Origin of the sequence: Klebsiella sp. TF21-TM, assembly GCF_019753495.1 — a bacterium.
GTDB lineage: Bacteria > Pseudomonadota > Gammaproteobacteria > Enterobacterales > Enterobacteriaceae > Klebsiella > Klebsiella quasipneumoniae.
Genome location: NZ_JAIJYL010000003.1, coordinates 115,344 through 173,014, shown reverse-complemented (window position 1 = coordinate 173,014; position 57,671 = coordinate 115,344). Strand labels below are relative to the sequence as shown.

Below are 57,671 nucleotides of genomic sequence, written 5' to 3'. Positions count from 1 at the left end.
CGGCGATCAGATTCAGCAGGGTGCTCTTTCCGGCGCCGCTGGGGCCGAGCACCGCGATGCGCTCGCCGCGCGCGACGTCGAGAGTAAAGCGCATCGGCAGATGCTGGTACAGCCAGGTCACATCATTGAGTTTTAGCATCACGCCCCGGAAGTTTTTCAATCAGCGTAAATAATAAGAAACAGAGCAGCAGCAGAAGCAGGGCGGTGACGGCGCCGTCCTGGCTGCGGTAGGCGCCTATCTGCTGGTACAGATAGAAAGGCAGGGTGCGGAACGCCTCGTTGCCGAACAGCGCCACCACGCCGAAGTCGCCAATCGACAGCACGCAGGCGAAGGCTAACGCCTGGGCCAGCGGGCGCCGGAGCGCGCGAAGTTCGATGACCCGCAGCCGCGCCAGGCCTTCGATCCCCAGCGACTGGCAGAGCATGCTGTAGCGGACGGCAATGTCGCGCATCGGGTTTTCCAGCACTTTAAGCGCGTAGGGGATCGCCATCAGAGCATTGGTAAAGATGACGATGCCGTCGGCGGACTCCGGCAGGCCGATGCTGTTATTGAGCAGCAGGAAGAAGCCGGTAGCCAGCACAATGCCCGGCATGGCAAGGATCAGCATGCCGCTCAGCTCCATCGCCTGCCCGGCCAGCGGCCGCTGACGGGCGCGCAGCTCGCGACTGCTCCATAGCAGCATCATCGTCAGGGTCACGCTCAACAGCCCGGCGGCAATGGCGATGCGCAGGGAAGTCGTCAATGCCTGCCAGAGTGCGGGCTGCGCCAGAACGTCCAGCATGTTGCGGTTGATCCCGTCGACGATGACCGCCAGCAACGGCGGCAGCAGAAGCAGCAGGGCGGCGCCGATCAGCAACCCATCGCTCAGCCGGCTATGCAGGCGATCGTCAGGGTCGCGCCAGCCGCGGACATGGCTGACGCCGATAGCCACCGCTTTACTGAGACGCTGGCTGAGCAGCACCAGCCCGAGGCAGCAGAGCATCTGGATCAACGCCAGCATCGCCGCTCGCGCCGGATCGTAGTCAAAGCTCAGCGCCTGGTAGATAGCCAGCTCAATGGTGGTGGCCTTCGGGCCGCCGCCCAGCGACAGCACGGTGGCGAAGCTGGCAAAGCAGAGCATAAAAATCAGCGCGGCGACGGCGGGAATGTGCCGGCGCATCCATGGCCATTCGACGAGGCGGAAGAAGGCATAGCCGCGCATGCCAAGCTGGGCGGCAATTTGCCGCTGCTCGCCGGGAATGTTCTCCAGCGCCTGCAGCAGCAGGCGGGTGGCCATCGGCATATTGAAAAAGACGTGCGCCAGCAGGATGCCCTGCAGGCCGTAAGGCGAGAAATCCCACTGCCAGCCGAAAGCGTGAAACAGCGAGGCCAGCCAGCCCTGGCGGCCATAGACGCTGAGGATGCCGAACACCGCCACCAGCACCGGCAGGATCAGGGTCATCGCGCACAGGCGCAGCAGCAGGGTGCGGCCGGGAAAGCGACGCCGATAAAGCGCGCGGGCGAGAAAGACGGCCGGGCCCACCGAAAGCAGCGCTGAGAGCGACGCCTGCCAGAAGGAGAAGCGCACCACGTGCCAGAGGTAGCTATCGCTGAAGATCGTCTGCCAGCCCGTACCGGGCGCGCTGAACCACAGCGCCAGAAACGCCGCCAGCGCGACGGCGCAGAGCAGCGTGGCGGCGAACAGGCCCGGCAGCAGCCCGCTAAGGTTTAGCGGCTGACGGCGCGTTGCCATGCGCTAATCCAGGTCTGACGCTCGCTGGCGACCTGCTGCGGGGTAAACGTCAGCGTGGTCTGCGGCTTCACCAGGGTTGCAAAACCGGCCGGCAGCGCGACCTGGGTCACCGGATACATCCAGTTGCCGGTGGGGATGGCGTTCTGGAAGCCAGGAGATACCATGAATTTGAGGAATTTCTCCGCCAGTTCCGGCTGCTTGCTGGCGGCGGTGCGGGCGGCAACTTCGACCTGCAGATAGTGGCCTTCGGCGAAGTTCGCCGCCGCATAGTGGTCTTTTTTCTCTTCAATAATGTGGTAGGCCGGCGAGGTGGTGTAGCTCAACACCAGGTCGCTTTCGCCTTTCAGGAACAGACCGTAGGCTTCGCTCCAGCCCTTGGTGACGGTAACGGTCTTCGCCGCCAGCTTCTGCCAGGCCTCGGGCGCTTTATCGCCATAGACTTTTTGCATCCATAGCAGCAGCCCCAGCCCCGGGGTGCTGGTGCGCGGATCTTCATAGATGACGCGCCACTTCTGCGGGCTCTCGACCAACTCTTTCAGGCTTTTCGGCGGATTGGCCAGTTTGTTTTTGTCATAGACGAAGGCGAAATAGCCGTAATCGTAGGGGACAAAGGTGTCGTTATCCCAGCCGCCCGGTACGCTGACCGCGCTGGCGGGAACGTGGCTTTTAGCGAACAGCTGACTCTGCGCCGCGGCTTCCAGCAGGTTGTTATCCAGGCCCAGCACGACGTCAGCCTTGCTGTTCTTGCCTTCCATGCGCAGACGATTCAGCAGCGAAACGCCATCTTCCAGCGCGACGAACTTCAGCTCGCAGCCGCAGTCCGCTTCAAACGCTTTTTTGACCGCCGGGCCGGGGCCCCAGTCGGCAGAGAAGGAGTCATAGGTATAGACGGTGAGGACAGGCTTAGCCAGAGCGGGCATGGCGACCAGCGCCAGCAGCGGGAGTAATTTTTTCAACACTTTGCACCTCAGAAAAAAGGGGTGGCAAAGGATTTTGAGTGAGCCTCAAATCCCTTCGCCGGCGTTATCCGGATCAGGTTCGACGGGTATTTTCTCAGCCTATACGCTTCATCCTTCAAGCCGCATCTGCGTTAGCTTCGCGCGTTCACCCCAGTCACATAGTTACCTATGCTCCAGGGGATTCACCCGCTTGCTGCCTTGATGCAACTTGAATGATATTGCGTATGTTTATTAGCACCCCGTTGAGAACGGCCTTAGTGTAATGATTTTGTCAGATGACGGAAAGCGCTTACGGCTCCGGCGGCGCAAACCATGCGGATTTAAAATCGAACCAGCCGAGGGTGTTCATCCGCACGCCGCGCATACTGCGCTGCCCCTGAATCATCAGCCAGTGATGGATCAGCGGCACGATATGCTGGCTGGCCAGCAGGCGCTGACTCCAGGTAGCCGGATTAAACTCTCCCGCGCGCCAGCGGCTGGCGTCTTCCTGCCAGTCGATGGGGATGCAGCGCTGAATCAGCGGGACTTCGTACAGATAGGCGAATAGCGAGAATTCGATCGGCAAGGTGAAGTTAACGCTGTTGAGCCAGATATCGCTGACCACCTCGCCGCGATGCCAGGCATCGTACTCCAGCTCCTGGATCTCCAGCTTCACCTGATGCGCCGCCAGCAGGTCGCGCATGATCCCGCCGATCACCCGATGTTCGACGTGATCGCGGTAGTAGGTGAGGGTGACCGTCTCCAGGCCCGCCGGCTTGTCGCAGGCGTGGTTGCTGGCGTGATGCCAGCGCGGCAGCAGGCCGTAGGCGGGAAACCAGTTGCCCTGGTAAAGCTCGCCCGCGTGGTAGAGCAGGTTCGCGGGCTGAAACAGATAGCTTAACCAGCGGCGCACCGCCTCGTTGGCGCCCAGCGGGCTTCGCGAGTCGAACAGCAGGTAGTAGCACCCCTCTTCCAGACGACTCTCCACCGCCTTTTCGCTTTCGGTATTGCCCTGCAGCGTCAGGCCGCCGTTGGGCTCTTCGCTAATTTCCGGTAGCACCCAGACGTTCACCTCATCGATCAGCGCCCGGTAGCCAAAATAGTCCTCAAAGGCGTGGATCTTGAGCTGGTTCTGATTGTTGCGCACCACGGCATACGGGCCGGTGCCGACCGGCATCGAAGAAAAGTGGTTCATGGTCCGCCACTCCTGCGGCAGCACCATCGCCGGTACCTGGCCCAGCAGCCAGGGTAGCCAGCGGTCGGGCTGGCGCAGATGAATATCCAGGGTCCAGGCGGTGGGCGACGCAATGCGTTCGATATGCGAATAGAGCGGTAGGGCATTGCTGCGCTGCAGAGAAGCGATCACATCGGTCATCTCCAGCTCACGGCCATGGTGAAAATGGATGCCTGGCCGGAGGAAAAAGCGCCAGTGGGTGGGCGTCAACTGCTGCCAGTGGTGGGCAATATCGGCTTCCAGTTCCCCATTTTCCTCATTTACCCGCGTCAGAGCGCTGAATATTTGCCGGGCGATATGGGTTTCCGAACGCCGCAGCGCGCTGCCGGGCAGTAAATTCTTCATTGGCCGGTAGTAGAGCACGCGCAGGATGTGCCGCCCCTGGCGGAAGCTGCGCCCGAGATGCGAGACCAGCATCTGACGGACGGCGGCTTTATCGCCGACCAGCTGCACCAGCTGATCGATGCGATCCTGCTCAAGCAGATCTTCGGCACGCTGCTGCTGCAGGGCGAGGCCGGTATAGAGAAAGGTCAGCCGCGAGCGTTTTCCGCGGCCAGCCTCCGCCTCCCAGGTCAGCCAGCCGCGGGACTCCATCATATTGAGCAAGGTGCGCATGTGGCGGCGCGAGCAGCTCAGCATTTCCGCCAGCTCGTTGAGGGTGGTCTCCTGCGACTTGCCGTCGCAGCACTGCCATAGACGGATGAATTGTTGTTGCAGACGGCCGGAAGACATAAAAGGGGAACTCCTGCGCAAAACTCAGCAATTTATTACTCCCCATATTAAGCCAATAATGAATCCCGATGAAGCGAGGAGGTGAATATGATGAGGTCTACCGCAAAATCGTTCTACCAGCGCTACTTTTCTGCGACGCAGGAAGCGTCCTGGCTGGCCCGCCTGATGGCAGGACGACAGCAGGAAATTCTGGGAGAACTGATGCAGTGGGGAGTGACGTCAAAGACCTCTGATCATTGACTTGCAGACATCATGTGTGACTGAGTATTGGTGTTATACTCGTCGTTTTTCAAGCTGCAGGTGCGCGCGCTCGCCCGGGTCTATCGCTGTCGATGCTCCCAGAGCCCTATGTTCTGGCCGCGTGAATCGCCCCTACGGGACTCACCCTTTCGGAGCCAGCGCAAAAACGGTTAACCGTTTGTCCTGCAACGTGAATTCCACAGAGTATAGAATCACCCGCCAGCAGAAAGCCTCTGCTGGCTTTTTTCGTTTACTTCGCGTGTGTTAAGGACATTTCATGCTGTGGTTGATGACGATGGGACGACGGCTAAACGGCGTCTATGCCGCCTTTATGCTGGTTGCTTTTATGATGGGCGTGGCGGGCGCATTGCAGGCGCCGACGTTGAGTTTGTTTCTCAGCCGCGAAGTGGGGGCGCAGCCGTTCTGGGTGGGCCTGTTCTACACCGTGAATGCGATAGCCGGGATCCTGGTGAGTCTGGCGCTGGCCAAGCGCTCCGATAGCCGCGGCGACCGGCGGCGGTTAATTATGTTCTGCTGCCTGATGGCGGTAGGCAATGCGCTGCTGTTTGCCTTCAACCGCCACTATCTGACGCTGATCACCTGCGGGGTGATGCTGGCATCCATCGCTAACGCCGCCATGCCGCAGCTCTTTGCCCTGGCGCGGGAGTATGCCGACAGCTCGGCGCGGGAAGTGGTGATGTTCAGCTCGGTCATGCGTGCCCAGCTGTCCCTGGCGTGGGTGATTGGCCCGCCGCTGGCCTTTATGCTGGCGCTCAACTATGGCTTTACCACCATGTTCTCCATTGCGGCGGGCATCTTTGTGATCAGCCTGGCGCTGATTGCCGTCAAACTGCCCTCGGTTCCGCGCGTGGAGCAACCCTCTGAAGAGGCGGAGGCGCTGGCGCAGGCCGGCGGCTGGCAGGACAAGAACGTACGCATGTTGTTTATCGCCTCCACCCTGATGTGGACCTGCAACACCATGTATATCATTGATATGCCGCTGTGGATCAGCAGCGATCTCGGGCTTCCCGACAGCCTGGCCGGGATCCTGATGGGCACCGCCGCCGGGCTGGAGATTCCGGCGATGATCCTCGCCGGCTACTACGTGAAGCGCTTTGGTAAACGTAAAATGATGGTGGCGGCGGTGGCGGCCGGTGTGCTGTTTTATCTGGGGCTGATCCTGTTTCATGGCCGTACGGCGCTGCTGGCCCTGCAGCTGTTCAACGCCATCTTTATCGGCATTATCGCCGGGATCGGCATGCTGTGGTTCCAGGATTTAATGCCGGGGCGCGCGGGGGCGGCGACCACCCTGTTTACCAACAGTATTTCCACTGGCGTGATCCTGGCCGGCGTGATGCAGGGGGCGCTATCGCAGAGCTATGGCCACGCCAGCGTCTACTGGACGATCGCCGCGATTTCGCTGGTGACGCTGTTTTTAACCAGCAAGGTAAAGGATATCTGACCGTCCTCTTCGCCCCGGCGTACAATTCGCCGGGGCCGCCGGGTTTACTTCAGTTCGATTCGCTTGATGTCGCCGATGATAAAGATGTAGGCAATCACGCCGATCAGCGCCGTCAGGCCGACGTAGATCAGTGCGTAAAAGAAGTTACCCGTTGCGGAGATAATCACGCCAATTATCAGTGGGGCTATAATCGATGCCATATTAGCGCAGAAATTAAATATACCGCCGGTCAGGCCTGCCATATTTTCCGGGGCAATATCAGAAATTAACGTCCAGCCCAGGCCAACCATTCCCTGGCCAAAAAACGCCACCGACATGATAATAATAACGGTGCTGTTGGCGCTCACCCAGTTCGCCGCAATAATACAGCTGGAGAGTAATAATCCGGAAATTATTGGTAACTTCCGACTGATGTTGACGGAGCCGGTTCGCTTCAGCAGTCGGTCCGAGATCCAGCCGCCGAAGAGGATGCCGATGGCGGCGGCGAGGAACGGCCAGGTGGCGAAGAAGCCAACGTGCAGCCAGGGAAGATGGCGCTCGTTGGCCAGATAGCTGGGAAACCACGTCAGGAAAAACACCAGCGTGGTGTTACCGGCAAACTGACCCAGACTGGCGCCGAGGATCTGGCGACAGCCCAGCAGGCGCCTGGCGTCACGCCAGTTAAATGGAACGTTCTGGATTTTATTGTCAATGCCGTTTGCGCCGATATAATCCAGCTCCGCTTGATTAGCCATGCGCGATTCATGGGGCTCGTGATAAAAACGCCACCACACCAAAGTAAATAAAATACCTAATCCGCCGGTGAGGAAAAAAAGCGTTCTCCAGCCATGATGTTCGAGGATTAAAAATAACAGCGGCGAGAAGGCCGCCAGTCCTATATATTCACCAACCGTATATGTTGCCGTCGCGCGCGCGCGCTCATGCTGCGGGAACCAGGTGCTGACGATGCGGCTGTTGGCCGGGAAGCAGGGCGCTTCACTGACGCCGAGTCCCAGGCGCAGAAGCAGCAGAGATTTAAGCCCGAGGGTGAAACTTTGCAGCAGGGTAAACAGCGACCAGAAGAAAATTGACAGGGCATAGGTCAGTTTGTTGCCGAAGCGGTCTAAAAACATGCCGCCGGGGATCTGCGCCAGGGCATAGGTCCAGGCAAAGGCGGAGAAAATGATGCCCATCATCGCCGGATCGATATGAATTTCCTGGGTTAACTGTGGGGCAACGATACCAAGGATGGTGCGGTCGAGATAATTGATCATCGTTCCGACGGACAACAGCAGTAAAATAACTATCCGAACGCGGCTTCTTTTTTTCGTCCCCGATGAGGAAGTGAGGACTTCCTGAGAGTTTGACATACTCATAGCGAGTTCCTTTAAAGTTTAAAATATTTTTGCATATATTTGTATATGCAAAAATATCTCCGGGAACTATAGGTAGTATCTATGAATGGCAACGCTTTGTGGCACATTCATCCGCTTCAGAAAATAATATTTGATGCACCGCCAATATTTTCCCGCGCGTGCGCATTATTGGTGGCTTGCATGGTATATTAGCATCAGTGGATTTATTCTTATATTATACGGGCAAAAATAATGAACCTAAAGCAACTTTATTATTTTAAACGTCTGTCTGAAACTGAACATTATACCGAAGCGGCCTCCAGTCTGTGCATCACCCAGCCTTCGCTAAGCCATGCGATATCAGAGCTGGAGAAGGAGTTAGGGGTCGCGCTGTTCGCCAGACAGGGACGGAACGTTAAAATTACGCAAAACGGCAAGCGTTTTCTGCCGTATGTCGAAGATGCGCTGGCCTCACTGGAAAATGGCCGCACAGTTTTGCAAAAAAACGGCGCTGAAAATAAAGAAAACATTCGTATCGCCTTTATTTACACGATGGGCGAATATGTTGTTCCGCAGTTAATTAATAAATATTCTCTTTCACCTGAATTTCACAACGTGACTTTTTCTTTTACTCAAGGGACCTCGCTGACGCTGTTGCAGGAGCTGAAAGCGGGAAAAGTCGATCTGGCGATCTGCTCTTATATTGCCGATGAACCCGATATCGATTTTATTCCGGTTATTCAGCAGGAGCTGGTGGTGGTGACCGCCAGGGATCATCCGCTGGCCCGGCTGTATGAACATGAAGTCGACCTCGTGGAGACGATTCATTATCCCTATATCTATTTTTCAGAAAATAGCGGCTTACGTCCGTTTATCGATAATGTATTTATGCAGCAAAAGCTGGTGCCGGAGATTGCCTGCTACGTGGAAGAGGATACCGCGATGGCCGGGCTGGTCAGCATTGACTACGGGATCGCGATCATGCCGCGGATCTCGGCGCTCTCCCATTACAACGTCCATATCCTGAAGATTAAAAACACCCTCCCTCCGCGCTATATCTATCTGGCGACCATGAAAGACCGCGGACTTTCCCCTGCGCTGCAGTCGTTTAAAAATGTGGTCATCCACGACAGCCAGAAGATCTGTTAGCGAATAGCCCGGAGAGGTCCTCCGGGCTGAGGGGTTATCAGGAGAGAATATCCATCACTTCACGCAGCTTGTCGATGGCGATCTGTCCCGGCGCGGAAGCCTGACCCACGGTACCGAAGGTCATGGCTGAGCCAAAAAGACGCCCGGTCACCCGGCTGACGCCGCCCGATTTTCCCATCGACATGGTGATCAGCGGGCGGGTGGCATACTTCTCTTTCATGGTCAGCGTGGCGGCGAGCAGGGTCAGAACGTCCTGCGGCGATTGCGGCATCACCGCGATCTTCGGCAGATCGGCGCCCAGATCCTGCATGCGGCGCAGGCGATAGATGATATCTTCCTGGGCGGGGGTCTTATGAAAATCATGGTTACTCATGATCACTTTGACGCCCGCGGCATGCGCATCGTCAACCAGCGCGCGGATCTGCGCTTCATCATTAAACAGCTCGATATCGATGACATCAACCAGGCCACTGCGCGCCGCTTCGCGGTTGAGCGCGAAGTAGGCGTCGTCGCTGAGCTCGGTCTCGCCGCCTTCTTTCTTGCTGCGGAAGGTGAACAGCAGCGGCAGCGCTTTCAGCGCACCACGGATTTCCGCCAGCGCGGCCATCACCTGGGCCATCTCTCTCACCTGAGTAAAGTGGTCAACGCGCCATTCGATGATATCGGCGCCGGCGTCGACCAGGCCGTGGGCGTTACCCAGTATTTCATCCAGCGTTTTGCCGATCAGCGGTACACAAATTAAGGTTTCCCCTTCCTGGAAGGTGATGTTCTTTACGGTAACTGCATTTGTCATGTAGGCATCCATTATTATTCGCGTTGAACCTCAGGCGGTGACTGCGGTGGGTGATACTGTTTGCGCCGCCCGAGCCTGCAGTTGACGATAGCCGATGTACAGGGCGATCACAAAGCCGATCACGGCGATCGCAAAATCAAACCACATAATGCTGGCAATACTGATCTGCGAAAGTTTGGCGGTGATCAGCGGGATCGTGAAGCTGGCGATACTGCCGGCGGTGTAGAAGATGCCGGTTGCCTTGCCTTTCCCGTTCGGGAAGCTCATCGCCATGATCGTCGCTCCCAGCTGTAGCACTCCGCCCGCGGCGGCAAAGCCGATGACAAAGGCGAAGCCGGTAACCATCATCGGCGTCGGGAACAGGCATACCAGCAGCAGCGAGACCATCGACAGGCCAGTATAGATGATCATGGCGACGGCGGAGCTGAACACCTCTTTGACGAAGGCGGCGGTCACGAAAACGCAGACCAGCGACCCGACGGTATAGATGCTGAGCAGCTTAATCGCCGAGGCATAGGGCAGACCGACCACGAACTGACCGTACTGCGCCAGCCACTGGCTGACCAGATAGAAGGTCGCCATGCCGATATAGCCGTACAGGGTGAAGATCACCATATCCAGTTTGTTGGCCTGCGGACGGGCGGAGGTTTCCGCCTGTGGCCCTGGGGTGGCCTCTTTTTTCGCCGCCTGGCTATCCGGGAACGGCATTTTGAGCAAATAGAGGCCGCTCACAACAAACAGCGCTGCCGCAATCACGAACGACCAGCCGAACCACAGATTCGCCCAGATCAGGAAGCTGATAATGAACGGCAGCAGGAACTGTCCGGCGGAGACGAAGGCTTTGATCAGCACGTTGGCCCGGCTGGCGGAGTGCGGGAAAGATTCCATCAGCGCGGGATAGGTGCCGGAGTCGAGGAAGCTGTTCGCCAGGCCCGCCATAATGCCGAAGACATAGGCCAGATAGATATTTTTGGTCAGCAGAATGCCGATAAAAAAGATCAGATAGCTGAGGATCCCCAGATAGATAAAGGGCTTACGACCAAAGCGATCCGACAGAAAGCCGGTCACGATGGTCGCCAGTTTGCCGATCCCTAACGAGGAGATCACCACTGATACGCCGGCAGCGTCTGTTCCCCACTGCTCCTGAAGATGGGCCATGTTGAGGGTGATCAGCAGCACCCCCATGCCATGAATCAGGTAGTTGAGGTACAGCCCTGCCGCGGTAGGGACGTATTTATTTTTCATCGCTTGCCCCTTAGAACAGGATGCTTTTGATGTAATCAACCGGCATCTGTTTACCCGTCCAGATTTCGAACGCGCGCGCGCCTTGCCACAGCATCATCCCGAGGCCGTTTAGCGTACGGCAGCCTTTTTTCTCAGCCACTTCCAGCAGGTGGGTTTTGCGCGGGTTGTACACGACGTCGGAGACGATCAGGTCCGGACGCAGGAAGCTGTCGTCCGGGAGCAGCATCTGGCCTTCGAACGGCTTCATGCCGACCCCGGTGGCATTGGTCAGGATCACGCTGCTGTCGATTTCGGCACGCAATTTGTCATGATCGTCGAGATCGAACAGATGGATCTCGCAGCGCGTGTTGTTGCGGATCTTGGCTACCGTTTCTTCAGCGTTGGCGAAGAATTTATCGCGACGGTTGAAGATCGAGATCGCCTTCACGCCATCCAGTGCCGCCTGGACGCAGAGCGCGGTCGCCGCGCCGCCGGCGCCGAGCACGGTCATCTTCTTGCCAATAATATCGATACCCGCTTCGCTAAGGGCGCGCATATAGCCGGTGCCGTCGGTAATATGCCCGGTCAGTACGCCGTCGTCATTGACCACGGTATTCACCGCCCCGACCAGCTGCGCCGCCGGCGAGAGCTTATCAAGATACTGGCAAATCTCGGTTTTGTTCGGCATAGAGACGTTAAAGCCGCGCAGCTTCAAAGCCCGGAAGCCCTGCACAACGTCTTTCAGCTCCTGATTACCGACTTCAAAAGCCAGGTAGACGTAGTCCAGCCCGAGATGGGCGAAAGCCTCGTTGTGCATGGTGGGCGACATGCTGTGGCGAATCGGGGTGGCGATCAGACCAATCAGCTCAGTGTGTCCAGTAATACGTTCTGCCATGACAAAAATCCTCAATAAGTTAGAAAGGGAATTCGTTGTGCTTCGCGGCTGCCCAGCGCACCCATGTCTTCGAGGGTGTCCAGCACGTTGCGGCCTTCGCGGATGCCGTCGATAATGCGTCGCGCCATCACGCTGTCGCCGATATTCATGATTTTGACGTTATTGGCATTGGCCCAGCGCTCGATCTCGTCGAGACCCGTCCGGTTGGCGCGCATCCCCAGGCAGACAAAGCCGTAGTCGAAGGGGATATCGAAGGTATGCTGTGTATTTTTCACTTGGAAATGGTCGGCAGCCACCGCCATCAGTTGCGTATTCATGTGCTGTTCGACCTGGTGCTCGTCGAGCATGGTCAACATGGCATTCCTGGTAATGATGTCGAGATCGCGACCGGCGGCGTCCTGCATTTCGATTAATACCGCTTGCGCGCCGCGAGCGGTAAAGTATTCGATGACGTCAAGGCCAACGGCGCCCGCGCCGACAACGGCGATGCGTTTGCCCTCGACATGGGTAAATTTCGCCAGATTGTCGATCATGCCGGTAATGGAAAAGACCTTGCCTTCCGCGGCGTCAATATTCTCCCGCAGTCCTGCAATAGGCGGCAGCAGGGGGGTTGAGCCGGTGGCATTGACGATCAGATGCGGACGCAGGGCGGAAACCGAGGCCACGTCTGCCCGTTTGCCGACCTGCAGCATCAGGTTGTCCAGCGCGGCGATGCGGTTTTTCATAAACTGCGGGAAATCCGCGATGCGTTTTTTCTCCGGCAGACGGGCGATATCGCTGGCGAGACCGCCGACGTGATTTTTCGCCTCCAGCAGCCAGGTGTGGCAGCCGACTTCCGCCGCGGTGCAGGCGGCCTCCATCCCGGCAGTGCCGGCGCCGATGACGACCACGTTCGTTTCGCGATTAACGCGCCGCGTTTTGTAGGTATCGCCGTGAATGATGTCCGGGTTAATTGAACAGCGCAGCGGGCGCGAGCGGGCGATGCGATGGTCGGCGCAGCCGATGTTGCAGGAGATGCATTTGCGCATCAGGCGTTCTTTACCGCTTTGCACCTTCTGCACCCACTCCGGCTCGGCAATTAGACCGCGACCAATGGCAATGAGATCGGCATCGCCGCTGGCGAGGATATCCTCGGCCACCTGCGGGGTACGGATATTGCCGGCGATGACCGTGGGCTTATGGAATTTATCGCGCACCGCGCGGGAGAGATAACGCTTCCAGCCATCCTCCAGCGACATCTGGTCGATTTGCAGATTCAGGTTGTCGTTCTGCGCCGCCGAGACGTTGATGATATCGACCTTCTCCTGGCAGAGCTCAAGGATGCGCAGAGAATCTTCGAGGGTATTGCCGCCCTTGAGGAAGTCGTCGGCGCTAATGCGCAGGCTGACCGGAAAACGCGGCCCGACGCAGGCGCGAACTTTATCGACAATCAGACTTAATATCCGGGTGCGGTTTTCGACGCTGCCGCCAAATTCATCGGTGCGCTTGTTAAATAACGGCGATAAAAACTGGCTAATTAAATAGGAGTGGCCGGCATGAATTTCGACGCAGTCAAAACCCGCGCGACGAACGCGCTCTGCGGCGTCACCGAATTTTTCCACCGCGTGATAAATTTCCTCATGGGTCATTGGCCGCGGAATATTACCGTGCTTTTTCGAGGGTGTCGTCGAGGAGGAGAGCGGTGTCTGACCTTCGAGGCGGTAGGCATAAGCCGAAGCGCCTGCGTGATTTAACTGAATGGATACGCAGGCGCCATGTTTATGCAGGGTCTCGGTTAATTTAAACAGCCGTGGGATATATTGATCGTTATCGATCCGCAGCTGGGTGGTGCCGTTGGAGGCGAAAGGAAAATCAATACAGATGTTTTCGATGGTGATAAGCCCGGTGCCGCCTTTGGCCCGCAGTTCGTAGTATTCCAGCTGTTCCTGCGAGACCTCGCCATTGAGCGTGGCCATATTGGTGCCCATCGGGGGCATAATAATGCGGTTTTTTAGCGTCATGCCGTTGATGGTCAACGGACTGAAAAGGTGCGGATAGTGGCTCATCTCTTCTCTCCACAGGAGGCCGGGAAGCCGCTATGCGGGGGCCCGGGCGTGTCCTTAGTTAATATTTCTCTGTGGGAAAAGATAGCGAGGCGAAAAATCGAAAAATAATGCTTTTTTTTGCTGTGAGCTATAGGGGTTCTCTATGAGATTAACGCTTTTTTCACATTTTTATATTTTTATATTAAACACTCGTACCTTATTTTTACTTGCAGTGAAGGGATAATACATAAACCGCGCAGGTCAGGGGGAGGAAAGCGGAATCATTCGTCTTTATCGCGTGGGGCAGGCCAACGTCATGGGCTGACGATCGGCGAAGCAATATTGTTTTTTGTGCGTGAGATCGCAATTTTCTGCCGCAATAAACTAAAAAGCCCGGTCAAATGACCGGGCGCGAAGATTAATTCATAAACGCCGGCAGCTTGTGCTCATAGTCGGAAATAGCCGCTTCATGTTGCAGCGTCAGGCCGATGCTATCCAGGCCATTGAGCATGCAGTGGCGACGGAAATCGTCGATCTTAAAGCTGTAGGTTTTATCCCCTGCCTTAACCACCTGCGCTTCCAGGTCCACTTCAAACGTAATGCCCGGGTTGGCCTGCACCAGTTTGAACAGCTCGTCGACCTGCTCATCGCTCAACGTCACCGGCAGCAGCTGGTTGTTGAAGCTGTTGCCATAGAAAATATCGGCAAAGCTTGGGGCGATAACGACTTTAAAACCGTAATCGGTCAGCGCCCACGGCGCATGCTCGCGCGAGGAGCCACAGCCGAAGTTTTCCCGCGCCAGCAGGATAGATGCGCCTTTGTACTCAGGAAAGTTCAGCACGAACTCCGGGTTCGGCTGTTGACCTTTATCGTCGAGGAAGCGCCAGTCGTTGAACAGGTGCGCGCCAAAGCCGGTGCGGGTCACTTTCTGCAGAAACTGCTTGGGAATGATCGCGTCGGTATCGACGTTTGCAGCATCCAGCGGAACCACCAGGCCGGTATGTTGGGTAAATTTCTCTGCCATGATGGTCTCCTTACTTCAGATTACGGATATCGGCGAAATGGCCGGTCACAGCTGCCGCCGCGGCCATTGCCGGGCTCACCAGGTGCGTGCGTCCGCCGCGGCCCTGGCGGCCTTCAAAATTACGGTTGCTGGTGGAGGCGCAGCGCTCGCCCGGGTTCAGGCGGTCGTTGTTCATCGCCAGACACATAGAGCAGCCCGGTAAGCGCCACTCAAAGCCGGCTTCGATAAAGATCTTATCCAGGCCTTCCGCTTCCGCTTGCGCTTTCACCGGACCGGAACCCGGCACCACCAGCGCCTGGACGCCCGGCGCCACTTTACGCCCTTTGGCGATTTCCGCCGCCGCGCGCAAATCTTCGATACGCGAGTTGGTACAGGAGCCGATGAATACTTTATCGATAGCCACTTCCGTCAGCGGAATGCCGGATTTCAGCCCCATATAGGCCAGCGCTTTCTCGGCGCTGGCGCGTTCCACCGGGTCGCTGAACGACGCAGGATCGGGGATATTATCGCTGACCGAAATCACCTGGCCCGGGTTGGTGCCCCAGGTCACCTGCGGGGCAATCTCAGCCGCCTGCAGCGTCACTACGGTGTCAAATGTGGCGCCGTCGTCGGTTTTCAGGGTTTTCCAGTACGCCACCGCATCGTCAAAATCTTTGCCTTTCGGCGCGTGCAGACGGCCGCGTACGTAATTGAAGGTGGTTTCATCCGGCGCGACCAGGCCCGCTTTCGCGCCCATCTCGATCGCCATGTTGCACAGGGTCATGCGGCCTTCCATGCTCAGATCGCGGATCGCTTCGCCGCAGAACTCCACCACGTGGCCGGTGCCGCCGGCGCTGCCGGTTTTACCAATGATCGCCAACACGATATCTTTGGCGGTGATGCCCGGCGCCGCTTTGCCTTGCACTTCGATTTTCATGGTTTTCGCACGACCCTGTTTCAGGGTCTGGGTCGCCAGCACATGCTCTACTTCGGAGGTGCCGATGCCGAAGGCCAGCGCGCCGAAGGCGCCGTGGGTGGCGGTATGGGAGTCGCCGCACACAATGGTCATCCCCGGCAGGGTAACCCCTTGTTCCGGGCCCATCACGTGAACGATGCCCTGGTACGGGTGGTTCAGGTCGTACAGCTCAACGCCGAACTCTTTACAGTTCTTAATCAGCTCCTGCATCTGAATGCGGGCCATCTCGCCGGACGCGTTAATATCTTTGGTCTGCGTCGAGACGTTGTGATCCATGGTGGCGAAGGTTTTACCCGGCTGGCGCACCTGGCGGCCGTGGGCGCGCAGGCCGTCAAAGGCCTGCGGGGAGGTGACTTCATGCACCAGATGGCGGTCGATATACAACAGCGGAGTTTCGTTTTGCGCCTCATACACCACGTGCGCATCAAACAATTTTTCGTATAACGTCTTCGCCATGATTACACCCCTTCTGCGACATAGCGGGCAATGATATCGCCCATTTCATCAGTGCTGACCGCTGCCGTGCCGCGCGCTAAATCGCCGGTACGAACGCCTTCCTCCAGAGCGCGGTTAATCGCGCTTTCAATCGCGCTCGCCGCCTCGTCAGCGTCGAGGCTATAGCGCAGCAGCAGCGCCAGGGAGAGGATCTGCGCGATCGGGTTAGCGATATTTTTGCCGGCGATATCCGGCGCCGAGCCGCCTGCTGGCTCGTACAGGCCGAAACCTTGTTCGTTGAGGCTGGCGGACGGCAGCATACCCATCGAGCCGGTGATCATTGCGCACTCGTCGGAGAGGATGTCGCCGAACAGGTTGGAGCACAGCAGCACGTCGAACTGGGACGGATCTTTAATCAGCTGCATGGTGGCGTTATCGATATACATATGCGCCAGCTCAACGTCCGGATACTCCTTGCCGATCTCGGTGACGATTTCGCGCCACAGAATGGACGACTGCAGGACGTTGGCTTTATCGATGGAGGTCACTTTGTGACGACGTTTACGGGCGGATTCAAACGCGATGCGCGCGATACGTTCGATTTCAAAGCGGTGATACACCTCGGTATCAAAAGCTTTCTCATGCTGACCGCTGCCTTCGCGACCTTTCGGCTGACCGAAGTAGATGCCGCCGGTCAGTTCGCGAACGCAGAGAATGTCGAAGCCGTTGGCGGCGATGTCGGCGCGCAGCGGGCAGAACTCTTCCAGCCCCTGATACAGTTTGGCCGGGCGCAGATTGCTGAACAGCTTAAAGTGTTTACGCAGCGGCAGCAGGGCGCCGCGCTCTGGCTGTTCTGCGGGCGGCAGGTGTTCCCACTTCGGGCCGCCGACGGAGCCGAACAGGATCGCGTCCGCCTGCTCGCATCCGGCGACGGTCGCCTGCGGCAGGGGAGTTCCCTGACGGTCGATGGCCGCGCCGCCGACGTCGTACTGGCTGGTGGTAATGTGCATGGCAAAACGTTGGCGCACGGCTTCCAGTACTTTCATCGCCTGGTTCATCACTTCCGGGCCAATGCCATCACCCGGCAAAACGGCAATATGGTAATTCTTCGACATTACACGGTTTCCTTATTGTTCTCTTTATTCTGAGCTTTGCGTTGCAATTCTTTTTCGACTTCGGCGGCGCGCCAGATGTTGTTCAGCACGTGAACCATCGCTTTGGCTGACGACTCTACGATATCTGTTGCCAGACCAACGCCGTGGAAACGGCGACCGTTGTAGTCAACGACGATATCCACCTGGCCCAGGGCGTCTTTGCCGTGGCCTTTCGCGCTTAAGCCATATTTCACTAATTCAATGTTGTAATCGGTGACGCGGTTAATCGCCTGGTAGATAGCATCAACCGGACCGTTGCCGTTGGCGGCTTCCGTTTTGATCTCATCCCCGCAGACCAGTTTGATCGAGGCGGTCGCGATATCGCTGGAGCCGGACTGAACGTTGAAGTAATCCAGGCGGAAATGCTCCGGCTCTTCCTGCTGCTTGTTGATAAAGGCCAGCGCTTCCAGATCGTAATCGAAGACCTGGCCTTTTTTGTCCGCCAGCTTCAGGAACGCGTCGTACAGGTGATCCAGGTTGTAATCGCTCTCCTGGTAGCCCATCTCTTCCATCCGGTGTTTCACCGCCGCGCGGCCGGAGCGGGAAGTCAGGTTCAGCTGCACCTGGTTCAGGCCGATGGATTCCGGGGTCATGATTTCGTAGTTTTCGCGGTTCTTCAGTACGCCGTCCTGGTGGATACCGGAGGAGTGGGCGAAGGCGCCGGTGCCGACGATGGCTTTGTTCGCCGGGATCGGCATGTTGCAGATCTGGCTGACGGTCTGGCTGGTGCGCCAGATTTCATGGTGGTTGATATTGGTGTGCACGTTCATGATGTCTTTGCGCACTTTAATCGCCATGATGACCTCTTCCAGCGCGCAGTTGCCGGCGCGCTCGCCGATACCGTTCATCGCGCCTTCTACCTGGCGGGCTCCGGCGTGGACCGCGGCGAGGGCGTTGCCGACGGCAATACCCAGGTCATCATGGGTATGGACGGAGATAATGGCTTTGTCGATATTCGGTACGCGCTCATACAGGCCGCTGATAATGTTGGCGTACTCGAACGGCATGGTGTAGCCGACGGTATCCGGAATATTAATGGTGGTGGCGCCAGCGTTAATCGCGGCTTCCACGACGCGAGCCAGGTCAGCAATCGGCGTACGGCCGGCGTCTTCACAGGAGAACTCGACATCGTTAGTGTAGTTGCGCGCCCGCTTCACCATATAAACCGCACGCTCAATGACCTCATCCAGGGTGCTGCGCAGTTTGGTGGCGATATGCATCGGCGAGGTGGCGATGAAGGTGTGGATACGGAACGCTTCGGCCACCTTTAAGGATTCCGCCGCCACGTCGATATCTTTCTCGACGCAGCGCGCCAGGGCGCATACGCGGCTGTTTTTGATGGTGCGCGCGATGGTCTGCACGGATTCAAAATCGCCCGGAGAAGAAACCGGGAAACCGACTTCCATCACGTCAACACCCATGCGCTCGAGGGCCAGAGCAATCTGCAGCTTCTCTTTGACACTCAGGCTTGCCTGTAACGCTTGTTCGCCATCACGTAAGGTCGTATCGAAAATAATGACTTGCTGGCTCATGGTTTGGATCCTTAGTCTGTGTCCTGGCGCCTTGTTGACGAGCATAAAAAAACCCGCGCCAAGGCGCGGGTTTTATAGTCTTGCTGGAAGATGACTTAACGCTGAACGTCGCCCAACAGCCTACCGCGCAAATGGCATGCGTTTAGTAGTAGTAGGCTGGTGATGCGAGTGGTGCGAATCATTGCGTCAAACTCCAGATGAAATCGTTATGCTTTTAGAGTTACTGGATAGCCGTTTCAAAGTCAACCCCTGGCATGGAAAAAGCGTTTTTGGTCCGCGGCGTGAATTAGCTAATTGTGCTGATGTTAGCCCTTTTTTGCCGAAGATCCTATTTTGGACCTGCGGGGGCGCACAGGGATATGTTTCATTTGAAAATGTACTTTGCATTAAAGGCCTCGCTCACGATGCGCCGCGAGCGAAGCGGTCAAAAATCGCTATCTGAATGAAATAATTATATTTATTTTTCGTGTGAATATGTCTACCCCTTAGCGGATCTTTTTTCAATGATAAATAGTTGTTAATTTTATGGGGTGGAAAATAAAATACTTTATTATTGCTTAAGTTACAGTTAACCATTGGTGTTGTTTTTATTTTCCTGGATTATGGTTAGACTCATCTTCATTAAGTAACTCATATTGTTTGAGCAGTTTATTTATTCCGGTGGTACCGGTTTGACACTGCCACTCATAGCCTTGATATATTCCTAAAATACACCTTTGCTATTTTGCAAATGTCATTGGCATGATAAATGATATTTTCGGCGCTAATTATAGCGGTTTAGTAAAGGGAATTCATCGTGACGGCGGAACTAGATATGTTAATTGAAAGTCCAGAATATAAATCAGCCCCCGGACAGGAAGTCGTAAAACCTCAACTACGGATGGTTGATCTCAATCTGCTTACCGTTTTTGATGCGGTTATGCAGGAACAGAATATTACCCGTGCCGCCCATACGCTCGGCATGTCTCAACCGGCGGTGAGCAACGCGGTTTCACGTCTGAAAGTGATGTTTAATGATGAGCTGTTTGTGCGCTATGGCCGCGGTATTCAGCCGACGGCGCGGGCCTATCAGCTGTTTGGCTCAGTGCGTCAGGCGCTGCAGCTGGTACAAAACGAATTGCCAGGCTCCGGTTTTGAACCCTTGAGCAGTGAGCGTGTTTTCAATCTGTGCGTCTGTAGCCCGCTGGATAACATCCTGACGTCGGTAATTTTTAATAAAGTCGCCGAAATCGCGCCCAATATTCATTTAGTCTTTAAATCAGCGCTTAATCAAAATACGGAACATCAGTTACGTTATCAGGAAACGGAATTTGTGATCGGTTATGAAGAGTTTCGTCGTCCTGAGTTTGCCTGTGTACCGCTATTCAAAGATGAAATGGTTCTGGTGGCTAGCCGCAACCATCCGCGTATCTCCGGACCGGTGATGGAGGCTGATATTTATCGCGAGGAGCATGCCGCGGTGGCTCTCGATCGGTATGCCTCATTCAGTCTGCCGTGGTATGACACGGCCGATAAACAAGCGCGCATCGCATATCAAGGTAATGCGATGGTCAGCGTATTAAACGTGGTGTCGCAAACGCAGATGGTGGCCATTGCGCCGCGCTGGCTGGCAAATGAGTTTGCCGATAAGTTAGCGCTGCAAATATTACCTCTGCCGCTGAAGGTGAATAGCCGGACCTGCTATCTCTCCTGGCACGAAGCGGCGGGTCGCGATAAGGGCCATCAGTGGATGGAAGAGCTGCTGGTGGATATTTGTCAGCGCTGAGCCGATGGCAATAAGCATGAAAGGGGCTTCGGCTCCTTTTTTTATATGATTTAATTACAATAATGCAGAATTTTATGCTGTTTACCCTTTCGGTTGCTCTCCGCCCGTTAACAAAAAATGGATCAATTCCTGCTATCGCGCCTTTTCTCCGAGTATTTACTATTCTCTTTTCTTATATCTGAAGCATTCCACCATATTTTCCTCTCTCCGCTTGTTTTTCTTCTTATTCTACTTAGAAAGCATCTCCGGTGGCGAATTGCCTGCCTGCTGGCGAGCAGTTATGGTAGTGGCATGCAGTCCATTCACCTCAGTGCGGAGGGGTACTCCTTCGCATCGTGCGAGCGCGCGGAAATTGAGTTCCGCTGTCGTAAAACAATAAGCCTGGAGGCAAACCATGGAGATGTTGTCAGGAGCCGAGATGGTCGTCCAATCGCTTGTCGATCAGGGCGTCAAGCAAGTATTCGGCTATCCCGGAGGCGCAGTCCTCGATATCTATGATGCGTTACATACCCTTGGCGGTATCGATCATGTGCTGGTTCGCCACGAGCAGGCGGCGGTGCATATGGCGGATGGCCTGGCGCGAGCGACCGGGGAGGTCGGTGTGGTGCTGGTGACCTCAGGGCCTGGGGCGACGAACGCCATCACCGGTATCGCGACGGCCTATATGGACTCTATCCCGCTGGTGATCCTCTCCGGGCAAGTGGCGACATCGCTTATCGGCTACGATGCCTTCCAGGAGTGCGACATGGTGGGGATTTCCCGCCCGGTGGTGAAGCACAGTTTCCTGGTGAAGCAGACCGAAGATATTCCCGGCGTGCTGAAGAAAGCCTTCTGGCTGGCGGCCAGCGGTCGCCCCGGGCCGGTGGTGGTCGATCTGCCGAAGGATATACTCAATCCGGCGAAGAAACTGCCGTACGTCTGGCCAGACGCGGTCAGCATGCGCTCGTATAACCCGACGACCAGCGGTCATAAAGGCCAGATCAAACGCGCCCTGCAGACCCTGGTGGCGGCGAGCAAGCCGGTCGTCTACGTCGGCGGCGGGGCGATCAATGCGCATTGCGAACCTCAGCTGCGCGAGCTGGTGGAAAAGCTGAAGCTGCCGGTGGCCTCCTCCCTGATGGGGCTGGGCGCTTTCCCGGCGACGCACTCGCAGGCGCTGGGGATGCTGGGCATGCACGGCACTTATGAAGCCAACATGACCATGCACCATTCAGACGTGATTTTTGCCGTCGGCGTTCGCTTTGACGATCGGACCACCAATAACCTGGCCAAATACTGTCCGAACGCGACTGTGCTGCATATCGATATCGATCCGACCTCAATCTCGAAAACCGTGCCAGCAGATGTGCCGATCGTCGGCGATGCCCGGCTGGTGCTGGAGCAGATGCTGGAGTTGCTGGAGCAGGAAGAGGCGCAGCAGCCGCTGGACGACATTCGCGACTGGTGGCAGCAGATTGAGCAGTGGCGCGCCCGCCATTGCCTGCGCTACGACGACCAGAGCGACAAGATCAAACCGCAGGCGGTGATAGAAACGATCTGGCGCCTGACTCAGGGCGATGCCTATGTCACTTCCGATGTGGGTCAGCACCAGATGTTCGCCGCCCTCTATTACCCCTTCGACAAGCCGCGGCGCTGGATTAACTCCGGTGGCCTCGGCACCATGGGCTTTGGCCTACCGGCTGCGCTGGGGGTCAAAATGGCTCTGCCGGACGAAATGGTCGTCTGCGTGACCGGTGACGGCAGTATCCAAATGAACATTCAGGAACTCTCTACTGCGCTGCAGTATGAGCTGCCGGTCCTGGTGCTTAACCTTAACAACCGCTATCTGGGGATGGTGAAGCAGTGGCAGGATATGCTTTATTCCGGGCGCCACTCGCAGTCCTATATGGAGTCGCTGCCGGACTTCGTTCGTCTGGCGGAAGCCTACGGCCACGTTGGGATCCGCATCAGCGAGCCGCAGGAGCTGGAGAAGAAGCTTGCAGAAGCCCTGGAGCAGGTGCGACAGCGCCGGCTGGTGTTTGTCGATGTCACCGTCGACGGCAGTGAGCATGTGTACCCCATGCAGATCCGCGGCGGCGGCATGGATGAAATGTGGTTGAGCAAAACGGAGAGGACCTGATTATGCGCCGGATATTATCGGTATTACTGGAAAACGAATCGGGCGCATTGTCCCGCGTTATCGGCCTCTTTTCCCAGCGCGGCTATAATATAGAAAGCCTGACTGTCGCCCCGACGGACGATCCGACCCTCTCCAGGATGACCATCCAGACCGTGGGCGATGAAAAAGCGATCGAGCAGATTGAAAAGCAGCTGCACAAGCTGGTGGATGTCCTGCGGGTCAGCGAGCTGGGGCAGGGGGCTCATGTCGAACGCGAAATCATGCTGGTGAAGGTCCAGGCCAGCGGTTACGGCCGTGAAGAAGTGAAGCGCAACACCGAAATCTTTCGTGGACAGATTATCGACGTGACGCCTTCTATCTATACCGTTCAACTCGCCGGCACCAGCGATAAGCTCGACGCTTTCCTGGCCTCCCTGCGCGATGTCGCTCGGATCGTGGAAGTAGCTCGCTCCGGCGTGGTCGGCCTGTCTCGCGGTGATAAAATCATGCGCTGAGGATCGGGAACTGATGCAAAAATAGCCCGGCAGCGACTGTCGGGCTTTTTTTTTGCGAAATCAGTAGGAACTGTAAGCGAAAGCGGTTGCTGCGCTAACTATTCTGCGCTTAGATGTTATAAAAAGGGTTCCATACCTGAATAATGGTTATGTTTGGCACTTCTTACCCAAGGGGCAATTGTGAAACTGGATGAAATCGCCCGGCTGGCCGGTGTTTCAAGAACCACCGCGAGCTATGTGATTAATGGCAAAGCGAAGCAGTACCGCGTAAGCGATAAAACGGTCGAAAAAGTGATGGCTGTCGTGCGAGAGCACAACTATCACCCGAATGCGGTCGCTGCTGGCCTGCGTGCAGGACGCACACGCTCTATCGGTCTGGTGATCCCGGATCTGGAGAACACCAGCTATACCCGCATTGCAAATTATCTGGAGCGGCAGGCGCGCCAGCGCGGCTATCAGTTGCTGATTGCCTGCTCGGAGGATCAGCCCGATAACGAAATGCGCTGTATCGAGCATCTGCTACAGCGCCAGGTGGACGCCATCATTGTTTCCACCTCGCTGCCGCCGGAGCACCCTTTTTATCAGCGCTGGGCTAACGATCCGTTTCCGATTGTCGCCCTCGACCGCGCCCTTGACCGCGAGCACTTCACCAGCGTCGTCGGCGCTGACCAGGATGATGCCGAGATGCTCGCCGCCGAGTTGCGGACTTTTCCCGGCGAAACGGTGCTTTATCTGGGCGCGCTGCCGGAACTGTCGGTGAGCTTCCTGCGCGAGCAAGGCTTCCGTAAAGCCTGGCAGGACGATCCGCGTGAGGTGCATTATCTCTATGCCAACAGCTACGAGCGAGAAGCGGCGGCCCAGCTGTTTGAGAAATGGCTTGAAACCCATCCGATGCCGCAGGCGCTGTTCACCACCTCTTTCCCGTTGCTGCAGGGCGTCATGGATGTGACGCTGCGCCGTGAGGGTAAACTGCCTTCCGAGCTGGCGATCGCCACCTTCGGCGATAATGAGCTGCTCGATTTCCTGCAGTGTCCGGTACTGGCCGTGGCCCAGCGCCATCGCGATGTCGCTGAGCGGGTGCTCGAGATCGTCCTCGCCAGCCTCGATGAACCGCGCAAGCCGAAGCCGGGCCTCAGCCGTATTCGTCGTAATCTTTATCGCCGCGGCAGCCTGAATCGCCGTTAAGGGCGCAATATCGTCAGCACCCAGGATTATTCCTGGCAGGCCTGCCAGAGAGCAGGCCGCTGGCGATAAATCAGGCAACTGACGTCCAGAATGCAAAACTGAATATATTTCAGACAAATCCCTAAACTTCTTTACGCGTTATTTTGTTTTATTCGCTGGCAATCGTTTTGCGACTCAAAACGGGACACAAAAAATGATTGTGCCGGCTTTAATTGTATTATTTTGTTACATTCACCAGGTTAATTGCTGAATTAACACCCATTTTGTTAGCCCCAACCTTTCTCTCCTGCCTTATCCCGCGCCTGGTCAGCCCTTCAGCCAGCAACAGGTACTGTTAACGGCCGGCATAATGGCCTAAAATGCCGCTCGCGTCGCAAACTGACACTTTATATTTTCCCGCCGAAGATATTTTGATGTTTATAACTGTTACGAGTTTGTTGGTTATTTTCTTACACGTATTCATAACGTTAATTTGCCTCGCCTGTTGATGATTTTTTCATCAGGGCTAATGTCGGCTGTAAATAATGGGTTTTTGAGCTCCGTTGGCATTCGTGCTGGCTTGACAAGCTTTTCCTCCGCTCCGTAAACTCCTTGTGGTGGGAATTTGTGGGATAAAGTGGCGAAAAGGGGTGAGGCTGGCATGTTCCGTGGAGCAACGTTAGTCAATCTCGACAGCAAAGGCCGCCTGGCCGTGCCAACGCGCTATCGCGATGGGCTGATCGAGGACGCTGCCGGTCAATTGGTATGCACCATTGACATTCATCACCCGTGCCTGCTGCTTTATCCATTGCCTGAATGGGAAGTCATCGAGCAGAAATTGTCGCGTTTATCGAGCATGAATCCCGTTGAGCGGCGCGTACAGCGTTTGCTTCTGGGTCATGCCAGCGAATGTCAGATGGATAATGCCGGTCGCTTGCTGATAGCGCCGGTGTTACGGCAGCATGCCGGGCTGACAAAAGAAGTGATGCTGGTCGGGCAGTTTAATAAATTTGAACTGTGGGACGAAACGACCTGGTATCAACGGGTCAAGGAAGATATCGACGCTGAGCAGTCCGCGACCGGTGAACTGTCGGAGCGCCTGCAGGATTTGTCTTTATAAAAATGATGGAAAATTTTAAACACACTACGGTACTTCTGGATGAAGCCGTCAACGGCCTCAATATTCGTCCAGACGGTATCTATATTGATGGTACCTTTGGTCGCGGCGGTCACTCGCGCCTGATCCTCTCCCAACTGGGAGCGGAAGGACGCTTGCTGGCAATCGATCGCGATCCTCAGGCGATTGCCGTCGCGCAAACCATCGATGATCCCCGCTTTTCCATCGTACATGGTCCATTTTCACAGCTTGCTGAGTACGTCGGCGAGCGCAATCTTACCGGTAAGATCGACGGCATTCTGCTCGATCTTGGCGTCTCTTCCCCGCAGCTTGACGATGCGGAACGCGGCTTTTCCTTTATGCGCGACGGGCCGCTGGATATGCGCATGGATCCGACGCGCGGTCAGTCCGCGGCTGAATGGCTGCAGACCGCTGAAGAAGCGGATATCGCCTGGGTGATTAAAACCTTCGGCGAAGAGCGTTTCGGTAAACGGATCGCCCGCGCGATCGTCGAACGTAATCGCATTGCACCGATGACCCGCACCAAAGAGCTGGCGGAGGTCATCGCCGCGGCTATGCCGGTAAAAGATAAGCACAAACATCCCGCGACCCGTACCTTCCAGGCGGTGCGCATTTGGGTAAACAGTGAACTGGAGGAGATAGAGCAGGCGCTAAAAAGCTCGCTCAGCGTGCTGGCCCCGGGCGGGCGGCTGTCGATCATTAGTTTTCATTCGCTGGAAGATCGCATTGTAAAGCGCTTTATGCGTGAGCAAAGCCGCGGTCCGCAGGTTCCGGCGGGAATACCGATGACCGAATCGCAGCTCAAAAAACTGGGCGGCCGTGAGTTACGAGCACTAGGCAAGTTGATGCCGGGCGAAGAAGAGGTGGCAGAGAATCCACGTGCCCGTAGTTCAGTGCTGCGTATCGCAGAGAGGACGAACGCATGATCGGCAGAGTGACAGAGGCCTTAAGCAAAGTTAAAGGGTCGATTGGAAGCAACGAGCGCCATGCTTTGCCTGGCGTGATCGGGGACGACCTTCTGCGGTTTGGGAAACTGCCACTCTGCCTGTTCATTTGCATCATTATTACGGCGATTACCGTGGTCACCACCGCGCACCACACGCGCCTGTTGACCGCGCAGCGTGAACAACTGGTTCTGGAACGCGACGCCCTGGACATTGAGTGGCGCAACCTGATCCTCGAAGAGAACGCGCTCGGCGATCACAGTCGGGTTGAACGGATTGCGACCGAGAAGTTGCAGATGCAACACGTCGATCCATCACAAGAAAATATCGTTGTACAGAAATAAGGATTATTGCGACGGATGAAAGCAGCGCCAAAAACGCCAAAAGCAAAACGTCAGGAAGAACAGGCCAACTTTATCAGTTGGCGTTTTGCGTTGCTGTGCGGCTGCATTCTGCTGGCGCTGACTTTCCTGCTGGGACGCGTTGCCTGGCTACAGGTGGTCAGCCCGGATATGCTGGTGCGTCAGGGCGATATGCGTTCCCTGCGCGTACAGGAAGTGTCCACCGCGCGCGGGATGATTACCGACCGCTCCGGACGTCCGCTGGCGGTCAGCGTGCCGGTGAAAGCTATCTGGGCCGATCCGAAAGAACTCCATGATGCCGGCGGGGTAACCCTGGATACGCGCTGGAAGGCGCTGGCGGATGCCCTCAATATGCCGCTGGATCAACTGGCGACGCGTATCAATACCAATCCGCGGATGCGTTTCATCTATCTGGCGCGTCAGGTTAACCCTGACATGGCCGACTACATCAAAAAACTGAAGCTGCCGGGCATTCATCTGCGTGAAGAATCCCGTCGTTACTACCCTTCCGGGGAAGTGACCGCTCACCTCATCGGTTTTACCAACGTCGACAGCCAGGGGATTGAAGGGGTCGAAAAAAGCTTTGATAAATGGCTCACCGGCCAGCCGGGCGAGCGTATCGTGCGTAAAGACCGCTATGGCCGGGTAATTGAAGACATCTCTTCCACCGACAGCCAGGCGGCGCACAACCTGGCGCTGAGTATCGACGAGCGTCTGCAGGCGCTGGTCTATCGTGAGCTGAACAACGCCGTGGCCTTTAACAAAGCCGAGTCCGGCAGCGCGGTGTTAGTGGACGTGAACACCGGCGAAGTGCTGGCGATGGCCAACAGCCCGTCCTACAACCCAAACAACTTCGCCGGCACGGCGAAAGACACCATGCGTAACCGCGCCATCACCGACGTCTTCGAACCCGGTTCGACGGTGAAGCCGATGGTGGTGATGACGGCGCTGCAGCGCGGTATCGTCAACGAAAATACCGTGCTCAATACCGTGCCTTATCGAATTAACGGCCACGAAATTAAAGACGTGGCGCGCTACAGCGAATTGACCCTGACCGGGGTGCTACAGAAGTCGAGTAACGTCGGTGTTTCTAAGCTGGCGTTAGCGATGCCGTCCTCAGCGTTAGTAGATACTTACTCACGTTTTGGGCTTGGAAAGGCGACCAATTTGGGGTTGGTCGGAGAACGCAGTGGCTTATATCCTCAAAAACAACGGTGGTCTGACATAGAGAGGGCCACCTTTTCTTTCGGCTACGGGCTAATGGTAACCCCGTTACAGTTAGCGCGAGTCTACGCAACGATTGGCAGCTACGGCATCTATCGCCCGCTGTCGATTACCAAAGTTGATCCACCGGTTCCGGGCGAGCGTGTCTTCCCGGAATCACTCGTTCGTACCGTCGTTCATATGATGGAAAGCGTGGCGCTGCCCGGCGGCGGCGGCGTGAAAGCGGCGATCAAAGGCTATCGCATCGCGATTAAAACCGGTACGGCGAAAAAAGTGGGGCCGGATGGCCGCTATATCAACAAATATATTGCTTACACCGCAGGCGTTGCGCCCGCCAGCCATCCGCGCTTTGCGCTGGTGGTGGTGATCAACGACCCGCAGGCAGGTAAATACTACGGTGGCGCCGTTTCCGCGCCGGTGTTCGGTGCCATCATGGGCGGCGTATTGCGCACCATGAACATCGAACCGGATGCGCTGGCAACGGGCGAAAAAAGTGAATTTGTAATTAATCAAGGCGAGGGAACAGGTGGCAGATCGTAATTTGCGCGACCTTCTCGCTCCATGGGTGCCAAACGCACCGGAGCGCATTCTGCGAGAGATGACGCTGGACAGCCGGGTGGCGGCTTCCGGCGATCTCTTTATCGCGGTACAGGGTCATCAGGCGGACGGGCGTCGTTATATCCCGCAGGCGATAGCGCAAGGTGTGGCTGCCATTATTGCTGAAGCGCAGGGCGAAGCGAAAGACGGTGAGATCCGTGAAATGCACGGCGTGCCGGTTATCTACCTGAGCCAGCTTAACGAACGTTTATCGGCGCTGGCCGGGCGTTTTTATCATCAGCCGTCGCAGCAGCTGCGTCTGGTGGGCGTGACCGGTACCAACGGCAAAACCACCACCACCCAGCTTCTGGCGCAATGGGCGAAACTGCTTGGCGAAACCAGCGCGGTGATGGGGACCGTCGGCAACGGGCTGCTGGATAAAGTAGTGCCGAGCGAAAACACCACCGGCTCTGCGGTCGATGTTCAGCACGTGCTTTCCGGCCTGGTCGAGCAGGGGGCAACCTTCGGCGCGATGGAAGTCTCTTCCCACGGGCTGGTGCAGCACCGCGTGGCGGCCGTGCAGTTTGCCGCCTCGGTATTTACCAACCTGAGCCGCGACCACCTCGACTACCATGGCGATATGGCGCACTACGAAGCGGCGAAATGGCTGCTGTACTCCACCCACCATTGCGGCCAGGCCATCGTCAACGCTGACGATGAAGTCGGTCGTCGCTGGCTGGCGAAGCTACCGGACGCGGTGGCGGTGTCGATGGAAGATCATATCAATCCGAACTGCCACGGCCGCTGGCTGAAGGCCACCGCGGTCAACTATCACGACAGCGGCGCCACCATCCAGTTTGACTCCAGCTGGGGCAACGGTGAAATCGAAAGTCGCCTGATGGGCGCCTTTAACGTCAGCAACCTGCTGCTGGCGCTGGCCACGCTGCTGGCTCTGGGCTATCCGCTGGCCGATCTGCTGAAAACGGCGGCTCGTTTACAGCCGGTATGCGGCCGTATGGAAGTGTTCAGCGCGCCCGGTAAACCGGCCGTGGTGGTGGATTATGCCCATACGCCTGACGCGCTGGAAAAAGCGCTGCAGGCCGCGCGCCTGCACTGCAGCGGCAAGCTGTGGTGCGTCTTCGGCTGCGGCGGAGACCGCGACAAAGGCAAGCGTCCGCTGATGGGGGCGATTGCTGAAGAGTTCGCCGATATCGTGGTCGTCACTGACGACAACCCGCGTACCGAAGAGCCGCGGGCGATTATCAACGATATTCTGGCCGGCATGCTCGATGCAGGTCATGCAAAAGTGATGGAAGGCCGTGCGGAAGCGGTCACCAACGCCGTGATGCAGGCGCAGGAGAACGACGTGGTGCTGGTGGCGGGTAAAGGCCATGAAGATTACCAGATCGTCGGCAACCGTCGTCTGGATTATTCCGACCGCGTCACCGTCGCGCGTCTGCTGGGAGCGGTAGCATGATTCGCTTTACGTTAAGCCAGCTCGCCGCGATCGCTCATGGCGAACGGCAGGGTAGCGATATCGCTATCGACGAGGTGACCACCGACACCCGTAAAATCACGGCGGGCTGCCTGTTTGTGGCGCTGAAAGGCGAGCGTTTCGACGCCCATGATTTTGCCGAACAGGCGAAAGCGGCAGGCGCCGGCGCGCTGCTGGTGAGCCGTCCGCTACCCTGCGATCTCCCGCAGGTGATCGTGAAAGATACCCGGCAGGCTTTCGGCGAGTTGGCCGCCTGGGTACGTCAGCAGGTGCCGACCCGCGTCGTCGCCCTGACCGGCTCGTCCGGTAAAACCTCGGTCAAAGAGATGACCGCGGCGATCCTCAGCCAGTGCGGCAACACGCTGTATACCGCCGGCAACCTGAACAACGATATCGGCGTGCCGATGACCCTGCTGCGTCTGACCAAAGAACATCAGTACGCGGTGATTGAGCTTGGCGCCAACCACCAGGGCGAAATCGCGTGGACCGTCAGCCTGACGCGTCCGGAAGCGGCGCTGGTCAACAACCTTGCCGCCGCGCACCTTGAAGGTTTTGGCTCGCTGGCGGGCGTGGCGAAGGCGAAGGGCGAAATCTATACCGGTCTGCCGGAAAACGGCATCGCCATTCTCAATGCCGACAACAACGACTGGCTGAACTGGCAGGCGGTGATTGGCGATCGCAAAGTGTGGCGCTTCTCGCCGAACGCGGCCAACAGCGATTTCACCGCGACTAACGTGCAGATCACCAGCCACGGCACCGAATTTACGCTGCAGACCCCAACCGGCAACGTTGACATACTGCTGCCGCTGCCGGGACGCCACAACATCGCTAACGCGCTGGCGGCGACCTCGCTGGCGATGGCGGTAGGCGCCGATCTGGCGGCGGTGAAAGCCGGTCTGGCGCAGCTGAAGGCCGTTCCGGGACGTCTGTTCCCGATCCGCCTGACCGAGAGCCAGCTGCTGCTGGATGACTCCTATAACGCTAACGTCGGTTCGATGACCGCGGCGGTGCAGGTGCTGTCAGAGATGCCCGGCTTCCGGACGATGGTGGTCGGCGATATGGCGGAGCTTGGCGCGGAAAGCGCGGCTTGCCATCGTGAAGTCGGCGAAGCGGCGAAAGCGGCAGGGCTGGATTGCGTTCTCAGCGTCGGCGCCTTGAGCGCGGATATCAGCCGCGCCAGCGGCGTGGGCGAACATTTTAACGATAAAGCCGCCGTGGTGGCTCGCCTGCGCGAGCTGCTGGCGGAGCATAAGATAATGACCATTTTAGTGAAGGGTTCACGTAGTGCCGCCATGGAAGAGGTAGTACGCGCATTACAGGAGACTGGGACATGTTAGTATGGCTGGCCGAACATTTGGTCAAATATTATTCCGGCTTTAACGTCTTTTCGTATTTGACGTTTCGCGCCATCGTCAGCCTGCTGACCGCGCTGTTCATCTCTCTGTGGATGGGCCCGCGCATGATCGCCCGTCTGCAAAAACTCTCCTTCGGCCAGGTGGTTCGTAACGACGGTCCGGAGTCCCACTTCAGCAAACGCGGCACGCCGACCATGGGGGGGATCATGATCCTCACTGCGATCACCGTCTCCGTTCTGCTGTGGGCTTACCCCTCCAACCCGTACGTCTGGTGCGTGCTGACGGTATTAATCGGCTACGGGATCATCGGCTTCGTTGATGACTACCGTAAAGTGGTGCGCAAAGACACCAAAGGCCTGATCGCCCGCTGGAAGTATTTCTGGATGTCGGTGATCGCGCTGGGCGTGGCGTTCGCGCTCTATCTGGCCGGGAAAGACACCCCGGCGACCGAGCTGGTGGTGCCGTTCTTTAAAGACGTCATGCCGCAGCTGGGGCTGTTCTATATCCTGCTGGCCTACTTCGTGATTGTCGGCACCGGTAATGCGGTTAACCTGACCGACGGTCTCGACGGCCTGGCGATCATGCCCACCGTCTTCGTCGCGGCGGGTTTTGCGCTGGTGGCGTGGGCGACCGGTAACATGAATTTCGCCAACTACCTGCACATCCCCTATCTGCGCCACGCCGGCGAACTGGTGATCGTCTGTACGGCGATCGTCGGCGCGGGGCTGGGCTTTCTGTGGTTTAACACCTATCCGGCGCAGGTCTTTATGGGCGACGTCGGTTCGCTGGCGCTCGGCGGCGCGCTGGGCATTATCGCCGTGCTGCTGCGTCAGGAATTCCTGCTGGTGATTATGGGCGGCGTTTTCGTGGTGGAGACCCTGTCGGTGATCCTGCAGGTCGGCTCCTTTAAGCTGCGCGGTCAGCGTATCTTCCGCATGGCGCCGATCCACCACCACTATGAACTGAAAGGCTGGCCGGAGCCGCGCGTTATCGTGCGCTTCTGGATTATTTCGCTGATGCTGGTGCTGATTGGCCTGGCGACGCTGAAGGTACGTTAATCATGGCAGATTATCAGGGTAAAAAAGTCGTCATTATTGGGCTGGGCATGACCGGCCTGTCATGCGTGGACTTTTTCATGGCGCGCGGCGTAACCCCGCGCGTGATGGACACCCGCGTCGCGCCTCCCGGGCTGGATAAATTGCCTGAATCGGTCGAATGTCATGTCGGCGGCCTCAATGATACCTGGCTGCTGGCGGCGGATCTGATTGTCGCCAGTCCCGGCATCGCGCTGGCTCATCCTTCGTTGAGCGCGGCGGCGGACGCTGGCGTAGAGATCGTTGGCGATATCGAACTGTTCTGCCGCGAAGCGCAGGCGCCGATCATCGCCATTACCGGCTCGAACGGCAAAAGCACCGTCACCACCCTGGTGGGCGAGATGGCGAAAGCGGCCGGGGTTAACGTCGGCGTGGGCGGCAATATCGGCCTGCCGGCGCTGATGCTGCTGGATACCGATCGTGAGCTGTATGTCCTGGAGCTCTCCAGCTTCCAGCTGGAAACCACCTCCAGCCTGCAGGCGGTGGCGGCAACCATCCTCAACGTGACTGAGGACCATATGGACCGCTACCCGCTGGGGCTGCAGCAGTATCGCGCGGCGAAGCTGCGGATTTACGAGAATGCGAAGACCTGCGTGGTCAACGCGGACGATGCGCTCACCATGCCGGTACGCGGCGCGGACGATCGCTGCATCAGCTTTGGCGTCGATGTCGGTGACTACCACCTTAACCGTCAGCAGGGCGAGACCTGGCTGCGCGTTAAAGGTGAGAAAGTCCTCAATGTAAAAGAGATGTCTATCACGGGTCAGCATAACTACAGCAACGCCCTGGCGGCGCTGGCGCTGGCCGATGCCGCGGGCCTGCCGCGTGCCAGCAGCCTGAAGGCGCTGACCACCTTTACCGGCCTGGCGCATCGCTTCCAGCTGGTGCTGGATCACAACGGCGTGCGCTGGATTAACGACTCGAAGGCAACCAACGTCGGCAGTACCGAGGCGGCGCTGAACGGCCTGCAGCTTGATGGCACGCTGTATCTGCTGCTGGGCGGCGACGGCAAGTCCGCTGATTTCACCCCGCTGAAGCGCTACCTTGGCGGCGATCGTATCCGCCTGTACTGCTTTGGTCGCGACGGCGCCGAGCTCGCCGAGCTGCGTCCTGAGGTGGCGGTACAAACTGAAACCATGGAACAGGCGATGCGTCAGATTGCGCCCCTGGTGAAAGCGGGCGACATGGTTCTCCTGTCGCCGGCCTGCGCCAGCCTGGATCAGTTTAAGAACTTTGAACAACGGGGCGAGATGTTTGCCCGCCTGGCGAAGGAGTTAGGTTGATGCGTTTCTCTCTCCCACGCCTGAGAATGCCGCAACTGAGCTTGCCTCGGTTGAGACTGCCGCGACTGCCGGGGATGTTTATCTTCGCCTGGCTGTTCGCCGCGCTGAAAGGCTGGGTGATGGGCTCGCGCCCAAAAGATAACGACAGTCTGGTGATGTATGACCGGATGCTGCTGTGGCTGACCTTCGGCCTGGCGGCGATCGGCTTTATTATGGTGACCTCGGCGTCAATGCCGGTGGGGCAGCGTCTGGCGAACGATCCTTTCCTCTTCGCCAAGCGTGACGGCCTGTACATTGTGCTGGCCTTTGTCCTCGCGCTGGTGACGCTGCGACTGCCGATGGATTTCTGGCAGCGCCACAGTACCGCGATGCTGATCGCCTCGATCGTCATGCTGCTGATCGTGCTGGTGGTGGGTAGCTCGGTAAACGGTGCATCGCGCTGGATCGCCCTCGGTCCGCTGCGCATTCAGCCGGCGGAGTTCACCAAGCTGTCGCTGTTCTGCTACATCGCCAACTATCTGGTGCGTAAAGCTGATGAAGTGCGCAACAACCTGCGCGGCTTCTTAAAACCGATGGGCGTGATTTTCGTGCTGGCGATCCTGCTGCTGGCGCAGCCTGACCTCGGTACGGTGGTGGTGCTGTTCGTCACCACGCTGGCGATGCTGTTCCTCGCCGGCGCCAAGCTGTGGCAGTTCATCGCCATTATCGGCATGGGCATCTCGGCGGTGGTCCTGTTGATCCTCGCCGAACCGTACCGTATTCGCCGCGTGACCTCCTTCTGGAACCCGTGGGAAGACCCGTTCGGCAGCGGCTACCAGCTGACCCAGTCGCTGATGGCCTTTGGCCGCGGCGAGATGTGGGGGCAGGGACTCGGTAACTCGGTGCAAAAACTGGAGTATTTGCCGGAAGCGCACACTGACTTTATCTTCGCCATCATCGGCGAAGAACTCGGTTATATCGGTGTGGTACTGGCGCTTTTAATGGTATTCTTCGTCGCTTTCCGCGCCATGTCGATTGGCCGAAAAGCGCTGGAGATCGATCATCGCTTCTCCGGCTTCCTCGCCTGTGCGATTGGTATCTGGTTTAGCTTCCAGGCGTTAGTTAACGTCGGGGCGGCGGCGGGGATGCTGCCGACGAAAGGTCTGACGCTGCCGCTGATCAGTTATGGTGGTTCCAGTCTGCTGATTATGTCGACGGCCATCATGTTGTTGTTGCGAATTGATTATGAAACGCGTCTGGAAAAAGCCCAGGCGTTTACACGGGGTGTTCGATGAGCGGTCAGGAAAAGCGGTTGATGGTGATGGCGGGCGGTACCGGCGGGCATGTGTTCCCGGGACTGGCGGTCGCGCACCATCTAATGGACCAGGGCTGGCAGGTTCGCTGGCTGGGTACCGCCGATCGTATGGAAGCGGATTTAGTGCCGAAAAACGGCATCGAGATTGATTTTATCCGTATCTCCGGCCTGCGTGGCAAAGGGATTAAAGCACAGCTGCTGGCGCCGGTGCGGATCTTCAACGCCTGGCGTCAGGCGCGGGCGATCATGAAGCGTTTCCAGCCGGACGTGGTGCTGGGCATGGGCGGCTATGTGTCCGGGCCTGGCGGTCTGGCGGCGTGGTCGCTGGGGATCCCGGTGGTCCTCCACGAGCAAAACGGCATTGCCGGCCTGACCAACAAGTGGCTGGCGAAGATTGCGAAGAAAGTGATGCAGGCATTTCCCGGCGCCTTTCCGCATGCGGACGTGGTCGGGAATCCGGTGCGCACCGATGTGCTGGCGCTGCCGCTGCCGGGGCAGCGTCTGGTGGGCCGTCAGGGGCCGATTCGCGTGCTGGTGGTCGGTGGCTCTCAGGGCGCGCGCGTCCTGAACCAGACCATGCCGCAGGTGGCGGCGAAGCTCGGCGATACGGTGACCATCTGGCATCAGAGCGGTAAAGGCGGCCAGCAAACCGTGCAGCAGGCCTATGCCGCCGCGGGGCAGCCGCAGCATAAAGTGACGGAATTTATTGATGATATGGCCGCGGCGTATGCCTGGGCAGATGTCGTGGTTTGCCGTTCCGGCGCGCTGACGGTTAGCGAAATCGCGGCCGCGGGCTTACCGGCGCTGTTTGTACCGTTCCAGCACAAAGATCGTCAGCAGTACTGGAATGCGCTGCCGCTGGAGAAAGCCGGCGCGGCGAAAATTCTCGAACAGCCGGCGTTCACGGTAGAGGCGGTAGCCTCTACTCTGGCGAGCTGGGATCGGGAAACCTTGCTGGATATGGCGGAACGAGCGCGTGGCGCTTCGATTCCGGACGCTACCGAGCGGGTAGCAGAAGAGGTCAGCGCCGTAGCTTTGGCGCGCTAATTGCGGTGATTTTCACCGCCCGAATACAGAAGTTGATGGCGTAAAGAATGAATACACAAGATTTGGCAAAACTGCGTTCCATAGTGCCCGAGATGCGTCGCGTCCGGCACATTCACTTTGTCGGCATCGGCGGTGCCGGTATGGGCGGTATTGCCGAAGTGTTGGCTAATGAAGGTTACCAGATCAGCGGCTCCGACCTGGCGCCGAATCCGGTGACCCAGCAGCTGTCGCAGCTTGGCGCCACCATTTATTTCAACCATCGCCCGGAAAACGTGCGCGATGCCAGCGTTGTGGTCGTTTCCAGCGCGATTTCTGCGGATAACCCGGAAATCGTCGCCGCGCACGAAGCGCGCATCCCGGTGATCCGCCGTGCGGAAATGCTGGCGGAGCTGATGCGCTTCCGTCACGGGATCGCGATTGCCGGAACTCACGGCAAAACCACCACCACCGCGATGGTGTCCAGTATTTACGCCGAAGCCGGGCTGGACCCGACCTTCGTCAACGGCGGGTTGGTGAAAGCGGCGGGCGTGCATGCCCGTCTCGGCCATAGCCGTTACCTGATTGCGGAAGCGGATGAGAGCGATGCGTCGTTCCTGCATCTGCAGCCGATGGTCGCGATTGTGACCAACATCGAAGCCGACCATATGGATACCTACCATGGCGACTTCGAAAATCTGAAGCAGACCTTTATTAATTTCCTGCACAACCTGCCGTTCTACGGACGCGCGGTAATGTGCGTGGACGATCCGGTTATTCGTGAACTGCTGCCGCGCGTTGGCCGGCAGATCACCACCTACGGTTTCAGCGACGACGCCGACGTTCGCGTAGAAGACTACCGTCAGGTTGGGGCGCAGGGGCATTTCCGCCTGGTGCGTCAGGATAAAGAACTGCTGCAGGTGACACTCAATGCCCCGGGACGCCATAACGCGCTGAACGCGGCGGCGGCTGTCGCCGTGGCGACGGAAGAGGGGATTGACGATCAGGCGATCCTGCGCGCGCTGGAAAGCTTCCAGGGTACCGGTCGTCGCTTCGACTTTCTTGGCGAATATCCGCTGACGGAAGTCAACGGCAAAGCGGGCAGTGCGATGCTGATCGATGACTACGGTCACCACCCGACGGAAGTCGACGCCACTATCAAAGCGGCGCGTGCCGGCTGGCCGGATAAAAATCTGGTGATGGTATTCCAGCCGCACCGTTATACCCGTACTCGCGATCTGTACGATGATTTCGCCAACGTGCTGACCCAGGTCGATGCGCTGCTGATGCTCGATGTCTACCCGGCAGGCGAAGCGCCGATCCCGGGCGCCGACAGCCGCTCGCTGTGCCGTACGATCCGTGGTCGCGGTAAAGTCGACCCGATTCTGGTATCCGACCCGGCGCAGGCCGCGGCAATGCTGGCGTCGGTGCTGACCGGCAACGATTTAGTGCTGGTGCAAGGTGCCGGAAACATTGGAAAAATCGCCCGTCACCTGGCTGAAATCAAACTGATCCCGCAAAAAACGGAGGAGGAGCGCCATGGCTGATAAAATCGCGGTGCTTTTCGGTGGAACCTCCGCTGAACGTGAAGTGTCGCTGAATTCAGGCGCCGCGGTGCTGGCCGGGCTGCGTGAAGCCGGGGTGGATGCCCATCCGGTTGACCCGCGCGATGTCGATATTACCCAGTTGAAAAAGCTGGGCTTTAAGAAAGCGTTTATTGCACTCCACGGCCGCGGCGGGGAAGATGGCACGCTGCAGGGGCTGTTGGATCTGATCCAGCTGCCTTATACCGGCAGCGGCGTGATGGCTTCGGCGATTTCAATGGATAAACTGCGCAGCAAATGGCTGTGGCAGGGGGCCGGATTACCGGTCGCGCCGTGGGTGGCGCTGACCCGCGCCCAGTTTAGCGCCGGATTATCTGCTGATGTCGAACAGCAGATTGCGGCGCTGGGTCTGCCGCTCATCATCAAGCCCAGCCGCGAAGGCTCCAGCGTTGGGATGTCGAAAGTCAGCGAAAGCTGTGATTTAGCGAGTGCACTCGCGCTGGCTTTTCAGCATGATGATGAAGTTTTGGTCGAAAAATGGCTCAGTGGGCCGGAATTTACCGTCGCCATCGTCGGTGAAGAAATTTTACCATCAATACGTATCCAGGCGGCTGGAACCTTCTATGATTATGAGGCGAAGTATCTCTCTGATGAGACGCAATATTTCTGCCCAGGATTGGAAGATCCAGCGCGTGAGTCAGTCATTCAGAGCCTGGTGCTTAAAGCCTGGAATGTTCTGGGTTGCAAAGGCTGGGGCCGTATTGACGTGATGCTGGACAGCGATGGCCAGTTTTATCTGCTGGAAGCGAATACTTCCCCGGGCATGACCAGCCATAGCCTTGTACCGATGGCGGCGCGTCAGGCAGGAATGAGCTTCTCCCAGCTTGTTGTACGAATTCTGGACCTGGCGGGGTGATATGTCGCAGGCTGCGCTGAATACGCGGAACCATGAAGAGGACGTTTCTTCTTCGCGTCGGAGTAATGGAACGCGGCTGGCAGGGATCGTTTTCCTGCTGGCGGTGCTGTTTACCGTGCTGGTCAGCGGGTGGATGGTTCTTGGCTGGATGGAAGACGCGCAGCGTTTACCGCTGTCGAAGATGGTGGTGACCGGCGAGCGTCACTATACGCGCAATGATGACATCCGCCAGGCGATCCTGGCGCTGGGTTCGCCGGGCACCTTTATGACTCAGGATGTGAACATCATTCAGAGTCAGATTGAACGTCTGCCATGGATTAAGCAGGCGAGCGTCCGAAAGCAGTGGCCCGATGAATTGAAGATTCATCTGGTTGAATATGTGCCGATTGCACGCTGGAATGATCAACATATGGTGGATGCAGAAGGAAATGCCTTCAGCGTGCCGGCGGATCGCACCAGCAAACAGAATTTACCGATGTTATATGGCCCGGAAGGCAGCGAGAACGAAGTGCTGCAAGGGTACCGTGACATGGGGCAGGTGCTGGCAAAGGATAAATTCACGTTGAAAGTGGCGGCAATGACCGCCCGTCGTTCCTGGCAGTTGACGCTTAATAATGACATTAAGCTCAACCTTGGCCGTGGCGACACCATGAAACGGCTTCAGCGCTTTATGGAACTCTACCCGGTTCTTCAGCAGCAGGCGCAGACCGACGGCAAACGGATTAGCTACGTTGATTTGCGTTATGACTCGGGTGCGGCAGTGGGCTGGGTACCTGCTCCCGCAGAGGAAACTAATCAACAACAGAATCAGGCACAGGCAGAACAACAATGATCAAGGCGACGGACAGAAAACTGGTAGTTGGACTGGAGATTGGCACCGCCAAGGTGGCCGCTTTAGTAGGGGAAGTTCTGCCCGACGGCATGATTAATATCATCGGCGTGGGCAGTTGCCCATCGCGTGGTATGGATAAAGGCGGTGTGAACGACCTCGAGTCGGTGGTGAAATGCGTACAGCGCGCCATCGACCAGGCCGAACTGATGGCGGATTGCCAGATTTCATCAGTTTATTTGGCTCTTTCGGGTAAACATATAAGCTGTCAGAATGAAATCGGGATGGTACCGATTTCTGAAGAAGAAGTGACGCTGGACGACGTCGAGAACGTGGTCCATACCGCGAAGTCGGTTCGCGTACGCGATGAGCATCGCGTCCTGCACGTGATTCCGCAGGAATATGCCATTGACTACCAGGAAGGGATAAAAAACCCGGTAGGGCTGTCCGGCGTGCGTATGCAGGCGAAGGTACATCTGATTACCTGCCATAACGATATGGCGAAAAACATTGTTAAAGCGGTGGAACGTTGTGGTCTGAAAGTTGACCAACTTATTTTCGCCGGTTTAGCGGCCAGTTATTCCGTATTAACAGAAGACGAACGTGAGCTGGGCGTCTGCGTGGTGGATATTGGCGGTGGTACAATGGATATCGCCGTCTATACCGGCGGCGCGCTGCGTCACACCAAAGTGATCCCGTACGCGGGCAACGTGGTGACCAGCGATATCGCCTATGCATTCGGTACGCCGCCGAGCGACGCCGAAGCCATTAAGGTTCGTCACGGTTGCGCGTTGGGTTCCATCGTCGGTAAAGACGAAAACGTCGAAGTACCGAGCGTAGGCGGACGGCCGCCGCGTAGCCTGCAGCGTCAGACGCTGGCTGAGGTGATTGAACCGCGCTATACCGAACTGCTTAATCTGGTCAATGAAGAGATCCTGCAGCTGCAGGAACAGCTCCGCCAGCAGGGGGTTAAACACCATCTGGCGGCGGGGATTGTGTTAACCGGCGGCGCGGCGCAAATTGAAGGTCTGGCGGCCTGTGCGCAGCGCGTGTTCCATACTCAGGTGCGCATTGGCGCGCCGCTGAACATCACCGGTTTAACGGACTATGCCCAGGAGCCGTATTATTCGACGGCGGTGGGGCTGCTGCACTACGGAAAAGAGTCACATCTGAGTGGTGAAGCGGAAGTCGAAAAACGCGTGACGGCGTCGGTGGGCTCGTGGATTAAGCGACTCAACAGCTGGCTGCGAAAAGAGTTTTAATTTTTTAAGAGAACGCAGACAATTAGCGTTCTCAGGCGACAGGCACAAAACGGAGAGAAACTATGTTTGAACCTATGGAACTGACCAACGACGCGGTGATTAAAGTCATCGGCGTCGGTGGCGGCGGCGGTAATGCCGTTGAACACATGGTGCGCGAGCGCATTGAAGGTGTTGAATTCTTCGCGGTGAACACCGATGCGCAGGCGCTGCGTAAAACGGCTGTTGGCCAGACTATCCAGATCGGTAGCGGTATTACTAAAGGTCTGGGCGCTGGCGCGAACCCGGAAGTCGGCCGTAATGCGGCGGACGAAGACCGTGAAGCGCTGCGCGCGGCCCTTGATGGCGCAGACATGGTGTTCATCGCGGCAGGCATGGGCGGCGGTACCGGTACCGGCGCGGCGCCTGTTGTTGCCGAAGTGGCTAAGGATCTGGGGATCCTCACCGTTGCGGTGGTCACTAAGCCGTTTAATTTTGAAGGCAAGAAGCGCATGGCGTTTGCTGAGCAGGGGATCACCGAGCTGTCCAAGCACGTTGACTCACTGATCACCATCCCGAACGACAAGCTGCTGAAAGTACTTGGCCGCGGCATTTCTCTGCTTGACGCGTTCGGCGCGGCAAACGACGTCCTCAAAGGCGCGGTGCAGGGTATCGCCGAACTGATCACCCGTCCGGGCCTGATGAACGTCGACTTCGCGGACGTCCGTACCGTGATGTCAGAAATGGGCTACGCGATGATGGGCTCCGGCGTGGCGAGCGGTGAAGACCGTGCGGAAGAAGCGGCTGAAATGGCTATCTCTTCTCCGCTGCTGGAAGATATCGACCTGTCCGGCGCGCGCGGCGTGCTGGTTAACATCACCGCGGGCTTCGACCTGCGTCTGGATGAGTTCGAAACCGTGGGTAACACCATCCGCGCATTTGCTTCGGATAACGCCACCGTGGTTATCGGTACCTCTCTGGACCCGGATATGAACGACGAACTGCGCGTCACCGTAGTGGCGACCGGTATCGGCATGGACAAGCGTCCGGAAATTACCCTGGTGACCAACAAACAGGTTCAGCAGCCGGTGATGGATCGCTACCAGCAGCACGGTATGTCCCCGCTGACGCAAGAGCAGAAGCCGGCGGCAAAAGTGGTGAACGACAATACGCCGCAAACCGCGAAAGAGCCGGATTATCTGGATATCCCAGCCTTCCTGCGTAAGCAAGCCGATTAAGAATCGACTGGAAGTTGGGCATCTGCGCTCTTTGTGCTAAACTGGCCTCCCGATAGTGGTGTACACTTCGGTTGGATAGGTAAATTGGCGAGATTATACGATGATCAAACAAAGGACTCTTAAACGTATCGTTCAGGCGACTGGTGTCGGTTTGCATACCGGCAAGAAAGTCACACTGACGTTACGCCCTGCGCCGGCAAATACCGGGGTCATCTATCGTCGCACCGACTTGAATCCACCGGTAGATTTTCCGGCTGATGCCAAATCTGTGCGTGATACCATGCTCTGTACTTGCCTGGTTAATGAGCATGACGTGCGGATTTCTACGGTTGAACACCTGAACGCCGCATTGGCTGGCCTGGGTATCGACAACATTATTGTTGAAGTCGATGCACCGGAAATCCCGATTATGGACGGCAGTGCGGCTCCGTTCGTTTATTTGTTGCTGGACGCCGGCATCGATGAACTGAACTGCGCCAAGAAATTTGTACGTATCAAAGAGACGGTTCGCGTCGAAGATGGCGACAAATGGGCTGAATTCAAACCGTACAATGGTTTTTCGCTGGATTTCACCATCGATTTTAACCATCCGGCGATTGATGCCAGCACCCAGCGCTATACGCTGAACTTCTCGGCCGATGCGTTCATGCGTCAGATTAGTCGTGCGCGTACCTTCGGTTTCATGCGCGATATCGAATATCTGCAGTCCCGCGGCCTGTGCCTGGGCGGCAGCTTCGATTGTGCCATCGTTGTTGACGATTATCGCGTACTGAACGAAGACGGTCTGCGCTTTGAAGACGAATTTGTTCGCCACAAAATGCTGGATGCGATCGGTGACCTGTTTATGTGTGGTCACAACATTATCGGCGCATTCACGGCGTACAAATCGGGTCACGCGTTGAATAACAAACTGCTGCAGGCTGTTCTGGCAAAACAGGAAGCCTGGGAGTATGTGACCTTCGAAGACGACGCAAAACTGCCAATGGCGTTCCGCGCACCGTCGATGGTTTTGGCGTAAGCCTGACCATTCAGTAAATTCGACTGGTAACCTGGTACTCTCTCCGACCAGGGAACCAGTCGTTTTTCTTTTATAGCCTCTTCCCGTTATTTTTCGCTGCGATTTCTGGGTAATAATTAGCGCGCGTTCGCTGCTTTATTAAGCGTTTTCCCCGGGCAACAGCCTTCATTCATGCTGCCTCAGCGCGCTATTAATGTTAGTATTTGAGCGCAAAATTATTTCTCCGGGTTGCTTTACCCCGTGGACATCAGGTTGTCCTGCGAAAAACGTTAATAAAGAGACAGCCTGAACGACAACGGGTATACCAAAGAAAGGTAATGAACGTGAGTGGATTGCTGACGCGCTGGCGACAGTTTGGCAGACGGTATTTTTGGCCGCATCTCCTGTTGGGGATGGTCGCGGCCAGCCTCGGCCTGCCTGCGCTAAGCAACGGCCATGAGACCGCGACGCCAGCGAAGGCGACCGCCAGCAACCATAATCCGAGCAAAGTTAATTTCTCCCAGCTGGCGCTGCTGGAGACGAATCGCCGGCCAAACTTTACCGTCGACTACTGGCATCAGCACGCCATTCGCACCGTTATTCGTCATCTCTCTTTCGCCATGGCGCCGCAGGCCTTGCCGGTGGCGGAAGAAGCGTCCCCGCTGCAGGCGCAGCATCTGGCGCTGCTCGACACGCTCAGCGCGCTGCTGACGCAGGACAGCACGCCGCCGGTGGTGTTCCGCCAGGCGGCGTATATCCCTTCCTCATATTCTGCCTTCCGCGTCAGCGCCTGGATAAGCCAGGTGGCGGGGATCCGCGCAGGGCCTCAACGTCTCAGCTGAAAATAACCACGGACTTTCCTATTTTTTGTGACTCCGCACCGCGGGGCGTTTGAGATTTTATTATGCTTATTAAAATGTTAACCAAGGTTTTCGGCAGCCGTAACGACCGTACGCTGCGTCGTATGCGCAAAGTCGTCAATATCATCAACGGTATGGAACCGGCGATGGAAAAACTCTCTGATGACGAGCTGAAAGCGAAAACCGCTGAATTCCGCGCGCGCCTGGAAAAAGGCGAAGTGCTGGAAAACCTGATCCCTGAAGCTTTCGCCGTCGTTCGCGAAGCGAGTAAGCGCGTGTTCGGCATGCGTCACTTCGACGTCCAGCTGCTGGGCGGTATGGTGCTTAACGATCGCTGCATCGCCGAGATGCGTACCGGTGAAGGTAAAACCCTGACCGCGACCCTGCCGGCCTACCTCAACGCGCTGACCGGCAAAGGCGTTCACGTGGTGACCGTCAACGACTATCTGGCCCAGCGTGACGCCGAAAATAACCGCCCGCTGTTCGAATTCCTCGGCATGACCGTTGGCATCAACATGTCCGGCCTGCCGGCGCCGGCGAAGCGTGAAGCCTACGCTGCCGATATCACCTATGGCACCAACAACGAATACGGCTTCGATTACCTGCGCGACAACATGGCCTTCAGCCCGGAAGAGCGCGTTCAGCGTAAACTGCACTATGCGCTGGTGGATGAGGTGGACTCCATCCTGATCGATGAGGCGCGTACCCCGCTGATCATTTCCGGCCCGGCGGAAGACAGCTCTGAAATGTACCGCAAGGTCAACAAGATCATTCCACACCTGATCCGTCAGGAAAAAGAGGATTCGGACACCTTCACCGGCGAAGGCCACTTCTCGGTGGATGAAAAAGCGCGTCAGGTTAACCTGACCGAACGCGGTCTGGTGCTGATTGAAGAGCTGCTGGTACAGGAAGGCATTATGGATGAAGGTGAGTCCCTGTACTCCCCGACCAACATTATGCTGATGCACCACGTCACCGCCGCGCTGCGCGCCCATGCGCTGTTCACCCGCGACGTTGACTACATCGTTAAAGATGGTGAAGTTATCATCGTTGATGAGCACACTGGCCGTACGATGCAGGGCCGCCGCTGGTCCGATGGCCTGCACCAGGCCGTTGAGGCCAAAGAGGGCGTGGAGATCCAGAACGAGAACCAGACCCTGGCCTCTATCACCTTCCAGAACTATTTCCGTCTGTATGAGAAACTGGCGGGGATGACCGGTACCGCCGATACTGAAGCCTTTGAATTCAGCTCCATCTATAAGCTGGATACCGTGGTTGTCCCGACCAACCGTCCGATGATCCGTAAAGACATGGCGGATCTGGTCTATATGACCGAAGCGGAAAAAATTCAGGCGATTATCGAAGATATTAAAACCCGTACCGCAGCCGGTCAGCCGGTGTTGGTGGGGACAATCTCGATCGAGAAATCGGAAGTGGTTTCCCGTGAGCTGACCAAAGCCGGCATTAAGCACAACGTTCTGAACGCCAAGTTCCACGCCAGCGAAGCGGACATCGTCGCCCAGGCAGGCTATCCTTCCGCGGTGACCATCGCTACCAACATGGCGGGCCGTGGTACCGATATTATGCTCGGCGGTAGCTGGCAGGCGGAAGTCGCGGCGCTGGAAAACCCAACGCCTGAGCTGATTGAACAAATCAAAGCCGACTGGCAGGTGCGCCACGATGCGGTACTGGCCGCAGGCGGCCTGCACATCATCGGTACCGAGCGTCATGAATCACGCCGTATCGATAACCAGCTGCGCGGCCGTGCCGGTCGTCAGGGGGATGCCGGTTCTTCCCGCTTCTACCTGTCGATGGAAGATGCCCTGATGCGTATCTTCGCCTCCGATCGCGTATCCGGCATGATGCGTAAACTGGGGATGAAACCCGGCGAAGCCATTGAGCACCCCTGGGTCACCAAGGCTATCGCTAACGCACAGCGTAAAGTCGAGAGCCGTAACTTCGATATTCGTAAGCAGCTGCTGGAATATGATGATGTGGCCAACGACCAGCGCCGGGCAATTTACACCCAGCGTAACGAACTGCTGGACGTGTCTGACGTCAGCGAAACCATCAACAGCATCCGCGAAGACGTGTTTAAGGCGACTATCGATGCCCATATTCCGCCGCAGTCGCTGGAGGAAATGTGGGATATCGAAGGCCTGCAGGAGCGTCTGAAAAACGACTTCGACCTCGACCTGCCAATCAAAGAGTGGCTGGATAAAGAGCCGGAGCTGCATGAAGAGACCCTGCGCGAACGTATTCTGCAGAGCGCGGTAGAAACCTACCAGCGTAAAGAAGAAGTGGTCGGCGCCGAAATGATGCGCCACTTCGAGAAAGGCGTGATGCTGCAGACCCTGGATTCGCTGTGGAAAGAACACCTGGCGGCGATGGACTACCTGCGCCAGGGTATCCACCTGCGCGGCTATGCGCAGAAAGATCCGAAGCAGGAGTACAAGCGCGAATCGTTCTCTATGTTTGCCGCGATGCTGGAGTCACTGAAGTATGAAGTGATCAGCACCCTGAGCAAAGTGCAGGTGCGGATGCCGGAAGAAGTCGAGGCGATGGAGCAGCAGCGTCGTGAAGAGGCCGAGCGCCTGGCGCAGATGCAGCAGCTCAGCCATCAGAGCGATGATGAAGCCGCTGCACAGGATCTGGCGGCGCAAACCGGCGAACGTAAAGTGGGGCGTAACGATCCCTGCCCGTGCGGTTCCGGTAAAAAATACAAACAGTGCCATGGCCGTCTGAGCTAAGGGCTGATAAAAAAAACAAAGGCGCAGAGTTCTGCGCCTTTTTTATGGAGCTGATTCAATGAAAAAACTGCAAATCGCCGTAGGGATAATTCGCAATCCAGAAGGCGACATCTTTATTACCCAGCGCGCCGCCGATGCCCATATGGCGAATAAACTGGAGTTCCCGGGCGGGAAGATTGAATCTGCTGAAACGCCAGAGCAGGCGTTGATCCGCGAGCTACAGGAAGAGGTGGGGATTACGGTCACCACGTTTTCACTATTTGATAAGCTGGAGTATCAGTTCCCCGATCGCCACATTACGCTGTGGTTTTTCCTCGTGGAAAGCTGGGAAGGCGAGCCCTGGGGCAAAGAGGGGCAGCCGGGACAGTGGATGGCGCGGCAGGCGCTGGATCCGGCGGCGTTTCCCCCGGCTAATGAACCGGTTATCCGCAAACTTATCGCCCAGGGCTGAGCCCCGGGCCGGGAGGCTAACCCAACAGGCGTGGGTTAGCGTGCCGTCAAATCAGGGCTGCTGCTCGCTCCAGTCATCGCTATCGGAGAGATCGCCCGCGCTGGGGATGCGCTTCTCCTCTGCTGCCCATTCTCCCAAATCGATCAGCTGGCAGCGCTTGCTGCAGAACGGACGATAGGGGCTTTGTTCGCCCCATACCACATTTTTGCCGCAGGTCGGACAATTGACGATAGTCTCTTCTGACATGTTATCTCCTTAACAGCAGGCCAGTTCAAAATCAAAGCGCTCCGGCACGATCCCATACTCACTGTCCAGCGGCAGGAAGCGGATGGCGAAACGGCTCTTATGGCCGGAGATCTGCGGATAAAGCTGGTGGGCCAGATCGAGACGCAGGCGCAGCAGATCGGCATCTTCGCCATTATCCTGATAAAAGCCATTGAGGCTGGTCTGTTTGCGAAACTGCCCGGAGTTACGGATCAGATCGAGGATCAGGCTCAGGGACTGGACCAAAGGATCGAGGCTGGCAAGCCAGCTGGCCACCTGCTCGTCACGATGCGCCTGCGGCATATGGAGCCAGATATGCAGGGTCGGTAAATCGAAGCTGCAGCAGCCTCCAGGGATACTCAGACGCTGACGCACTAGCGCAATCAGGCGATCTTCACGCAGAAACTGACCAATGCGCGGCGCGGCCATCAGGGTGCTGGAAGACTGCTTGAGCTGCTGGCGCAGCGCGTTAATGCGCTCCTGATCGACTCCCGGCACTTCTGCCCAGGACTGGAGCTTACGCTGCTGGCGCTCCAGCTCTTTGACCAGATCGGTACGCACCTCGCCGCGCTCCAGGACATCCAGCAGATCGCCGGCGTTACGGAAAAAATGGAGCGCATCGGCATGGCTGGCAATCATCGGATGGAAAGCCATCTGCTGGATCAGAAATTCGATGCGCAGCCAGGTGCGCATTTTCTCATTAAGAGGATGTTCAAACAGAACGGGGGTATGCATTACGAGTTTTCCTGTGAGGCGGCCTGCGATGCCAGCGTTAAGTACTTTTCGTGCAGGCGGGCAACATCCGATGCCACTGCATCCGGCGTGCCAGTGTTTTCAATAACATCGTCCGCGACGGCCAGGCGCTGCTCGCGCGTGGCCTGGGCGGCAAGAATATGTTCAGCATGTTCGCGGCTGACCTTATCGCGCAGCATGGTGCGTTCGATTTGCGTCTCTTTTGGCACATCGACGACCAGGACGCGATCGGCCTGGCTGGACAGGCGGTTTTCGACCAGCAAAGGTACGACCCAGAGGAGATAAGGGGAGGTGGCGGCCTGCATCTGGCGGCGCGTTTCCTGCTGAATTAGCGGATGCAACAGCGCGTTGAGCCAGGCTTTTTCCTCCACCTGAGCAAAAATTTTTTCCCGCAGCAGACGGCGGTTTAGCGTGCCGTCGGGCGCGATCATCTGTGGCCCGAAGTGGCCGGCAATGGTCTGGAGCGCCGGGGTGCCGGGTTCGACCACCTGGCGGGCGATAACATCGGCATCGATAACGTTAATCCCGAGCTGCGCGAAGGCGTCGGCAACCGTACTTTTACCGCTGCCAATCCCGCCTGTTAACGCGACTGTGTACCCCATATCTTCTGACCCTGAAACGGATTGCTCGTATTTTTTGGTATTCAGACAGCGAGGACGGGCAGTATGCCGGAGAGGCGACAGCGATCTTGTCGTGATGGCCCCGTGCCAACCGGGAGCGCCGTCCGCTATTCTGTTTATTTTAATCAAGCAAATCAAATGGTTAAAAATAATACACTGGCGGGTGGAGACATAAGCGTTTTTTTCTCCATTCACCAGGTAAATTTATACGATTGTAGCGTAAAAAAAGTGAAAATCGCAGTCTTGCGCGGGCCTGATTCGTGCGTATGATAACGTCACTGGAGTTGTGCTCTTACATTAATGCCATTAACCCCAGGAATTCGCACATGCGTATTGAAGAAGATCTGAAGCTTGGTTTCAAAGACGTTCTTATCCGCCCGAAACGCTCTACCCTCAAAAGCCGTTCTGATGTTGAGCTGGAACGTGAATTCACCTTTAAACATTCAGGCCTGACCTGGTCCGGCGTGCCGATTATTGCGGCAAACATGGATACCGTCGGCACCTTCAGCATGGCGAAAGCGCTGGCCACTTTTGGCATTCTGACCGCAGTACACAAGCACTACACCGCAGAAGAATGGCAGGCGTTTGTCCAGAGCGTATCCGCAGACGTTCTCAAGCATGTGATGGTTTCCACCGGTACTTCCGACGCGGATTTCGATAAAACGCAACAGATCCTCTCTGAGAACCCACAGTTGAATTTTGTGTGCATTGACGTCGCCAATGGCTACTCTGAACACTTCGTACAGTTTGTGGCGAAGGCGCGCGAAGCCTGGCCGCAAAAAACCATTATCGCCGGGAACGTGGTCACCGGTGAAATGTGCGAAGAGCTGATCCTCTCCGGCGCCGATATCGTCAAAGTTGGCATTGGCCCGGGGTCCGTTTGCACCACCCGTGTCAAAACCGGGGTCGGCTACCCGCAGCTCTCCGCCGTGATCGAGTGTGCTGATGCTGCACACGGCCTTGGCGGCCAGATCATCAGCGATGGCGGTTGCACCATGCCGGGCGATGTGGCGAAAGCCTTCGGCGGCGGCGCTGATTTCGTGATGCTCGGCGGTATGCTGGCGGGCCACGAAGAGAGCGGCGGTACTGTGGTTGAAGAGAACGGTGAAAAATTCATGCTGTTTTACGGTATGAGCTCCGAGTCGGCGATGACCCGCCATGTGGGCGGTGTCGCGAAATACCGCGCGGCGGAAGGGAAAACCGTGAAGCTGCCGCTGCGTGGCCCGGTGGACAATACCGCGCGCGACATTCTCGGCGGCCTGCGTTCAGCCTGCACCTACGTTGGCGCCTCGCGACTGAAAGAGCTGACCAAACGCACCACCTTTATCCGCGTTCAGGAACAAGAGAACCGGGTATTCAACAGCCTGTAACCGGCTGCGCTGGCGCCTGCGCGGTGCCAGCGTTTCTCATCCTCCCGCCCCGCCAATGGCATCGCCCAGGTGAAAAACGGGCAAATACATCGCCACCACCAGGATCCCAACCAGCGAGCCGGTTATTACCAGCATCAGGGGTTCCAGATGCGCAGCCAGACTGTCGGCTCGCTGATGGGTCTGATCACGATGATGATGCGCCAGGTTTTCCAGCATCTGATCCAGCGCCCCCGCGCTTTCCCCCGTGCGGATGAGCTGCAGACACAGCGGTGTAAAACCGCCGCAGCGGCTTAACGCCTGCCAGATCGGATCCCCCTGAACGATCAGCGCGCGGGCCTGCGCCAGGCGCTGGCGCCACAGCGGGCACGACAGGGTCTCTTCAACGCTTTGCAGCCCCTGCAGAAAGCTGATACCGGCGCTTTGGGTTAACGCCAGAACGGTGAATATCAGGCTCAGCTGTTGGCCGCCGATCAGGGGGCCGACGAGAGGGAGCGCGTTAAGCAACTGCTGGCGACGCAGCAGCCAGTCGGCGCGCTGCCGGACCAGCTGGTTGAGCAGCAGCGGGCTCAGCAGAAAGGCCAACAGCAACGGCCAGCCGCGGCTCAGCATGTCGCCTGCCGCAATAACCATTCGCGTCAACAACGGCAGCGGCGTATTGAACGTCTGGTAGATGGCGGTGAATTCGGGAAGGACAAAATAGAGCATCCCAAGCACCACCAGCAGCGCCAGAGTGAGCACGATTAGCGGGTAGCGCAGCGCCTTTTTGACCTTGCCGGCAAGCCGCTGCTGCTCCTGCTGCTGGTTGGCCAGCTGCTGGCAGCAAATATCGAGCTTGCCCGTTAGTTCGCCGGTGCTAATCATCGCCAGATACAGTGGCGGAAAAGCCTGCGGCCACTGCGCCAGTGCGGCAGAGAAGGCTACGCCCTGGGCCAGTTCGCGGCCCAGCGCCTCAAGCAGCGCCTGCCACTGCGCATGCGGTTGCTGCTGCGCCAACAGCGATAACCCTTCCGCCAGCGGTAGCCCGGCCTGCAGCAGGGTTGCCAACTGGCGGATGGTTTCGCTGCTGTAGCGCGGGTGCCACAGGCTTTGCTTCACCGAACAGCGGCGTATAGCCAGCGGCATGATGCGCTGCTGCTGGAGGTGATGCAGCACCTCCGGACGACTGGCTTGCCATAGCATCCCCTGACAAGGAGCGCCTTGTGCATCGACGCCTCGCCAGCGCCAGAGACGCTTAGTCGCCATGGGGGATCCCCAGCACCCGCACCACCTCTTCGAGGCTCGTCAACCCCTGTTCGATAGCCTGACATCCGCTTTCAAAAAGCGTCATCATGCCCGCGGCTCGCGCCAGAGATTCGATCTCAAGGGCGTTGAGTCCCTGGACTATCCCCTGACGTAGCCCCGGGGTGACAGGCAAGACCTCGAACAGCGCCAGACGGCCATGATACCCGTGATAACAGTTTTCGCAGCCTGCTGCCTGCCAGCGCGGCAGCGGGCGGGGCCACAGGCTGTGCGGCAGGTCGGCGGCGCTGCCGGCATTGCGCCGGCAGTGGGGGCACAGTTTGCGGACCAGACGCTGGGCGATAACCAGCGAGAGCGCAGAAGAGATCATCCAGCGGGCGATGCCCATTTGCTGCAGGCGAGTGAGGGTTTCGCTGGTGGAATTGGTGTGCAGGGTAGAGAGCACCAGATGGCCCGTTTGAGCGGCTTTCAGCGCGATTTCAGCGGTTTCGGCATCGCGGATTTCACCCACCATCACAATATCCGGGTCCTGGCGTAACAGGGCGCGCAGCACGCTGTGAAAGGTCAGCCCGGCGCGCGGATTGATTTGCGTCTGGTTCATCCCGGCGATAGGGATCTCCAGAGGATCCTCGACGCTACAGATGTTCACTTGCTCCCGGTTTCGGGCCTGCAGGGCGCTGTAGAGGGTCACCGTTTTCCCGCTTCCGGTTGGGCCAGTGACCAGCAGCAGCCCCTGCGGCTGATTCAGGGCCTGGCGAAAGGCCGCCAGCTGAGAGGATGAGAGGCCGAGAGCCTCCAGATCCAGCGCCTGGTCAACCTGATGCAGAAGGCGCAGGACAATTTTCTCGCCATAGCGGCAGGGCAGGGTGGCGATGCGAAAGGAGAGCGGCCGTCCGGCGAGGTTCAGCGCGAACTGACCATCCTGCGGCAAACGATGCTCGGCGATATCGAGATTGGCCATCACCTTGAGTCGTGCGATAACCGGCGCGGCCAGCTCGGGCGCCAGCAGCGGCAGCGCGTGTAGCACGCCATCGACACGCAGGCGGATCCTTAAGTGCGCTTCCGTGGGCTCGATATGAATATCGGACGCCCGCTGACGCAGGGCCTGCTCGAGGATCTGGTTGACCCGCTCGGCGATGTTTTCCGGCCCTGCATTTTGCGCCAGCAGCGCCTGCTTTTCCTGGACTTGCAGGCGCTTATCCATCTGCTCCTGGCTCCAGCATTCAATATCGATCCGTTTTTGCGTCGCGAAACGCAGCGCCTCCATTAGCTCCGTCGGTGGGGTATCGACCACCGCAATGGATATCGTCTGCTCATCGCTGTGCAGCAGCAGGGCGTGATGGCGACGACAGAGAGGGATCAGCTGTTCTGTTTTCATGTTGTCGCCCTCACTTCACCCGGAAGACGTCTTCGCAGGCCTGCTGAAGTGCGCTGTTGTCGGTGATAGTGCAGACCCGCTGCCAACCGGTGACGCCTTCGGCGTTATCCCAGGTCGGGGTCAGGGTGACGCCCAGTCCGTTGAGACTTTCCTGGCCGGTGAGGGTAACGACGCCTTTGGCCACGCTCATGGCGGAGAGGTAGCGCGTGGTTGTTGGCGAGGGGATGCCATTGCTGCCGCCGTCGCATGTCGTCAGGCCGCCATGATCGAGCGCGCAAAGTTCGATTGCCGTCCGGTAGGGGACAAAGGTCTGCAGCAGGTCGGTGAGGGCGGCTTTACGCAGGTAGTTCTGGTAGGCCGGGATGCCGATGGCGCTGAGAATGGCGATGATGCCGATGACCACCATCAGTTCAATCAGGGTAAAACCTCGTTGTTTATCCATAAGTCGCTCCTTATTGTGACAGGAGCACTGTGACGGGATTCTGGGGGGCAGGCGAGGAGATGAAAACGATCCGGGAAACCGGGTTCCAGGGTTTTTACCGGGATTGCATGGCGAGCAAGAGCGACTGCGAGTCGGGTCGCAAATTCAGGCCTTCACGCCCGGAAGCGTGAAGGCCAAATCCTCAGCGGAAACGCATCGACAGGTCGAGCGCCTGCACATGTTTGGTCAGGGCCCCGACGGAAATATAGTCGACCCCGGTCTCGGCAAATTCGCGGATGGTGTCAAAGGTGACGTTGCCGGAGACCTCCAGCGCCGCCTGGCCAGCGGTGATTTTCACCGCCTCGCGCATCAGGTCGGTGGTGAAGTTATCGAGCATAATGATATCGGCCCCGGCTTTTAACGCCTGCTCCAGCTCATCCAGCGTTTCCACTTCCACTTCCACCGGCACATCAGGATGCAGCCAGAACGCCTTCTCCACCGCCTGACGGATCGAGCCGGAGGCGATGATGTGGTTTTCTTTAATCAGGAAAGCGTCGAACAGCCCCAGACGGTGGTTGGCGCCGCCGCCGCAGAGAACCGCGTATTTCAGCGCGGTACGCAGCCCTGGCAGCGTTTTACGCGTATCCAGGAGTTGGGTTTTGGTGCCGGCCAGCAGGTCGACATAGCGGCGGACGACGCTGGCGACGCCGGAGAGGGTTTGCACAAAGTTCAGCGCCGTACGTTCGCCAGTGAGCAGAATGCGCGATGGGCCTTCCAGCTCGAACAGAGGTTGATCGGCTTTGACCGCGTCGCCATCGGCGACGTGCCAGGTGATCGTCACGTCGTCACCGGCGAGCTGAATGAAGACCTCTTCCACCCAGCGTTTACCACAGAAGACGCCATCTTCGCGGGTAATGACCACCGCATGGGAGCGTGCATCCTGCGGCAATAATTGTGCGCTAATATCGTTGCTGGCGTCGACTTCGCCGCCCAAATCTTCCCGCAGGGAGTGTGCGACAGCATCGGTAATATCGAGATTAATTCGTTCCAGCAGCACGTCACGGCGGCGGTCGGGGTTGTAACGACGAGGCGACATGATAAAGCTCCAGATAGATAAGATTCAGAAGTGGGAAACATGCTAACCTGAACGACGTTTCAGTACCATACACACTTCATCCTTTGGGCCGGCGTGTGGCCCGGAAGCATGAGTTCGCGAAAGGAGATCCCGCATGCAGTTGAACGAGGGATGGCTGGTCGGCGCGCGTCGGGTTCCCTCGCCGCACCATGACTGCCGTCCGGATGAAGAAGCCCCTTCCTTACTGGTGGTGCATAACATTAGCCTGCCACCAGGTGAATTTGGTGGTCCATGGATTGACGCGCTGTTCACCGGCACCCTGGATCCGCACGCGCATCCTTTCTTTGCCGAGATCGCTCATCTGCGCGTTTCGGCGCATTGTCTGATTCGGCGTGATGGTGAAATCGTGCAGTATGTGCCTTTCGATAAGCGTGCGTGGCATGCGGGGGTCTCCTGCTATCAGGGGCGCGAACGCTGCAATGACTTTTCCATCGGCATAGAGCTGGAAGGCACGGATACCCTGGCGTATACCGATGCGCAGTACCAGCAGCTGGCGGCGGTGACGGATCTGCTTATCACGATTTATCCTGCCATCGCCACAAATATCACGGGCCATAGCGATATCGCGCCCGTGCGCAAGACAGACCCGGGACCGGCCTTTGACTGGAAAAAATTTCGTGCGCTGCTCAGCGCGCCGTCAGAAAAGGAGACCTCATGACGCTGTTTACTACGCTGCTGGTGCTTATCGCTGAACGCCTGTTTAAACTGGGCGAACACTGGCAGCTTGATCATCGGCTGGAGGTGGTGTTCCGCCGGATAAAACATTTCTCGTTGCCGGGAACGCTGCTGATGACCCTGGTCGCCGTCGCGGTGGTCTACCTCATTCAGCGCTTGCTGCAGGGGCAGCTGTTCAACGTACCGCTGCTGGTGTTCTGGATCTTGCTGGGTCTGCTGTGCATCGGCGCCGGCAAGGTTCGGCTGCACTATCATGCCTATCTGAAAGCGGCGTCGCGCAATGACAGCCGCGCCTGCGATGCGATGGCCAGCGAGCTGACGTTGATTCATGGCGTCCCGCCGGGCTGTGATGAGCGCGAGTACCTTAGCGAACTGCAAAATGCGCTGTTATGGATTAACTATCGTTACTACCTGGCGCCACTCTTTTGGTTTGTGGTGGGTGGGGCGTGGGGGCCGCTGACGCTTATCGCTTATTGCGTTCTGCGTGCCTGGCAGACGTGGCTGGCGCGCTACCAGACGCCGCATCACCGTTTGCAGTCTGGAATCGATGGTATCCTGCATATTGTCGACTGGCTGCCGGTGCGTCTGGTGGGGGTTGTCTATGCCCTGGTGGGGCATGGAGAGAAAGCGCTTCCGGCGTGGTTTGCATCGTTAGGCGACCGCCATTCGTCGCAGTATCAGGTATTGACTCGCCTGGCGCAGTATTCCCTGGCCCGTGAACCGCACGTGGATAAAGTGGCGACCCCAAAGGCCGCGGTGTCGATGGCCAAGAAAACCTCGCTGGTGGTGGTGGTGATCATGGCGCTGCTGACGATTTACGGCACCCTGGTGTAACGGCCTGCGCCCGTACTCTATCTGTCAGGATACCCCACCTGCGGGGCTTTGATTGCCGGATGGCGCTGCGCTTATCCGGCCTGGGGCTCACACCACGCAGGCCGGCAAGCAACAGCGCCGCCGGGCGCTATATCTGACGCCGCGCTTGTCATGTTGCCGGGGGGCGGCTTCGCCTGACCCGGCCAGGAAAACCCGCGCCCGCGGGCAGCATACCGAACCGCTACAGCGTATCCGCCGGCGGGATGCCGAAGTCGGGCATGCCGTCCTCTCTCCAGGCGACGAGTTTTAGCCGCGTATGACGATTGGGATCATACAGCGGGTCGCCTTCAATCTCGGTGTAATTCCGCGCGTGATATACCAGCACATCTTCCCCCGCCGGCGTTTGGGTAAAACTGTTATGGCCCGGGCCATACTGGCGGTTTTCATAGCTGGTCCGGAACACTGGCTGCGGGGCTTTATGCCAGTTTTCCGGCTGCAGCGGATCGGCCTCCCGGTCGATCCAGAGCAATCCCATGCAGTAGTTTTCATCGGTGGCGCTGGCGGAATAGCTGATGAAAAGCTTATCGCCATGCACCAGCACCGCGGGTCCTTCATTGACCTTAAATCCCCGGCACTCCCAGTCGAACTCCGGCTTGCTCAGCATGACCGGCTCGCCTTTTAGCGTCCACGGCTTGGCCATTTCAGCGAGATACAGGTTTGAGTTGCCCTCGATATGCGGAGATTTTTGCGCCCACAGATACCAGCGTTTGCCCTGATGGATAAAGGTGGTGGCATCGAGGGCGAAGGTATCGAAAGGCGTCACCACCTGGCCTTTTTCCTGCCAGCGGCCGGTCAGCGGATCGCTGTCGGCGCACTCGATAACGAACATGCGATGCTGGAACATGCCCAGCGCATCCAGATCGTGGGTATGGGTGGCGGCAAAATAGATATACCACTTACCGTCTATCTCATGTAGCTCCGGCGCCCAAATCAGCTGGCTCATCGGCCCGCTTTGCGGTGCGCGCCACACCACTACCGGCTCAGCATCGCGCAACCCCTCCAGGGTTGCCGCGCGCCGGATCTCCAGCCGGTCGTATTCCGGCACTGAGGCAATAAAGTAGTAATGATTCAGGTGGCGCAGAATAAAGGGATCTGCGCGTTGCTCAATAAAGGGGTTTGGCCAGTTGTTCATCAGGCTTTCCTTACGTGTTCACTGGTTTTCAGTTCCTGGTATTCATTCAGCTCGCTGTAGTTGCTGCGGCGCTTCTCTAAATCGCTCTGAATCTGGCGCATCAGGGTGCGGTCAACTTTAAGCAGGCGCACCACGCCGGCGGTGATCAGGTAGCCGACGCCGGGGATGACCGAGAACAGCAGCACGATGCCGTTGAGGGCCGAGGCGCTTTGCGCTTTGGCGCCGGCGTCGTAGCCGTACCATGACAGCAGGAATCCGACCATCGCCCCGGCGACCGCCAGGCCGACTTTAAGGAAAAACAGATTGCCGGAGAAGCTAATACCGGTGATGCGCTTGCCGGTTTTCCACTCGCCGTAGTCGTCAACATCGGACATCAGCGACCAGTGCAGCGGGGAGGGGATCTGATGCAGGATATTGAGCAGGAAGTAGAGCACCATAATCAGCGTGGTGGCGTGCGGATTAAAGAAATAGAAGGCGCAGGAGAAGATCGCCAGCACGATGTTGGTCCAGAAGAAGACCTGCAGTTTGCACCAGCGGTCGGTGAGGACTTTTGCCAGCATACTGCCAATCATCATCCCGACCACGCCGAGGCTGATAAACAGCGTGGCAAAATGGGTGCTTTGCCCCATCACCCAGGTAACGTAGTACATGGTGGCGGCCATGCGGATAAAGCCCGGACAGACGTTGCATAGCGTGAGCAGCAGGATGCGTACCCACTGGTCATTTTTCCACACGTCTTTGAGATCTTTTTTCAGTTCATCATTGGTCTGCACCGCCGGGTGGATGCGTTCGCGCACGGTGGCGAAGCAGAACAGGAACATACACATGCCGATAAAGGC

The 57,671-nt window shown here is 57.6% G+C and carries 52 protein-coding genes and 1 riboswitch (2 of these 53 cut by a window edge); of the genes, 29 read left to right on the top strand and 23 right to left on the bottom strand.

The annotated features are described in order from the left end of the window. The 4 genes from thiQ to sgrR all read right to left on the bottom strand — a co-directional run. Positions 1–139: the 5' end (the start) of a thiamine ABC transporter ATP-binding protein ThiQ gene (thiQ, locus tag K5R89_RS04345; protein ID WP_023291962.1), read on the bottom strand. The gene continues 563 nt to the left of window position 1, outside the view; 139 of the gene's 702 nt are visible here — the first part of the coding sequence; the start codon lies at positions 137–139; its stop codon lies beyond the left edge, outside the window. Beyond that, positions 123–1,733 (bottom strand): thiamine/thiamine pyrophosphate ABC transporter permease ThiP, encoded by a 1,611-nt coding sequence (thiP, locus tag K5R89_RS04340; protein WP_032453832.1) that lies wholly within the window; start codon positions 1,731–1,733, stop codon positions 123–125. Before thiP ends, thiQ begins: the two co-directional genes overlap by 17 nt. Then, entirely contained in the window at positions 1,709–2,692 is a 984-nt protein-coding gene (thiB, locus tag K5R89_RS04335; RefSeq protein WP_023291964.1) for a thiamine ABC transporter substrate binding subunit, read from the bottom strand. The genes thiP and thiB overlap by 25 nt, the downstream gene beginning before the upstream one ends. Before the next feature lie 32 nt (positions 2,693–2,724). Beyond that, positions 2,725–2,944: riboswitch (TPP riboswitch) on the bottom strand. 37 nt (positions 2,945–2,981) lie between these two features. Beyond that, complete coding sequence (sgrR, locus tag K5R89_RS04330; protein WP_023291965.1) at positions 2,982–4,637, bottom strand: HTH-type transcriptional regulator SgrR; 1,656 nt, start codon at positions 4,635–4,637, stop codon at positions 2,982–2,984. A gap of 87 nt (positions 4,638–4,724) precedes the next feature. Between sgrR and sgrT the strand changes: the two genes are divergently transcribed. Together sgrT and K5R89_RS04320 are read left to right on the top strand one after the other, a co-directional pair. Further along, positions 4,725–4,877, top strand: coding sequence for a glucose uptake inhibitor SgrT (gene sgrT / locus K5R89_RS04325; protein ID WP_004204309.1), 153 nt, complete (start codon positions 4,725–4,727; stop codon positions 4,875–4,877). A 277-nt stretch (positions 4,878–5,154) separates the two neighbouring features. Then, complete coding sequence (locus tag K5R89_RS04320) at positions 5,155–6,339, top strand: sugar efflux transporter (protein ID WP_023291966.1); 1,185 nt, start codon at positions 5,155–5,157, stop codon at positions 6,337–6,339. Positions 6,340–6,383: 44 nt separating this feature from the next. Here the strand turns inward: K5R89_RS04320 and K5R89_RS04315 are convergent, their stop codons facing one another. Further along, positions 6,384–7,694: an MFS transporter gene (locus K5R89_RS04315; protein WP_217259202.1), complete on the bottom strand. Its 1,311-nt coding sequence runs from the start codon at positions 7,692–7,694 to the stop codon at positions 6,384–6,386. 231 nt (positions 7,695–7,925) lie between these two features. Between K5R89_RS04315 and K5R89_RS04310 the strand changes: the two genes are divergently transcribed. Beyond that, positions 7,926–8,822, top strand: a complete 897-nt coding sequence (locus tag K5R89_RS04310; protein ID WP_004204315.1) for a LysR family transcriptional regulator — start codon at positions 7,926–7,928, stop codon at positions 8,820–8,822. A gap of 37 nt (positions 8,823–8,859) precedes the next feature. Here the strand turns inward: K5R89_RS04310 and aroD are convergent, their stop codons facing one another. The 9 genes from aroD to leuL form a co-directional block, all read right to left on the bottom strand. Next, positions 8,860–9,615, bottom strand: coding sequence for a type I 3-dehydroquinate dehydratase (gene aroD, locus K5R89_RS04305; RefSeq protein WP_065882765.1), 756 nt, complete (start codon positions 9,613–9,615; stop codon positions 8,860–8,862). Between the two features lie 30 nt (positions 9,616–9,645). Then, positions 9,646–10,860, bottom strand: coding sequence for an MFS transporter (locus tag K5R89_RS04300; protein ID WP_217259203.1), 1,215 nt, complete (start codon positions 10,858–10,860; stop codon positions 9,646–9,648). 10 nt (positions 10,861–10,870) lie between these two features. Beyond that, a complete protein-coding gene (locus K5R89_RS04295) occupies positions 10,871–11,734 on the bottom strand; it encodes a shikimate dehydrogenase (protein ID WP_017901194.1) in 864 nt (287 codons plus the stop codon). 11 nt (positions 11,735–11,745) lie between these two features. Then, complete coding sequence (locus K5R89_RS04290; RefSeq protein ID WP_023291971.1) at positions 11,746–13,779, bottom strand: FAD-dependent oxidoreductase; 2,034 nt, start codon at positions 13,777–13,779, stop codon at positions 11,746–11,748. Between the two features lie 397 nt (positions 13,780–14,176). After that, positions 14,177–14,782: a 3-isopropylmalate dehydratase small subunit gene (gene leuD, locus K5R89_RS04285; protein ID WP_023291972.1), complete on the bottom strand. Its 606-nt coding sequence runs from the start codon at positions 14,780–14,782 to the stop codon at positions 14,177–14,179. A 10-nt stretch (positions 14,783–14,792) separates the two neighbouring features. Beyond that, positions 14,793–16,193, bottom strand: coding sequence for a 3-isopropylmalate dehydratase large subunit (gene leuC / locus K5R89_RS04280; protein ID WP_023291973.1), 1,401 nt, complete (start codon positions 16,191–16,193; stop codon positions 14,793–14,795). 2 nt (positions 16,194–16,195) lie between these two features. Then, the gene (gene leuB, locus K5R89_RS04275; RefSeq protein ID WP_023291974.1) at positions 16,196–17,287 is read right to left on the bottom strand and encodes a 3-isopropylmalate dehydrogenase; all 1,092 of its coding nucleotides are present in this window, start codon (positions 17,285–17,287) and stop codon (positions 16,196–16,198) included. Beyond that, entirely contained in the window at positions 17,287–18,858 is a 1,572-nt protein-coding gene (leuA, locus tag K5R89_RS04270) for a 2-isopropylmalate synthase (protein WP_023291975.1), read from the bottom strand. The genes leuB and leuA overlap by 1 nt, the downstream gene beginning before the upstream one ends. Before the next feature lie 95 nt (positions 18,859–18,953). Beyond that, the gene (gene leuL, locus K5R89_RS04265) at positions 18,954–19,040 is read right to left on the bottom strand and encodes a leu operon leader peptide (RefSeq protein ID WP_017901192.1); all 87 of its coding nucleotides are present in this window, start codon (positions 19,038–19,040) and stop codon (positions 18,954–18,956) included. A gap of 614 nt (positions 19,041–19,654) precedes the next feature. Between leuL and leuO the strand changes: the two genes are divergently transcribed. The 23 genes from leuO (at position 19,655) to mutT (ending at position 46,972) form a co-directional block, all read left to right on the top strand. Beyond that, the gene (gene leuO / locus K5R89_RS04260) at positions 19,655–20,623 is read left to right on the top strand and encodes a transcriptional regulator LeuO (RefSeq protein WP_072140386.1); all 969 of its coding nucleotides are present in this window, start codon (positions 19,655–19,657) and stop codon (positions 20,621–20,623) included. A gap of 394 nt (positions 20,624–21,017) precedes the next feature. Next, positions 21,018–22,742 (top strand): acetolactate synthase 3 large subunit, encoded by a 1,725-nt coding sequence (gene ilvI / locus K5R89_RS04255; RefSeq protein WP_101996214.1) that lies wholly within the window; start codon positions 21,018–21,020, stop codon positions 22,740–22,742. A gap of 2 nt (positions 22,743–22,744) precedes the next feature. Beyond that, positions 22,745–23,236 (top strand): acetolactate synthase small subunit, encoded by a 492-nt coding sequence (ilvN, locus tag K5R89_RS04250; RefSeq protein ID WP_002888536.1) that lies wholly within the window; start codon positions 22,745–22,747, stop codon positions 23,234–23,236. Positions 23,237–23,416: 180 nt separating this feature from the next. Continuing rightward, entirely contained in the window at positions 23,417–24,421 is a 1,005-nt protein-coding gene (gene cra, locus K5R89_RS04245) for a catabolite repressor/activator (RefSeq protein WP_004145952.1), read from the top strand. Between the two features lie 640 nt (positions 24,422–25,061). After that, complete coding sequence (mraZ, locus tag K5R89_RS04240; protein ID WP_004204327.1) at positions 25,062–25,520, top strand: division/cell wall cluster transcriptional repressor MraZ; 459 nt, start codon at positions 25,062–25,064, stop codon at positions 25,518–25,520. 2 nt (positions 25,521–25,522) lie between these two features. Then, positions 25,523–26,464: a 16S rRNA (cytosine(1402)-N(4))-methyltransferase RsmH gene (rsmH, locus tag K5R89_RS04235; RefSeq protein WP_004204328.1), complete on the top strand. Its 942-nt coding sequence runs from the start codon at positions 25,523–25,525 to the stop codon at positions 26,462–26,464. Next, positions 26,461–26,826 carry a cell division protein FtsL gene (ftsL, locus tag K5R89_RS04230; RefSeq protein WP_002888550.1) on the top strand — a complete coding sequence of 122 codons (366 nt, stop codon included), beginning with the start codon at positions 26,461–26,463 and terminating at the stop codon, positions 26,824–26,826. The genes rsmH and ftsL overlap by 4 nt, the downstream gene beginning before the upstream one ends. Before the next feature lie 15 nt (positions 26,827–26,841). Next, the gene (locus tag K5R89_RS04225; protein WP_023291977.1) at positions 26,842–28,608 is read left to right on the top strand and encodes a peptidoglycan glycosyltransferase FtsI; all 1,767 of its coding nucleotides are present in this window, start codon (positions 26,842–26,844) and stop codon (positions 28,606–28,608) included. Further along, a complete protein-coding gene (gene murE / locus K5R89_RS04220; protein ID WP_023291978.1) occupies positions 28,595–30,082 on the top strand; it encodes a UDP-N-acetylmuramoyl-L-alanyl-D-glutamate--2,6-diaminopimelate ligase in 1,488 nt (495 codons plus the stop codon). Before K5R89_RS04225 ends, murE begins: the two co-directional genes overlap by 14 nt. After that, positions 30,079–31,437 (top strand): UDP-N-acetylmuramoyl-tripeptide--D-alanyl-D-alanine ligase, encoded by a 1,359-nt coding sequence (gene murF, locus K5R89_RS04215; RefSeq protein ID WP_217219903.1) that lies wholly within the window; start codon positions 30,079–30,081, stop codon positions 31,435–31,437. The genes murE and murF overlap by 4 nt, the downstream gene beginning before the upstream one ends. Further along, the gene (gene mraY / locus K5R89_RS04210) at positions 31,431–32,513 is read left to right on the top strand and encodes a phospho-N-acetylmuramoyl-pentapeptide-transferase (protein WP_004204335.1); all 1,083 of its coding nucleotides are present in this window, start codon (positions 31,431–31,433) and stop codon (positions 32,511–32,513) included. Before murF ends, mraY begins: the two co-directional genes overlap by 7 nt. Before the next feature lie 2 nt (positions 32,514–32,515). After that, a complete protein-coding gene (gene murD / locus K5R89_RS04205) occupies positions 32,516–33,832 on the top strand; it encodes a UDP-N-acetylmuramoyl-L-alanine--D-glutamate ligase (RefSeq protein WP_023291980.1) in 1,317 nt (438 codons plus the stop codon). Then, complete coding sequence (gene ftsW, locus K5R89_RS04200; protein ID WP_004204337.1) at positions 33,832–35,106, top strand: cell division protein FtsW; 1,275 nt, start codon at positions 33,832–33,834, stop codon at positions 35,104–35,106. The genes murD and ftsW overlap by 1 nt, the downstream gene beginning before the upstream one ends. Next, positions 35,103–36,173 (top strand): undecaprenyldiphospho-muramoylpentapeptide beta-N-acetylglucosaminyltransferase, encoded by a 1,071-nt coding sequence (murG, locus tag K5R89_RS04195; RefSeq protein WP_032429099.1) that lies wholly within the window; start codon positions 35,103–35,105, stop codon positions 36,171–36,173. The genes ftsW and murG overlap by 4 nt, the downstream gene beginning before the upstream one ends. Positions 36,174–36,220: 47 nt before the next feature. Next, a complete protein-coding gene (murC, locus tag K5R89_RS04190) occupies positions 36,221–37,696 on the top strand; it encodes a UDP-N-acetylmuramate--L-alanine ligase (RefSeq protein ID WP_023291982.1) in 1,476 nt (491 codons plus the stop codon). Next, positions 37,689–38,609, top strand: a complete 921-nt coding sequence (locus K5R89_RS04185; RefSeq protein WP_023291983.1) for a D-alanine--D-alanine ligase — start codon at positions 37,689–37,691, stop codon at positions 38,607–38,609. Before murC ends, K5R89_RS04185 begins: the two co-directional genes overlap by 8 nt. Before the next feature lies 1 nt (position 38,610). Further along, complete coding sequence (ftsQ, locus tag K5R89_RS04180; RefSeq protein WP_004204342.1) at positions 38,611–39,441, top strand: cell division protein FtsQ; 831 nt, start codon at positions 38,611–38,613, stop codon at positions 39,439–39,441. After that, positions 39,438–40,700 (top strand): cell division protein FtsA, encoded by a 1,263-nt coding sequence (gene ftsA, locus K5R89_RS04175; RefSeq protein WP_004204343.1) that lies wholly within the window; start codon positions 39,438–39,440, stop codon positions 40,698–40,700. Before ftsQ ends, ftsA begins: the two co-directional genes overlap by 4 nt. A 62-nt stretch (positions 40,701–40,762) precedes the next feature. Continuing rightward, complete coding sequence (ftsZ, locus tag K5R89_RS04170; protein WP_002888628.1) at positions 40,763–41,914, top strand: cell division protein FtsZ; 1,152 nt, start codon at positions 40,763–40,765, stop codon at positions 41,912–41,914. Positions 41,915–42,014: 100 nt separating this feature from the next. After that, complete coding sequence (gene lpxC, locus K5R89_RS04165) at positions 42,015–42,932, top strand: UDP-3-O-acyl-N-acetylglucosamine deacetylase (protein WP_002888632.1); 918 nt, start codon at positions 42,015–42,017, stop codon at positions 42,930–42,932. Positions 42,933–43,255: 323 nt separating this feature from the next. Beyond that, positions 43,256–43,753, top strand: a complete 498-nt coding sequence (gene secM / locus K5R89_RS04160; protein ID WP_196531386.1) for a secA translation cis-regulator SecM — start codon at positions 43,256–43,258, stop codon at positions 43,751–43,753. A 62-nt stretch (positions 43,754–43,815) separates the two neighbouring features. Beyond that, entirely contained in the window at positions 43,816–46,521 is a 2,706-nt protein-coding gene (gene secA, locus K5R89_RS04155) for a preprotein translocase subunit SecA (RefSeq protein WP_217219902.1), read from the top strand. A gap of 58 nt (positions 46,522–46,579) precedes the next feature. Next, positions 46,580–46,972 carry an 8-oxo-dGTP diphosphatase MutT gene (gene mutT, locus K5R89_RS04150; protein WP_004204347.1) on the top strand — a complete coding sequence of 131 codons (393 nt, stop codon included), beginning with the start codon at positions 46,580–46,582 and terminating at the stop codon, positions 46,970–46,972. Positions 46,973–47,023: 51 nt separating this feature from the next. On the opposite strand, the gene yacG is transcribed toward mutT, so the two are convergent. From yacG to coaE, 3 genes are read right to left on the bottom strand one after another with little or no spacing between them, the layout of a single operon-like run. Further along, the gene (gene yacG, locus K5R89_RS04145) at positions 47,024–47,218 is read right to left on the bottom strand and encodes a DNA gyrase inhibitor YacG (RefSeq protein ID WP_004204348.1); all 195 of its coding nucleotides are present in this window, start codon (positions 47,216–47,218) and stop codon (positions 47,024–47,026) included. A gap of 9 nt (positions 47,219–47,227) precedes the next feature. Beyond that, the gene (zapD, locus tag K5R89_RS04140) at positions 47,228–47,971 is read right to left on the bottom strand and encodes a cell division protein ZapD (protein ID WP_017901182.1); all 744 of its coding nucleotides are present in this window, start codon (positions 47,969–47,971) and stop codon (positions 47,228–47,230) included. Then, the gene (gene coaE / locus K5R89_RS04135; protein WP_087827533.1) at positions 47,971–48,591 is read right to left on the bottom strand and encodes a dephospho-CoA kinase; all 621 of its coding nucleotides are present in this window, start codon (positions 48,589–48,591) and stop codon (positions 47,971–47,973) included. Before coaE ends, zapD begins: the two co-directional genes overlap by 1 nt. Before the next feature lie 344 nt (positions 48,592–48,935). Here coaE and K5R89_RS04130 point away from each other — a divergent pair, with 344 nt between their 5' ends. Then, a complete protein-coding gene (locus K5R89_RS04130; RefSeq protein WP_023291988.1) occupies positions 48,936–49,979 on the top strand; it encodes a GMP reductase in 1,044 nt (347 codons plus the stop codon). Positions 49,980–50,015: 36 nt separating this feature from the next. Here K5R89_RS04130 and hofC read toward each other — a convergent pair whose 3' ends face one another. The 4 genes from hofC to nadC form a co-directional block, all read right to left on the bottom strand. Beyond that, on the bottom strand, positions 50,016–51,221 hold the full coding sequence (hofC, locus tag K5R89_RS04125) for a protein transport protein HofC (protein ID WP_087827532.1): 1,206 nt from the start codon (positions 51,219–51,221) through the stop codon (positions 50,016–50,018). Beyond that, positions 51,211–52,596, bottom strand: coding sequence for a type II secretion system protein GspE (gene gspE, locus K5R89_RS04120; RefSeq protein ID WP_023291990.1), 1,386 nt, complete (start codon positions 52,594–52,596; stop codon positions 51,211–51,213). The genes hofC and gspE overlap by 11 nt, the downstream gene beginning before the upstream one ends. A 10-nt stretch (positions 52,597–52,606) precedes the next feature. Continuing rightward, positions 52,607–53,038, bottom strand: coding sequence for a prepilin peptidase-dependent pilin (gene ppdD / locus K5R89_RS04115; protein ID WP_004204358.1), 432 nt, complete (start codon positions 53,036–53,038; stop codon positions 52,607–52,609). Positions 53,039–53,219: 181 nt separating this feature from the next. After that, on the bottom strand, positions 53,220–54,113 hold the full coding sequence (gene nadC / locus K5R89_RS04110) for a carboxylating nicotinate-nucleotide diphosphorylase (RefSeq protein WP_023291991.1): 894 nt from the start codon (positions 54,111–54,113) through the stop codon (positions 53,220–53,222). Positions 54,114–54,246: 133 nt separating this feature from the next. Here nadC and ampD point away from each other — a divergent pair, with 133 nt between their 5' ends. Both ampD and ampE read left to right on the top strand, forming a co-directional pair. After that, positions 54,247–54,810 carry a 1,6-anhydro-N-acetylmuramyl-L-alanine amidase AmpD gene (ampD, locus tag K5R89_RS04105; RefSeq protein WP_023291992.1) on the top strand — a complete coding sequence of 188 codons (564 nt, stop codon included), beginning with the start codon at positions 54,247–54,249 and terminating at the stop codon, positions 54,808–54,810. Further along, a complete protein-coding gene (gene ampE, locus K5R89_RS04100; protein ID WP_032453846.1) occupies positions 54,807–55,661 on the top strand; it encodes a beta-lactamase regulator AmpE in 855 nt (284 codons plus the stop codon). Before ampD ends, ampE begins: the two co-directional genes overlap by 4 nt. A gap of 220 nt (positions 55,662–55,881) precedes the next feature. Here the strand turns inward: ampE and K5R89_RS04095 are convergent, their stop codons facing one another. Together K5R89_RS04095 and K5R89_RS04090 are read right to left on the bottom strand one after the other, a co-directional pair. Continuing rightward, positions 55,882–56,832: a family 43 glycosylhydrolase gene (locus tag K5R89_RS04095; protein ID WP_087827531.1), complete on the bottom strand. Its 951-nt coding sequence runs from the start codon at positions 56,830–56,832 to the stop codon at positions 55,882–55,884. Further along, on the bottom strand, positions 56,832–57,671 hold the 3' portion of the coding sequence (locus K5R89_RS04090; protein WP_017901173.1) for a glycoside-pentoside-hexuronide (GPH):cation symporter. The gene runs 567 nt beyond the window's last position; the window shows 840 of its 1,407 coding nt (coding positions 568–1,407); its start codon lies off the right edge, out of view; its stop codon occupies positions 56,832–56,834. Before K5R89_RS04090 ends, K5R89_RS04095 begins: the two co-directional genes overlap by 1 nt.

Excerpts from the sequence above, each read along its gene's own strand:
- thiP (WP_032453832.1), bottom strand. The coding sequence starts at position 1,733 with ATGGCAACGCGCCGTCAGCCGCTAAACCTTAGCGGGCTGCTGCCGGGC.
- sgrR (WP_023291965.1), bottom strand. The coding sequence starts at position 4,637 with ATGTCTTCCGGCCGTCTGCAACAACAATTCATCCGTCTATGGCAGTGC.
- sgrT (WP_004204309.1), top strand. The coding sequence starts at position 4,725 with ATGATGAGGTCTACCGCAAAATCGTTCTACCAGCGCTACTTTTCTGCG.
- K5R89_RS04320 (WP_023291966.1), top strand. The coding sequence starts at position 5,155 with ATGCTGTGGTTGATGACGATGGGACGACGGCTAAACGGCGTCTATGCC.
- K5R89_RS04315 (WP_217259202.1), bottom strand. The coding sequence starts at position 7,694 with ATGAGTATGTCAAACTCTCAGGAAGTCCTCACTTCCTCATCGGGGACG.
- K5R89_RS04310 (WP_004204315.1), top strand. The coding sequence starts at position 7,926 with ATGAACCTAAAGCAACTTTATTATTTTAAACGTCTGTCTGAAACTGAA.
- aroD (WP_065882765.1), bottom strand. The coding sequence starts at position 9,615 with ATGACAAATGCAGTTACCGTAAAGAACATCACCTTCCAGGAAGGGGAA.
- K5R89_RS04300 (WP_217259203.1), bottom strand. The coding sequence starts at position 10,860 with ATGAAAAATAAATACGTCCCTACCGCGGCAGGGCTGTACCTCAACTAC.
- K5R89_RS04295 (WP_017901194.1), bottom strand. The coding sequence starts at position 11,734 with ATGGCAGAACGTATTACTGGACACACTGAGCTGATTGGTCTGATCGCC.
- K5R89_RS04290 (WP_023291971.1), bottom strand. The coding sequence starts at position 13,779 with ATGAGCCACTATCCGCACCTTTTCAGTCCGTTGACCATCAACGGCATG.
- leuD (WP_023291972.1), bottom strand. The coding sequence starts at position 14,782 with ATGGCAGAGAAATTTACCCAACATACCGGCCTGGTGGTTCCGCTGGAT.
- leuC (WP_023291973.1), bottom strand. The coding sequence starts at position 16,193 with ATGGCGAAGACGTTATACGAAAAATTGTTTGATGCGCACGTGGTGTAT.
- leuB (WP_023291974.1), bottom strand. The coding sequence starts at position 17,287 with ATGTCGAAGAATTACCATATTGCCGTTTTGCCGGGTGATGGCATTGGC.
- leuA (WP_023291975.1), bottom strand. The coding sequence starts at position 18,858 with ATGAGCCAGCAAGTCATTATTTTCGATACGACCTTACGTGATGGCGAA.
- leuL (WP_017901192.1), bottom strand. The coding sequence starts at position 19,040 with ATGATTCGCACCACTCGCATCACCAGCCTACTACTACTAAACGCATGC.
- ilvI (WP_101996214.1), top strand. The coding sequence starts at position 21,018 with ATGGAGATGTTGTCAGGAGCCGAGATGGTCGTCCAATCGCTTGTCGAT.
- ilvN (WP_002888536.1), top strand. The coding sequence starts at position 22,745 with ATGCGCCGGATATTATCGGTATTACTGGAAAACGAATCGGGCGCATTG.
- mraZ (WP_004204327.1), top strand. The coding sequence starts at position 25,062 with ATGTTCCGTGGAGCAACGTTAGTCAATCTCGACAGCAAAGGCCGCCTG.
- rsmH (WP_004204328.1), top strand. The coding sequence starts at position 25,523 with ATGATGGAAAATTTTAAACACACTACGGTACTTCTGGATGAAGCCGTC.
- ftsL (WP_002888550.1), top strand. The coding sequence starts at position 26,461 with ATGATCGGCAGAGTGACAGAGGCCTTAAGCAAAGTTAAAGGGTCGATT.
- K5R89_RS04225 (WP_023291977.1), top strand. The coding sequence starts at position 26,842 with ATGAAAGCAGCGCCAAAAACGCCAAAAGCAAAACGTCAGGAAGAACAG.
- murF (WP_217219903.1), top strand. The coding sequence starts at position 30,079 with ATGATTCGCTTTACGTTAAGCCAGCTCGCCGCGATCGCTCATGGCGAA.
- mraY (WP_004204335.1), top strand. The coding sequence starts at position 31,431 with ATGTTAGTATGGCTGGCCGAACATTTGGTCAAATATTATTCCGGCTTT.
- murD (WP_023291980.1), top strand. The coding sequence starts at position 32,516 with ATGGCAGATTATCAGGGTAAAAAAGTCGTCATTATTGGGCTGGGCATG.
- ftsW (WP_004204337.1), top strand. The coding sequence starts at position 33,832 with ATGCGTTTCTCTCTCCCACGCCTGAGAATGCCGCAACTGAGCTTGCCT.
- murG (WP_032429099.1), top strand. The coding sequence starts at position 35,103 with ATGAGCGGTCAGGAAAAGCGGTTGATGGTGATGGCGGGCGGTACCGGC.
- murC (WP_023291982.1), top strand. The coding sequence starts at position 36,221 with ATGAATACACAAGATTTGGCAAAACTGCGTTCCATAGTGCCCGAGATG.
- K5R89_RS04185 (WP_023291983.1), top strand. The coding sequence starts at position 37,689 with ATGGCTGATAAAATCGCGGTGCTTTTCGGTGGAACCTCCGCTGAACGT.
- ftsQ (WP_004204342.1), top strand. The coding sequence starts at position 38,611 with ATGTCGCAGGCTGCGCTGAATACGCGGAACCATGAAGAGGACGTTTCT.
- ftsA (WP_004204343.1), top strand. The coding sequence starts at position 39,438 with ATGATCAAGGCGACGGACAGAAAACTGGTAGTTGGACTGGAGATTGGC.
- ftsZ (WP_002888628.1), top strand. The coding sequence starts at position 40,763 with ATGTTTGAACCTATGGAACTGACCAACGACGCGGTGATTAAAGTCATC.
- lpxC (WP_002888632.1), top strand. The coding sequence starts at position 42,015 with ATGATCAAACAAAGGACTCTTAAACGTATCGTTCAGGCGACTGGTGTC.
- secA (WP_217219902.1), top strand. The coding sequence starts at position 43,816 with ATGCTTATTAAAATGTTAACCAAGGTTTTCGGCAGCCGTAACGACCGT.
- mutT (WP_004204347.1), top strand. The coding sequence starts at position 46,580 with ATGAAAAAACTGCAAATCGCCGTAGGGATAATTCGCAATCCAGAAGGC.
- yacG (WP_004204348.1), bottom strand. The coding sequence starts at position 47,218 with ATGTCAGAAGAGACTATCGTCAATTGTCCGACCTGCGGCAAAAATGTG.
- zapD (WP_017901182.1), bottom strand. The coding sequence starts at position 47,971 with ATGCATACCCCCGTTCTGTTTGAACATCCTCTTAATGAGAAAATGCGC.
- coaE (WP_087827533.1), bottom strand. The coding sequence starts at position 48,591 with ATGGGGTACACAGTCGCGTTAACAGGCGGGATTGGCAGCGGTAAAAGT.
- K5R89_RS04130 (WP_023291988.1), top strand. The coding sequence starts at position 48,936 with ATGCGTATTGAAGAAGATCTGAAGCTTGGTTTCAAAGACGTTCTTATC.
- hofC (WP_087827532.1), bottom strand. The coding sequence starts at position 51,221 with ATGGCGACTAAGCGTCTCTGGCGCTGGCGAGGCGTCGATGCACAAGGC.
- gspE (WP_023291990.1), bottom strand. The coding sequence starts at position 52,596 with ATGAAAACAGAACAGCTGATCCCTCTCTGTCGTCGCCATCACGCCCTG.
- ppdD (WP_004204358.1), bottom strand. The coding sequence starts at position 53,038 with ATGGATAAACAACGAGGTTTTACCCTGATTGAACTGATGGTGGTCATC.
- nadC (WP_023291991.1), bottom strand. The coding sequence starts at position 54,113 with ATGTCGCCTCGTCGTTACAACCCCGACCGCCGCCGTGACGTGCTGCTG.
- ampD (WP_023291992.1), top strand. The coding sequence starts at position 54,247 with ATGCAGTTGAACGAGGGATGGCTGGTCGGCGCGCGTCGGGTTCCCTCG.
- ampE (WP_032453846.1), top strand. The coding sequence starts at position 54,807 with ATGACGCTGTTTACTACGCTGCTGGTGCTTATCGCTGAACGCCTGTTT.
- K5R89_RS04095 (WP_087827531.1), bottom strand. The coding sequence starts at position 56,832 with ATGAACAACTGGCCAAACCCCTTTATTGAGCAACGCGCAGATCCCTTT.